Raw genomic sequence first — 57,671 nt, 5'->3', positions numbered from 1 at the left:
CAGAGGATGCAGAAGTAGCCATCAAGCTCGGACTCGAAGGCCTTATCGTCTCCAACCACGGTGGTCGCCAGCTCGACTCCGGCCAGTCTACTATCAAGCCACTCCAAGCGCTTGCTCCAGAATTTAAAGGCCGCATCAAGATCATGATGGACTCAGGTATCCGTTCAGGCCCAGATATCGCAAATGCACTCGCTTCTGGCGCTGACTTCACTTTCCTCGGACGTACTCCAATGTACGGTGTCGGAGCTCTTGGCAAAAAAGGAGGCCACCATACCTTCACGATGCTCAAACGTCAGCTCCAGCAAGTCATGGAACAGGTTGCTTGCGAACGAGTAGAAGACTTCCCAAATCATCTTATTCGAGATTAATCGAAACTCCTAGGTTGACGCCTCACTGAGGATGCGTTAACAACATAAACCTGTACGACAGGTTTGGATGATCTTCTTTTTTTCTAAAAAGAAATCCCCAATTTTCGATGATGAAGTGAGGCTGGAATTGGCCATAAGCCTCGTTTCATCCATCGACCACCAGCCTCCGAGCTGGTGACCCCAGCGGTCATGCTCAACAAGAATGTGTTTTGTGGTGAAGTCACTTTCTAAAGCCGAGCATGACCGCCATTTTTATAGCTATTAAAAAAATAAGAAGGGCGTGCGCCTCCCAAAGCACACACCCTTCTTCCACGTTTACTACACAATGAAATTTTCTTTTAAAAGTAGCTGAGTAATTTCTCAAGCTGCTCTTTGTGACTATTTTAAAACATATCTTTGATTCTCAATTGACGCTCTAGTTCCGCGAGCATCTTTTCCACCGTATTGAACTGTGATGCATTGAATCTTGAAAACTCTTTTCCATCAGCATCCATCAACAACACTGTTGGCACTCCGCTGATGTTATATTTTTCAAGAACCTTCTCATTCTTCTTGGTCAATGCTTTATCGCCCTGAGGAATATCGATCTTCACTAAGATATAGTTCTTCCCAGCCTCACTTAGGAATGCCTCTTTAGAAAAGACGTTTTGATCCATCATTATACATGGGGGACACCAGTCCGAACCCGTGAATTCTACAAAAATAGGCTTCTTAGTTTTTTCGCTCAACTCTCGGGCCTCGGGAATACTTTTTAGCCACGCCTCCCCAGCAAACACACTCGAAACCGAAACGAGTAAGCTTATTGCCACTGTCAAAAAAGTAATTCTTTGCTTCATCATGACTATAAGCGGTTTGAGAACGGGTTTTTATTCCCATTTCCTAAAAATCATGCAAAAAAAGCCCATGCCTCCAGCAAAAAGCATTCTCATCGCCACTGGTAACGCCCATAAAACTGAAGAAATTTCGGCGATCCTTGGGACCGAATACTCAGTTGAAGACTTAGCAGGAAAAAAATTTCCAAAAGTAGCAGAAACTGGCACCACCTTTCTTGAGAATGCCACACTCAAAGCTGTAGAAATCAGCAAACTTACTGAGCAATGGGTGCTTTCTGATGACTCGGGCTTAGAAGTCGATGCCCTCCATGGCGAGCCCGGCGTTTACTCCTCACGCTACGCTGGCGAAGAAGGCAATGACTCAGCGAACAATGCAAAGCTCTTAGACGAACTCTCCAAACTCCCCGCAGACACCTCGCGTACTGCCCGTTTCCGATGCGTCATTGTCATCGCCAAAAATGGTGAACGACTGGCGCACTTCTCGGGCGCCGTTGAAGGAAAAATTATACAGCAGCGTCATGGCGAAGGCGGATTCGGCTACGACCCCCTGTTTATGCCCGATGGTTTTAATCAAACTTTCGCCCAACTCACAGCTGAGCAAAAAAACACATTAAGCCACCGCTCCCGTGCGCTGGAGCTTGCGCAGCCATGGATCGCTGAGAATGTTTGAGCATATTTTATAGATGTAAATTTGCGTTTTGCCCTATTCTCCTTTAAAAGAAGACTTACAGACAGTCCCCAAAATAGAAAATCAAGCAATGGACGAAGAAAGATACGAATTTACCCGTATCATTGGTAAGGGTCGCACTGGCGGGGTCTACGAAGCCACTGATCATCAGCTACAGCGTAAAGTTGCTGTTCGCCGTTTTTTTTGTGCCAAGGGAGACACCTCGACGCGCGGCTGGGAAAGTACTTTTACAGCCCTCACACACAACCTTTGTAGCCTACAACACCCAAGTCTACTCGGAGTCCTTGAAGCAGGCGTAGACGAAGACGGCGCCTACTTGATTTATCAACTTATTGATGGCGTAACACTCGCTAAGCAAATTGATCAAGGTCCACTCGAGGAAGCGCACGTCTATGACATGGCTGAACAATTACTAGACGCTCTGCAAGTAGCCCACTCTAACGGCTTCGTCCACGGTGCTATGTCCACTGGATCCGTCACTCTCATCAAGCGACCACGCGGCGGCTACCGTGCCATTATTAATGACCTTGGTCTATCCAGGCTCGCGCCATTGATTCAAGGCATCGACTCAGCCTACGCCCGTATGGCTGACCCAGTCATCATGCCTCCCGAGATGTTTGATGACAAAGAGCCAACCTCGAAATCAGACCTCTATATGGTTGGCCACCTGATCTATCTGAGCCTCATCGGTGGTCACCCATTTGCCGAAATTGATCTAGCAGAGCTTAGCCGTGCGCACCGCGAGGGAACTCTTCCTCCCATTACTGACTACAGAGACGACCTCTGCCCAAACTTTGTCGAGTGGATTGCCAAGCTTACTGAATCCGATGTAAGAAAACGCTTTTCTGGCGCGTCAGAAGCCTTGCATAGCATGCCAAAGCTCACACCAAAAAATGAACGCAACGCAGTTCACAGCTCGGCACCAAAACTCATCGTCCCGAAACTCCCGAATAAGGTCATCCACACCTCAAAGGTCGAAACACTTCCTGTCTTCATTCCTAAGAAGCAATCCCCCGTCAAACTCGTCGTTACACTTTCCTCCATTGCAGTGGTTCTAATAATCACCGCCGTAGCCCTTCTGAGTGAAGACAAAAGTAACAACACACCAGACTTAGCTAGCACTGCACCCAACCTAGAAGAAAAGCAAACTCAAAACCTGAGAGAGTCTCCAAAACCTCTTATTGAGCTAGCCTCGGTTATCCCCACCATCAACCCTAACAAAATTGTGCGCTACTCCTCCCCTCCTGGCCAACCTGTGAGCAAGCCAAATTTAAATATCACCAACAATCTCTGCGATGATTGGATAGTGTATATGGGAGAATCTCTCACCAAGCAAACAGCCTCACACCCGAATGGCGACATCATCCAAGCCACTACGGACATCGGCTCATTCCAACACTTTCCACACCCGCTTAAAGTACTCAAATTTCATCAAGCGGGAGTCAAGCACACCAAAACACCAGCTCTCAACGCGAATTCAAAATCCTGTGATCTCGATCCTGGAGAAGGCTGGAAAGTAGCTCTCGTAGCCCCCTCTGATCAACCTAATCCCAGACTCCAGGTTCATTCGCATTTCACTACCTGGAACTGTGATGCTGTCGTCACTCTCAAAAACCAAGATGGTGAGACGCTTGGCAAGCCTAGGATCTACAGCTCAAACCATGAGAACACCTCATTTGGCACGATTGATAATATCAGCAAACTTAGCCCCGGAGAGACTATCTACTTAGAGATTACTGCTAGCGAGCCCAAATCAGGCGAAGACATTGGGCTCTCCCTCAATGCGCTCAAGGTCAAGGTTCTCAAAAACTAGCGGACCTCAAGATAGTGACGATACAGTATCTCTACTTTATTTTTAGCCCACGGCGTTCTTCGTAAAAATTTAAGACTCGATTTAACACTTGGATCTTTCGCAAAGCAATTAATGCGAATTCGGCACGCCATGTCGTCCCAGCCATAGTATTCTACTAGATCTGTTAGCATTGTTTCTAACTTTACTCCGTGCAGTGGGTCATTGGGGTGCTCGCGTTTCTCGCTCATCAGAGAAAAGCATCGTTCACTTGCTCCTCCCTGTCACTCTCTAACAATTTGTTTCTTCACAAAGTTGCTGTAGGGTGCCGACCGTGGACTCTATCACCCAAGCAGCACTAGGCGGACTCTGCGGCGAACTCGTACTTCGCCGACAACTAGGATGGAAGGGCGCGCTCTGGGGAGTCTTCTTCGGAACCGTCCCCGATTTAGACATTTTCATGTCACCTTGGCTAGATTCCATGGACGGCCTGCGCAACCACCGCAGCCTTTCCCACTCACTTTTTTTGATGCTCCTTATGAGCCCTCTCTTTGGCTGGCTTCTGAGTAGGCTACATAAATCAGTGAGCTACAGACGCGCTACCGGCTTCGTCCTCCTCACATGGGCCACTCACGTGCTTATCGATTGCTTTAATAGCTACGGAACACAGGTATTAGAACCCTTCAGTGATTACCGAGTAGCCTTCGGGAACATGGCCATAGTAGATCTTTTCTTCACCATTCCTATGTTGATTGGAAACTTTCTTTGCCTCTTTTGTTTACGTGAGGGTAGGGCGCGCAGCTGGATCACCTGGACTACCACCGCGTGGATTTCACTTTATGTACTCGCCAGCGTACTCTTCCTCAACATGGCTCGGGCTCAATTTGAAACGCGGCTAAATACTCACAATATCTCGCACACCGACATGTTAATCTCCCCCACACTGAGCAACATTTTTCTGTGGCGCATGGTGGCGCGCAATGAAGAACAATACTTCATCACTTACTGGTCGTTATTCGACTCAGACGTACGCCCCGTACACATAGAAACCATAGAGCAAAGCCCAGAAATAGCTACGCCCTACCTCGGCTCCAAGGCCTTCAACACCCTCGAGTGGTTCAGCAAGGGTTGGTGGAAAGTCTTCCAAGATACCGAGAGTCCAAATAGCATTTACTTCGTCGATCTGCGTTTTGGAGAGAGTCCTGATAATAGCTACGATCCACCTGTCAAAAGCCCACCTTTCCTCTGGAAACTCACCCTCGAAAAGGATGGTTCAGTCACGGACCAACGAACGCGGCTTATTCAAAAAGAAGAAAATGGTAAGCCATTTGAGAAGCTCGCGACATTTGTCTTCGGCACTCAGAAAGAACGCGTGATGGGCAGAGCCCTTCATTGGCAGCAAGGGGTTTGGCCGTGGGATCCAGCTCAATAGTCATAACGAGCATAGTTCTCGTAGTAGTAGAGCCCGCTCACTCCCAGAACAACTAATGAAATCAACAGTACAAATGCCGCATGGTGACGGGACAAAGGCTTCGCGAAAAAAAGAATGGGGCCAATGATGATTCCTAAACCCACGAACGAGAGAAGGTACACGAACACTAACAAAACAGGATTCGCTACCTGTCGTTGATATTTCTCCACAGGCGGGCGCATCTGCAGAGCGTTTTGCATCTGCATCCTTGCCAACTCATCTGAGCTGCGCTTCCTTTCTGGTATCTTTCCCATTCTCGAACCAGATTTCCTAACAAACCTTCTGATGTAAATCACGAACTACCATGACTGCCACTGAACTCCTCAAATCTGCCCACTCCGGCGAAGCCATGCCAAATGACCTCAGTCTCGCCCACCAAGCTTTGTGGCGCGAACAAGCCGGCGAATGGCATGCAGCTCATGACATGTGCGATCATATCCCAGAACCTTCTGGCTCATGGATCCACGCGTACCTTCACCGGGTCGAAGGTGACCTATCGAATGCCTCTTACTGGTACCACCGCGCTGGTAAAGAAATGCCCAGCTGCTCTCTCGAGCAAGAATGGCTCCAGCTCGTGGACGCCTTGGCGTGACTTAAGAACGCTCCCATCTCACACTGAAATTGAAAGCTCAGGGTTTTGACACCCTGAGCTTTCTTGTCCTCGGCAAAGGACATTCAACACATATCTATGCCTATAAATAAAGAGTTCTTAGGCGGCTTGCTCGTCTGCGAGCTCAGCGTAGCCTGCACGATTCGCGCTGTCTTCCAAGGCGCGGAGTAGAACCTCGCGAGCCCGGACTCCTGGCGCATTAAGCACTCCAGCGTAGGCCTTCTGGTAATCTTTCAGAGCCACTGCGGTGTAATCGCAATTCGGGTTCGTAAGTTGGAGCACCACATCCACAAGTAATCCTGGCTCTTCTGCCAATATCGGCAGTAAGTTACGTACCAGCAATGCTGGCACTATGGCTTCCTTGGCGGTGAGCTCCACGAGAAGCTCTAGCTCTGCAGCCTTAGTAGCTGCCTCATTTTTTGTCCATTCGAGTAAAGTTGTCATAATAATAGTAGTTTGGTTGAGGGGTAGTCACACCCCATTTAATTAAAAAAGTTAGTTAATAATATGATATCAATAGGATTACTCCAATTAGAATCACACAGACCCATCTGAGTCTATCGGTTAGAGTGAAGGATCTTTTTCAGATCTAAATTTCGGACATTCAAAAAGTGCTTTCGTTCGCTAGCATTTCTCTACTTTGTCACGGTCGGCAACTCTCTGTGGTAGTTTCCCACTGGATTGGAGACATAAAAAAACTCGCTTCCAGTTTTGGAAAGCGAGCCACATTGAATTCGTATCTAGTTGTAAATACTTGGTTATGCAGCTCGCGTCCCTCCATTCTGTTTAGAGGACCACATGAAGGAAATCATCTGAATGCCTGTAAACATAGCACCCGAAGATTTCCCGCAGGAAAACTTGCTAAAGTGAGTATGTGTAAAGTTGGCGTTCATTGGTGATTTCGTTAAATCTGATCAACAACTACGATCGATTTTCTGAAAGCGCAACCCTAAAGTTATCATTTCGCGTGAAATTAATGCCATAAACTACAAAATAAACTGCCTAACTACAGTTATAGAAACCAAACAAAAATGACTGTCTGATTCAAAAATAAGCAATTATTCACCACTGTAAAAAAGCTCTATAAGCCCAATCCCGGCGTGCTAAAAACTTGGCACTTCTGACCGATTGATCATCACTTGACTATTAGACGATCTGCAGTGAGTAATTGCTTCAGCCATGTTCAAGCTTCTCAAGACCGACGAAAAAACCAAGGCGCGCCGCGGGGAACTCACCACCGCGCACGGCGTCGTGCAGACTCCCATCTTTATGCCTGTAGGAACCCAAGGCACAGTCAAGACTTTGCACCCAGATGATCTTGTCGATCTCGGTTCCCAAATTATTCTAGGGAATACCTACCACTTAAACTTGCGTCCCGGACTCGATGTCATTCGCGCCGCTCAAGGGCTTCACAAATTTTCCAGCTGGGACATGCCTATCCTCACTGACTCTGGCGGCTTCCAAGTCTGGTCACTGGCGAAGCTACGCAAAATCACCGAAGAGGGCGTAGCCTTTGCCAATCACTTGGACGGCTCGAGAATGATGCTTTCACCTGAATCAAGCATGGAAATTCAAGCCACTCTCGGCTCGGACATCGCCATGCTCTTCGACGAGTGCCCCCCCTATCCCTGCGATGAAAAATATGCAGCAGACTCGCTAGCTCTCACCACCCGTTGGGCAAAGCGCTGCAAAGAATGGCATGTCGCGAATCGCGACAAGGTCGTCCCGTGGCAAGTCGATAACAGTCTCATCGTTAATTCTACCGTGATGGACCACCAGCTCGCCTTTGGCATCGTTCAAGGCTCTATCTACGCCGACCTCCGTGAACAATCGGCGAAGGAACTCATCGAAATAGGTTTCGACGGCTACGCAGTAGGCGGCATTTCTGTAGGTGAACCCGAGGATGAAATGATCCGCGCCATCGACAATGCGGTCCCTCACCTTCCTGAAGATAAACCACGCTACGCCATGGGCTTAGGCACGCCACCTCAGATGCTGGAGATGATCGCTCGTGGTGTAGATATGTTTGACTGCGTCATGCCGACCCGCGTGGCACGTCACGGTCTAGCCTTCACTTTTGACGGACCTATTCACATTAAAAATAAGGAATTTGAGCTGGATCAACGCCCACTCACCGAGACCACACACCCTAGCGTAGCCCGCTTCTCCCGCAGCTACATTCGCCACCTCTGGCGTGCTAAGGAAATGCTCGCTTTAAGATTGCTTTCTTACCACAATCTGCATTTTTACCTACAGCTCATGGAGCAAGCGCGCGAAGCAATTGAAGCCGGTACTTTCACCGAATTCAAAGACGCATTCACCGCACGCTACACAGCAAATTCTAAATAAGTTATGACAAGTACTCTTAATACTCTCGCACAAGCCGCTCCTGGTGGCGGCCCAGGCCAGTTCATCTTCATCGGCATCATGATCGTGATCATGTGGGTGGTAATGATCCGTCCACAGCAAAAGCGCCAAAAGGAACTCAAAGCTAGACAAGAAGCTCTCAAAGTCGGCGACAAAATCATCACTGTCGGCGGCATGCACGCTACGGTAAACGCACTCAGCGAAAAAACCGTTTCCCTCCGCCTCGCTGAAAATGTCTTCGTCAAGTACGACCGATCTTCTGTCGCCACTGTCGTGAGCAAAGACGAGAAGAAGTAACTTCTTTCTCGATCAAGAAATTCAACTCACCACAGATTTTGCAGTTGAGACAGGCCTAAGCGTCTGTTCCCCCCTGCTGGATCTGTGGTTTTTTGTGCCCGCTATAAAGCACTAGACGTCGGCACTTGATACCAAACTGAGCTCCGAAAGAGACAAATGTGATTTTAATGAAGCTTGGGGAATAGCGCGTTGCGGAAGAAGTAAAGGCTGGGCGCTATCCTGTTGAATCTGCGTTATTCCTCAGTTACGGTGCTCGATTATACAACTTTTAAAACACACTACAGAGCGAAGTCTGTATGTATATACGAGCTTATTCGGCAGGGCCGAATCTCATAGCAGCCTACCGTGCTGAGCGAAGCTCAAACGGTAGGGTTCCAACATGAGTGTTCTCGCTGGCTGAATGCCAGTCTCATTCGGGCCACGCTCAGAGCTTACCTTTACTTAAAATGCCCCTTCGGCATTCGTAACAGCCTCTGCCATGCGCATTGCTTCATAGTTCCGCTTCACTGCATGCACTCGGTGAATTTTCGCCCCAGCATTGCGCCCCATTGCCGTCAGCGCAACGGTCCCGGTATCTCGATCTTCCGCATCTTCAACTCCGAGAACTTTACCAATCATCGTTTTCCGCGACACACCTAACATCAGCGGGCGGTTATTCACCACGAGCGAGGACAATCCGTGCAGTAACTGTAGATTATGATCTAGGTTTTTCCCAAATCCGATACCGGGATCAAAACACAAACACTGTGGATTCACCCCCAGCTTCGTGAGCGTCCGGTAGCGTTCTTCGAAAAACTTGCGAACCTCGCGCAGCACATCTTCATACTCGGGCTTATCCTGCATCATTTCAGGACTTCCCTGCATATGCATGACCACGACTCCGACATCTGACTTAGCACAGACTTTCGCCATATTGACGTCCCCCTTAAGCCCTGTCACATCGTTCACAATGTCAGCGCCCGCTTCAATCGCTGCTTCAGCCACAGCAGCTTTGCTCGTATCAATGGAAATCAAACAATCACTTGCTGCACGCAATGCTTTTATGACAGGCAACACACGTTCGAGTTCATCTGCAGCTGAAACAGCAGGCGCTCCTGGACGAGTCGACTCACCACCAATGTCGATAATTTCAGCGCCCTCTTGAAGCATTCCTATCGCATGGTTCACCGCTTGATCCACATCGAAAAATTTCCCCCCATCAGAGAATGAATCTGGTGTGACATTGAGAATCCCCATGATCATACCTCGATCAGTAACATCTATCACTCGGTGTTTTGTCTTCCAGCGCATGATGTTAGTAAGCCAATCTCCCCCCACTGGTAAACTGAAAACTTGAAAGCTGACGAAATTGTCGCTTAGCTGCACGGTATGCACACCTTGCCTCGTATCCTATTCGCACTCTTAGCGATCACTGCTGGCCTTAATAGCCCAGTATTTTCTCAAGCAAAGTCTGTTAGTGACAGTAAACATCTTTCCCGATTGATGAACAATCGTGATGGTTCCGTCACTAAATTCACCCGTGACGCAGACAACACAGAGCTCATCAAAACTACCTATATTGAGAAATCAAACGGCGAGCGCGTTATTCGTGACACTACTACTTTTCGTCGTGATAAATACGGTAACCTCAGAAGCGGGATCGTCCGTGATGGGTCGAAACGCCCACTCTTCAGAATCGTCTACGGTTATCACAAGGATACAGGACGCTTAGTCGCCGAAAACATGTACGACGCTCGCGTAAAGCGCACTTTTCAAAACGAGCCTACTAAGGAAGAACCTGTGCGCGCTACTCGCTACCACTACACCGCGCAAGGTGAACGCTCTGCCCCCATTGTTTTCACCTCTCAAGCTGGAAAAACCTCTGAGGAGCTCATGACCTATCTTAACCGCAACAAACCAGGTTCTGATGTAGAGCGTGACCCATTCCGTAACGATCCTGTAAATCCGAACGCTCGTCGACTCGGGGAATAATGACAATGCTACGTCCATCAGCCTTACTCATGGTATTGAGTGTCGGCGCCACCCTTTTGGGAGCAAAGCTCTATATCGACCGAGCGCTTCATGCGAGTCCGCCCTCTGAGTCAGCACTCGCTCCAGACGAGATGACTCTCACCTACATTGAGGAACTCGAAGCAGAACTCGACCGAGTCCGCACTGACAATGCAGCACTGCGCAAACTCATCGAAAATGACGGCACACAGAGCCTCGCTCCTCAGCTCCTTTCCTTCGTTGAAAAAGACCTCGGTCTACAGTTACGTAGCACGCCTATTGCTCTCATCAGAGACCAAGGAGTCCTTCGCGACGCCTCCGGACAGGCTTGGCTAAGAGCATTCGGTGAGCAACAGTTAGAAATACTCAGCTACAGCTTCGATGTACTAGAAATCCTCCCCCCTAACCAACAATGGATTGGCCAAATCATCACAGCAGAAACTACAGGCTCACGTGGTGTCTACGACCCCAGCACCGGCGAGATCGTTCTCGCAGAAGGATTTGATGAGGAGAATATCCACCACCAAGCAGCACTCATCCGTCTTCTCGCCATCGCATTACTCGACCAGCATTACCCGCTAGCTAACACACCCAGCCTCGACCACTTCATCGCTCGCCGAGCCCTGCACCACGGTCGGGCATCGATCCTACAAGACCGTTTCTACACCCTCCAAGCCAAACACATAGGCTTCATCACAGAACGCGCACCAAACACAGAAGCCGCCGAACTCTTCTCTAAGCTCCCTGTCTTTGTCAAAAACATCACCACCTTTGCCAACATCCACGGCAAAGATTACCTTAACGGTCTCACGAACCAAGAGGAAATCCACCAAGCTCTGGAGTCCAGAAATTCCTCTACGAAAGGCATTCTACTGAAAAACCACCCTTTCGCAGAACCTCCCCCGCTCGACTCAAACCCGCTCGGACAAAACGAAAATTCCTACACCGTTCAGCTTAACACCCGACTCGGGGCTCTCACATTCCAGAGTTACCTCGACCAGCACCCTTCGACTAATACGATCCAAAGTGAATGGATCAAAGACCTTAAGAGCGACCAATTATCCATCACTACTGAAGCTGCTAAAACGGCTCACACGTTATGGAGTTTCGATTTCTCTCACGAAACCAAGGCAAACGAATTTTATCAATGGGCTGAAAATGTGGTGAATGATTCTGCTTCAAATCTGTCGATTTCTATAAACTCACACTCAGTGACTATCACCCACAGTGAAGCCCTAGAAGACGAGTAAACACTTGCTCCATTTCCCCCAAAAGCCTCTGGCTGGAAATGAGCCGATTAAGGATTTGACTGTATCCTGATCTCGCGCAACATCGCCCCGATCAAAGCGTTTGAGCAGTATCCTTACTGCTACATAACTCATAACACTTAAAACTCCTCAAAATATCACTCATTTTGAGGCATACATCATGGTTACACAACACATCGGTATCGGCATGGCTGGCTTCGGCACAGTTGGCACAGGCGTCTGGGAAACACTCGAACGCAATGGCCAGCTCATTTCCAACAGAGCCAAGGACGCATTCTCTCTCAGCGTAAAAAAAGCAGCCGTCCGCGACATTAGCAAAAAGCGTGTCGAAAACGCTCCAGCAGAACTCTTCACTACTGACTGGATGGAGGTGATTCATCACCCAGAAGTCGACATTGTAGTAGAACTCATCGGTGGTACGACTACCGCTTTTGACATCGTCGCTGAAGCTCTCAAGCTCAAGAAGCCTGTCGTCACTGGCAACAAGGCTCTACTCGCTGAGCGCGGAAAAGAACTCTTCGCCCTCTCTCGTGAATACGATACACCGATCCATTTTGAAGCCGCAGTAGCTGGAGGCATTCCAGTCATCAAGGCAGTTCAGGACTCCTATGTTGGTAACCGTATCGAGACAATGTCCGGTATCATCAACGGTACTTCTAACTATATTCTCGAGCGCATGACCAACGCTGGTCTCGACTACCAAACAGCGCTCAAAGAAGCTCAAGAGCTAGGCTATGCAGAAGCGGATCCAGCACTCGACGTCAATGGATGGGACGCAGCTCACAAGGCAATCCTTCTCGCAACTCTCGCTTACGGTTTCACTATTCCTGCTGAGGATGTCTACGTCCGAGGTATCGAACGAGTACGCACTATCGACATCGACTTCGCCACCAAGCTTGGCTACGCAGTGAAGCTCCTCTCATTGGTCAAGGAACACGATGACGGCTCCATCGAGATCCGCACACAGCCTTCATTCATCGCTAAGTCACACATTCTTTCCTCCGTAAATGGCGTATTCAATGCTGTTGCAGTCCGTGGTGATGCTTCCGGTGAAGCCCTCTTCTACGGTCGTGGAGCAGGTAAAGAACCTACCGCATCATCCGTAGTCGGTGACCTCGTAGAAGCCGCTTACACCTTCGTCCACGCTGCTGGCCATCGTGGTTTTTTACCCTACTCAGATAACGGTAAAGTTCTACCAATCGACCAAACGGAAACCTCCTACTACGTTCGTTTCGAAGTCCAAGACCGCCCAGGTGTCATCGCTGAAATCGCAAACATCCTCGCGAACGACGGCATCGGCATTTCTGGCACTCACTCACCTGTAGATCCAGATAACCCGGATAAGGAATTCCGCGACATGGTATTTCTTCTCCATAAATGCCCGTTCGGCAAGCTACGTGAGACATTGATTAAATGCGAAGCACTCGACTGCGTCACTTCTGAACCAGTCATCTTCCGTATCGAGAAACTCGCTACAAGCTAAGTCTTCAACGAGACTATTCTTTCACTACCCCGTTCCTGGCTAAGTTAGGAACGGGGTATTTTATTTGCAGCTGATCACTTTCTCGCTACTTTCTCCAGTAATGAAGGACAGCTTTGGCAACAGTTTCACCAAGACCCTCGCCACTATTGGCGTGGTAGTCGCCACCGCAATCCTCTTCATCACTACAGCTATCGCTGGCGGCAAACTAGGAGGTTTCTCAGCCTACCTACCTCTCGCCATCCTTCTTAGTAGCTCAGTATCGATCACAGCTATCTGGCTCTTCGGAAGGCCTAGAAAGTCCGATTCAGCATCGCTCAAGAAACTCAAAGAACTAGAGAACCGAGTGTGCGAACTCGAAGCCCGCATCCACAATGCAGAAATCGTAGACTCCTTCGAAAACCGTCTTGCCGAAAAAGAAGTCAACCACCGCTTCGCTAAGAGCTCTCCCTCCCAGCAGAGCCAAGCATCTCCTATTCAGCAGTAGACCATTGCCCGCTCAAGTGACTGTAGGCACAGTAATAACGTTGCATCCCCTTAAAACTAAGTCTGAATAGGCGTAATGGAACTTCTTAGCATCACCGCGAATACGATCTATGCATGGGTAATCTTCGGGGCCCTAGGCATGATTTACGTGGCCTACGGTAAGATGAAAGACATGTGGCAGCCTCGTGTACTTGGATTCGCTCTGATGTTCTACCCCTACGTCGTAAGTAGTGATTTTTGGCTCTGGGGAGTCGGTGGAATACTCAGTATCGCCATTTTTTTCTGCAGAGACTAACAATAGGGAAATTTATTACAGTGAGCCTCATTGTAGCCCAGATGCGAGCTCACTCCCCCCTCAGCTCTATGAATGAGTACTAATTGTCACACTGAAGATACTGGCTTACTTAGCTGCGCGTGTTAAAAGTCACATGAAGCTTCAGTACACGGATGATAACGACACAGAATAAGGCGCGCGATATCGCAGCGATCGATTTAGGATCGAATAGTTTTCACATGGTAGTCGCCAGAGTCATTGGCTCAGAACTACAGCTAGTGAGTCGCCATAAACAACGCGTCTCTCTCGCCTCAGGACTCGATGAAGCTCACAAGCTCGATGCCGATGCGATGAAACGCGGCCTAGACTGCTTAGCCATGTTTGCCGAGCGTCTCACTGGCTTTGCGCCAGAAGATGTCTCGATTGCCGCTACCCACACGCTACGAGTTGCGACCAATGCACACCTTTTCATTCAGCGCGCGCAGAAGCTTCTCCCATTTCCAATAGAAATTATCCCCGGCGCAGAAGAGGCTCGTCTAGTCTACCTAGGAGTAGCCCACACTCAGCCAGAGTCCGACTCTAAGCTCGTGGTCGACATCGGTGGTGGTAGTACCGAACTCATCATAGGCCACGGATTTGACCCACATTTAGTCAACAGTAAGCCCATGGGCTGTGCTAATTTTACCCATACCTATTTCGCTAATGGAAAACTCTCGAAAAAGAAATTCTCGAAAGCGGTACTTGCTGCTGAGCAAAAACTAGAACCGATTGCTTCTCAGTACCGAAAAACAAGCTGGGACATTGCCTTCGGCTCATCAGGCACCATTAAATCGATCAGTGAAGTCTTAGTATGCTTAGGCTCACCAGACGCAGTGATCACCGCTAAGGGCTTAAGTAAATTAGCTGACCGGATCTGTGAGTTCGACACCATTGAAGACATCACCATAGAGGGCCTCTCTCCAGAGCGGAAACCCGTCTTTGCCGCTGGTGTTGCGATCTTACAGGCAGTGTTTAATGCATTGAGAATTGAGCATATGCGTTTCTCTGAAGGCGCCTTACGAGAAGGCCTTCTTTACCAAATGGAAGATACTTTCCATCGTACAGACATCCGCTTGCGTACCACTGAAGCCTTAGCTCAGAAGTATAATATCGACTTCGAACACGCCTCTAAAGTCAAAGAACAAGCGGGTGAGTTTTTTTATCAAGTAGCTGAAGACCTTCTGCTAAAACAACACACTGAATTATTCGAACTCTTAGAATGGAGTGCGCTGCTTCATGAAGTGGGTTTGAGTATCAACTTACAAGCAGTCCATCGTCATTCAGCCTATATTCTGCGCCACACAAATTTGGCTGGTTTCAACACCGAGCAGCAGCAAGTGATGGCCACTCTCGTGAGATTTCATCGTAAATCTCTCAAAATCCAGGAAATAGGAGACCTGACTTTATTTAAGAAAAAACACGTGCTCAACCTGGTGCGCATTCTGCGATTAGCTATCGTAGTAAATGGCCAACGCAGTGACGAAGCTCTACCACCAATGCAATTAAGTGTGAGAGAAAACACATGGACTCTGAGCAGCACAGACCCTAATTGGTTAGATGCTAATAAGCTTCTCTATGCCGATCTTTCTAGCGAGCAAGCCCATTGGCTAGCTGCTGACTGGCAACTCGAGTTCCATTAACAGGCCGGACTAGCCTGTGATGACACGTACATAGCGGAAACGGAGAAGTAAATCCCGTCCCAGCCATGTCGAATCGAATACGAGCTTACTTCCCTTTTTGCATCAGTGCAGCGAGTTGAGTCGCTTTCTCTAAGATAGCAGAAGTGTCACATCCGTGGGAATAGTAGTTCTTAAGTAACATCGCGATCATGTTTGGTGTGAGGTTATACGGTCTAGTCGAAAGAACATCGCGAAGACTTTGCTTTTCATTATCACGTAAAATGACAATCGCTTGCTCGTGGAATTCCTTAGGGATCAGCTTCTCGATCTCCTCTTGAAGTCTCTTAGGAGTAGACTTTGGAAACCCGAAAGAAGATGTAGGTGTATTTTGTTGTTCTGACATATTCTCTCGAGAGGTATCTCAACAATCCGCAGAGTCAACATTAACCACTAACTCGCAGTCTGTCCCACCCCATGGATAAACTTGCGCAATACCTGCTCCGGGCATTTGGCAAAGTTTCGCTGACCTTCCTTACGGAAAAAGGATCCAAGCTCAGCTTTAGTAACCACAAAGTCTGCGTTCTTGAAAACCTCCATCATCCCATCCTCACGAAGAGCCAGTGCAATCCTCAGCTTCTTCAAAATCTCATTTGTAGAGATACGCTCCTGAACCGCAGGAATAGCTCCATCAGGGCGTGGACCACGTTTCTCAATGATTAGACCATCCAAGAACTGGCAGAGCTCTGCATCTGAGAGCGGCTGAAAGTCAGCGTCTTCTTCACGTTTCAGCCATTTTCCTACCTGAGCGGCGCCCGACTTCCCGCCAACATGTGCGATGATTTTAGCCACCTGAGAATCGCTGTAGTTAAATGCGTATCGGAGGCGGCGCAGGATGTCGTTGTTATTCATAATTTTGGCGTACGCTGAGATTAATAAGGAGTGGATACAAGAATAAACCAACCGCCAGAACCTAGATACCCACCGTCTCAACCCGTACTCCAAATAGTAAATCAGTGAAATTTCTACTACAACCTGCGGAATGTGTAACGTTTCTTGGCTCGGCCTTGTAGCTCAATTTCATTTTTTGAGAGCGCAATGATCTTCTCAGCATATTGCTTTTTAAATTTATCGACTCCCTTCAGATGCCTCAGTTCAACAGGGAACACTTCTGAAATATCCGTATACACAACACCCTCCTTAATATGATAGGTTCCCTTTCCTGTAAGATCTTGAGAACCATACTTTGAGCCAATATCAGCATCTATAATGAAAGTTCCATCCTTCAAGTAGTTAACCGTTCCTTTCATCGTGAAGCCTTGTCTAACTAACGAGTCAAAGCACCAGCGCCCAACAACACCCTTTCGATAGAGCTCGTCTTTATCACTCCCTCCGGACTTCGCTGAAGAAAAAGAAGAAGTAATAGCGCCTAACTTTGTACCTACTCCTCCTAACTTTTCATTACCAAATTGAACATAGAGCATGCCCCCCATAACGCCTATCGACACCAACACTAGAAAGATTTTCATAACGAAAATGTCTTACTAACATCTTTTATACTCAGGCAATGATTATTTCGCATTACATAGCAACACGAAATCTCAACCTATTAAAGATGATGGCTTTATTTCCAGAGCATGGGAAAACGTTTTTGCTAGATCCCTCTATTCACTGTAAATAACCTACTTATGTACTCACTAAAGCCCAGCTCTTGGTTCTCAACATTCTACTCTCTTCTAGCCTGCTTGGCTTTCGCCAGTTCGAATACGAAAGAAAACTCTCAGTCTCTAGCAGAAGAAGTCGGCTCACTACGCGGAGCCAAAGTCGCTATCGAAGTGGGCGACCAGCAAAAGCAACTCACCTACTTTGCCAACTCACTCACCCCAGAGGACATCAAAAAACTAAAAGAGACTGCACCCAATGTGAAAATCATCTCGGGACTCTCGCAAAAAGAAGCACTCGCAAGAGCAGACGAAGCCCACGGTATTGACGGGCGCTACGCTAAGCCAGAGTTTCTGAAAAAAGCCACAAATCTCCGATGGATTCAGACCCCTACTGCAGGAGTTGACCGTTACATTTCCATACCAACCATCGTCGATAACGACGCCCTCATCCTCACTAATTGCCGAGGAGTACATGGGCCAGCTATCGCGGACCACGCCATGGCTATGCTACTTTACCAGACACGCAATTTAGCCTTCTACACAGCAAACCAGCAGAAGAAAACATGGGTTCGAGAGGGCGCACCTCATCCATCCATTTCCCTAAAAGATAAAACCATGCTCGTCGTGGGCCTCGGCGGGATCGGATCAGAAATTGCTGAGCGAGCCCATGGCTTTGGTATGCGAGTCATCGGCACCCGCCGCAGCGATTCACCTTCCGCAGACTTCATTGAAAAAGTAGGAAAACCACAAGAACTCCTCAGCCTCCTTCCTGAAGCCGACGTGGTAGCCATCGCCGTCCCACTCACAGCTGAGACCAAGCACCTCATAAACGCAGAAGCATTCGCCGCTATGAAAGACGGCTCCTACCTCATCAATATCGCCCGTGGTGCCATCGTTGACACAGACGCTCTCATTAACTCACTCAAAAACGGCAAACTCGCCGGAGCCTGCCTCGACGTCACGGATCCAGAACCACTCCCCGCGAACAATCCCCTCTGGGATGCTCCCAATGTCATTATCACCCCTCACATCGCCTGGAACGCAGCGATCACAAATGAGCGCAGATCCGCCGTCATTCTCGAAAATATCCGCCGATTCGGCGCAGGAGAACCCCTCCTCAACACCGTCGACAAAGCTGCAGGCTACTAAATATCAGTGATTAATCACGCGAAACAAAAAATTCTAACATGTTGACGATTAAAGGAAACACTAAGATATTGTTGTGATCTTTTAAGTTCCTCGCATGAAAATAACACTCATCCCCCCAGCTCTCCTTGTGAGCCTAGCAACCTTCTCCTCCGCTGCCGACATCACTTGGTCTAACGCCCAAAGCATCACTGGCAACACCAATGAGATCATCACTGGTAGGGACCTCACAATCGTGAATCACAATCGTGCAGCGAATGCTCAACTCTATAAAGGGACAACAACGGGAAGTGATATCATCGCAAGCACCTATTACACTGGAGCAGCGAATAAAACGCAATCAAACTACACGTTTACGGCTGCAGACTTTAAAACGACCTTAGCCAGTTTTGATTACGATAATCACAAGGGTAACACTATAGAAATCTATAATGACAACACCTTCACCTTCCGAGGATTGAAGGTTGGCCAAAAGTACCAAGTACAATTTTTCTACAGTGACAGCCGCGGGAAGCCCCGCACAATCACTTTCGATGACGGCGACGGACATACTGCTGCAATTGCTTCTGGCGAGTACATCACCGGCTCATTTACCGCGGACAGTGAAACTCTGACTATCACAGCAAGCGGAGTAGAGAATGAGGAGAAAACCATTGGAACCAACGTCAACCTGTCCGCTATTGCCCTCACCAGCGACGATGGAGTCACCGCAACTTCAAAGCCATCTGGTAACTCCCACTCATCTGCTCGCGCCCTCCTTAATATCGATGGCTTCACACTCATCCTCGAATAAGAGCGCGGCCCTCTAACAAGTCTCCCTTATTGGATAAGAGCACACTTCGAATTTTGCAGATTGTCACCTGTTAGGTTTTTTGCTTACTTCACGCCGTGTGCGCTAAAAAATCACCCATCAAGCTTGTCGTAATCCTTATCCTTGTAGCTTTACTCGGAGTCTTCGGATTTTCTACCTTTCAAACCTATAATAAAATAGTCGAATCTGAAAATGCTGTCGCTACTGATCTCGCCCAAATCGACACTCAACTACAGCGCCGTTTCGACCTCATCCCTAATCTTGTAAAAACAGTCAAAGGCTATGCTAAGCACGAAAAGGAAACATTTGAGAATATCACAAAGCTCCGTAGCCAGTGGGGAGAAAGCCAGCAAGCAGACGAAAAAGCTAAGCTCGCGAACAGCATTAATACGGAGCTTAATAAAATCATACTCGTTGCTGAAAATTACCCGGACCTCAAAGCGAGCGATCAATTCACCTCGCTCATCTACTCTCTCGAAGGAACCGAAAACAGAATTGCTGTTTCACGCACACGCTACAACGAGAGTATCAACAGCTATAACAATCTAGTCACCAAGCTACCTGGAGCTCTATTCGGAAAAGAGAAAAAAGAAGACTATTTCCAAGCAGCTCCTGAAGCATCAGCGGCTCCTCAAATAGACCTGTAGGCGAATCTATAGCTTATACTGACCTATGCTCTTTCTCTTTTTTCGCAGAAGCATCCTCCTCGGATTTGCTCTCTTTCTCGCATGTTGCTCAAAACAGCCTGAACAATCACAGCTCAATGAAGTTTTCCAATTCACAAAAAACTCTCAGTACTATTACAACGAAACTAGCAACAAGGGTGTAGATATCACTCTCGCGCTTGAACTTGATCGCGCAAGAGACCTTACCAATATCGACTTCAGAGTCGCTCTACTTCAGGAAATTCCGTCAAATTTCTCGGTAGAAGAATACGCCTCAAAGATGATGACATTGAACGAGATTGGCGCCCAAAACCAAGGACGCGGAGTTCTCATTTTATTCGTCGAATCACAAGGAGTTCTTAAAATAGAAGTCGCTTATGAGCTCGAAGGTCTCTTTCCTGATGGCTTTGTCGGCTCACTCCAGCAACAAGCTAAAAACTACTTCGCCGGAGACTTCTTTGGAGATTTCCTTACGACCATCGTCTACTCAATGTCGCAACGACAAAAAGGCGACAGCTATGAACAGGAGCTAGCAGTCCAAACTGAACCCGACACAACCCCAGACGCCTGGATGGGTGGCCGCTTCCTCTCAGGGGGCGCAGGAGTTACAGAAGATAATTTTTTCAAGGATAAGCTCAAAAAGAACGACGGAGTAGTCTACTTGTCGGAAACACAGCGCCTCCATTACGATAAAGACCAAGACCTGAAAGTTGTCGTCGACCGTTTCATCGGCTCACTCACTCGTGGCATCAATGACCCATTCCTACCGCTGCTCACAGAAGGGAGCCAATACATGCGGCTAGAATACCCTAAAAGCGCGAGCTTTCTCAAGAGTTTCCATAAAAACTTCAACTCTGACTACAGGGTATACCAAGAAGGAAATCTAGCTGCAGTGAGATTCGCCGATAAAGGTGCACTTCCCATTTTTTTACGTAAAGATCATGAAGGGTTCTGGCTTGTAGACGTAACAAAGTCATGGGCGCTGAACCAACAGGACTACAAGATGGAAACGATTTACCCAGCGAATATGGACCACCCTTGGATGTTTGCCTTTCCTGAACACACTATCCTTCCTCTTGTGCCTACTACTCCAGCTCCAGTTCCCTTCCCTCAAAACATTAAGGAGAGCATAGCTTCGCTAGAAGCTCAAATTATTGCCTCCCCGAATAATGCTTCTCTTTACTTCCAACTCGCGGACCTCTTTTACTACGAATGCTACTGGATTCGTGATGCTATCAAGATGGCAGAAAAGGGGCTTAAGTTAGATCCTGTGGCAGGTGGGTATACCTCACAACTTATAAAAATGAAGTATCGCTACCCTGACCTCAGCCGTCTCGACCAAATTTTTGCAGACACACATATGGCTGACCCAGGAAACTCCGCACTCTCCGGCTATTACAAATCCTATCTAAGAAGTAAAAAGAACGCTTCGCATCTCATCAAAAAAATTGAAGATACAGAAGCAAAACAGTATCTCCCCATAGCTCCATTTGTTCTAAAAGCCTCTGCAGCGCACGTGAGACGGAAGCGCATCAAACTACCTACTAACATGCGACAAATCGATGTCGATGTGGTGCTCCACTCTACTAATTGGCACCCAAGACAGAGGCCTTATACTACATTTAGTCTAAAGGACGAAAATGATGAAAACACCGCGTCAGTCTCAATTTCACAGTTAGGTAAAAATGCCACACCTACATTATTCATTAACCTTGAGGGCGATATCCAGGAATACACACGTCGACCGATCTCCCTTGAGACTATCCAGCACGCATCCTTGTCATGGGATGACTCTAATAAAATTTCCGTATCGATTAATGGAGAAAAAGTTGTCTCAGAATTTCAGTTAAGCTTTAAGCCAGCCCGCGCCAGAGCATTCAGCCGTTCTTGCCAAGCACTCTACAAGCTAGAAGCTCACTAGTCTTAGCCTTCCTCTATATTACAGCGAGGAATCCCTAGCTATGGCGAGTGGATTCTCACTAGGCTTTATTTGCTGACTTAACTCTCCGCTATCATTCGCTCGCCATTTCGCGTAGCCTCTATTCTATGGAAAATGTGAGCGAAGCTGAGATGAAACCTTCAACCGTGAAGAGGCGGAAGCTACTGCTGATCCTAACAGCAGTTTTCGTACTCTTGATTTCAGGTGGAGCCCTCGCATACTGGTACTTTAATCGGCCGATCACGCCAACCGTCCTGACTGGGGCAGAACAGATCATTCTAGACAAAAAAGTCACCGATCTAGAAGACCCATCCTACCAACCCGGCAGTAAAGATATCATCTTCACTGAGCGTGAAGTCAACGCGCTCATCCATCACAACACCACGCTCGGAGATAAGTTGAAAATCGAGTTTGCGCGAGATGCTATCCATGCTCGAGTCCGTACCGATCTCGACCCAGACCTCCCCATACTGGGAGGAAAAGAACTCAAAGCCAGAGCCCGCTTCAAGATCAGTAGCGACCAAGACACTCCCTCCCTTATCCTCGACGATGTCACACTCTGGGGAATCTCACTCCCGAATGCCTGGCTCGCCGAGCTCAAGGGACAAAATCTACTCTCTAACATTGGTCTGGAACAAAACCAGATTAGCCGTGGTATCGAAGAGCTAAAAGTGGAACACGGTGAGATTCACATCCGTCTAGCAGAATAACAGTGGCTGCCACCCCAATCGCAATCGTTGCAAAATCCACTCTCAATCAGCCTGATTCTATAAGAGGGTAACTATCCGAGAGCCGTTTCACCATCCTCCGCAGATAAGTCACTCTGCAAACTGACTGATGGTTTGCGCAGAATTATCCGATCAAACACGTTGACGATCAATGGGTAAATTTCAGAGCGTCAACAACCAACACATACGGCATGAAACTAAAACTCCTCACCTCTCTCCTGCTCGCCAGTCTCTCCTACGCTGCCGAAATCACATGGTCTCCCGCCCAGGACATCACTGGAAACACCAATGAAATTATCACCGGTAACGACCTAACAATCGTAAATCATAATCGCTACAACAAAACCTCTGTATTTTCAGGTACTACATCTGGCGGCACTATTACCAGCGCGACCTATTACACTGGTGATAAAAACACGACTACTACCAAGCCATTCACAGCAGCGACCTATAAAAAGGCCTTAGGTGGTTTCGACTTTGACTCACACGTACTCAACACCACCGCTATCTATAACGACCATACCTTCACCTTCGGGGGATTGAAGGTTGGGCAAAGGTACCAAGTGCAGTTTTTTTTCAGTGACCAACGTGAAAACATTGTAGAAAGGAAGCGCACCACCATTTTTGATGACGGTAACGGGAATACCGTATCCATTGCTTCAGGCCAGTACACCATAGGCGCATTTACTGCAGATAAAGACACGCAAAAAATTACCGGTAGCGGCATAGACAAAGCTACTGGTACTCGCACCGGCACGAATATAAACCTTTCAGCCATCGCTGCTATACCAGCCACTCAAGCCGCATTCGCTCCAGCTGTCGTAGCTCCAGCACCGTCCGGTCAGGCTTCATCAGCTAAAGCCCTCATCTCTATCGGCGGTATCTCTATTGTACTCAAGTAACGACAACGGGCACTTCATCTTCAGCAACAAAGCCTGTCTACAGCTTGTTCTACCTTACATCTCTGGCACAGATAACTCTACAAAGTAATTCGGGCTGTCAGTGGTGACTTTGATACGCACACGCATCAGTCCAGGCTTCTCATCATCTGGTGTGATCGACTCAACCACATAGTCTTCATCCAGTGTGAGTCGCAGATATTCCTCACTCAAACCTCCACGCCCACTGATGATGTAATCTACATCTGGGGTAAGCCCGTCACGAATCACCCATTCGAAGAAAAATCCATCGTCAGGCTTCTCCGTTACAAGTTCAAAGGCAAAGCCCTCAGCTGGATCCAATGGATTGGAATCAGTCCAGTATTCTAAAATTTCACTAGAGCCATCCAGATCCGTATCACCGGATGGATCAATCACAGAAGTACCGAAGTAGAAAATTGCCCACTCATCAGCAATTCCGTCACCCTGACTGTCATCATTTGGAACATCTGTCACAGCCACTGTAATAGTAGCCGATGCTGTACCTGGATTGGCGCTAAAACCATCCGTTACTTGCACAGTTAAGCTGTAGTATGCAGTCTGCTCGAAATCGACACCAGACTTAGCTAGGCTAATTACGCCTGTCTGAGAGTCGATCTCAAAGAGGCCACTTTCGTTTCCTGCAATAATGGAATACGACAGTGTTCCACGATCAGCCTGAGCTACATCTGGATCACTTGCATCGGTTGCCCCAACGAGTGTGGCTGCTGCTGAGTTTTCTGAGACTGTGAGGTATTCATCTGGCGCAGTAATGGTAGGTTTAGCATTCGCGTAATTGAGCACCCACTCAGTAATCAATGCCACACCTGCTGGATCTACAATATTAGAGCCCACAGGCGGCATACGAGCATAGCCATTAGTAGCCGAAGCTCTGCTCAAGATAATAGAATTCTCAGGATCGCCTGGAATAATTAAGCGGTCATCATGGTCCACAACCTGTGCACCAATCGCTTCGCCGTGGAGGAGGTTCATTTGCTCCACACTGAAATCTGCTTGCCCACTCCAAGAGTCAGGCACAGCTCCGTTCCCCTCGAAATGGCAATAAGAACAGTTCACCGCGAGATAGGAACGCACACGCTCCTGAATGTTGATAGAGTCATCAGATGGATGGTGATGCACTGGTAAAGCTGATGGCTCCACACCCACAGAACTAAGGTAACCCGCATTCTCTAACAAGGTGAGAAAGTTTCCGCCCCCCCCCTCGAGGGTCCCTTCATAGTTAAGCTGACGTGAACTGAAACCGAGAACTGCATTATTACCCGTGTGGTGACATTGATAACACTCACTCCGCGACGGAATCCTCCAAGACTGTGTCCGTGTACTCGCATTTTCGACAATCGGTAATACCACATTAGCTCCGTCTTCACCTACTAAAGTTGCCTCAGTTCCTTCATCATTCCACTGGTAGCTCATACCATAGAAGCTAGTCTCAGTTTTCACCAAAAATCGGGTTTCGATACGCTTAATATTAGTACCCGGATTATCCAGATTCAGATCCATATCAAAATGTTTCATCCAGACGGCTCCAGCTGGAAAGTCCCAGAAACCATCCTGAGAATAGGTCATCGGTCCGACAGCATCTACCATGTTAAAATAGCGACTCTTGATCGCGTTATCTGACCAAAAAGTAAGATTCACATCGTAAGGGAGCATTTCCGAAGCCAGCTTGAAATTAGCTGTATTCTCAAATGCACCAGTCTCAGTTAGTGTCGAAGGTAACTGGCTATCGAAGTCCCCATTGGTGAACACCAGCTTTCGAATAATCTTAGTGTTAGAATCTGCTAGGAGCATTTCACCAGTCGTAGGGTTGGGAAGCATCGCGGTAATTCCGGTTTGTGTACCTATCTTCTCAACAGTCGCGTCATACGCGCCAAAAGCGAACACTCCTCCAAGTGTCGTCTCCGAAATATTCACATCGTCCAAAGCATAGTAACCATTTTCTTGCAGCACTGGATCCACCATCTGAAAGTCACTGTGGTCGTCTCTATGCACAGCCCAGATGTCTCCACGGTTGTAGTCACACATAATATATGCCCCTGTAAGGCTCGGGATATCTGTTGATTGATAGAATTCACCACCAATAATCGACTTATTATTAGAACCACTACCACTATCAGTCACATAGTACTCAACCACCGGCTGCACGTACTGCACTCCATTGGGTGCAGGCACCGCAAACGTCGTCTGGAGCCACTCTACATCGTCTGTTCCAGAGTAAAATGCCCAACCGGCATTCCCACCTTTAGGCATGATCATGTAGCGCTCTTTTAACGAGCCCATCACATCAGCCACCCAGAGGTCTGAAGTTCCTGGCACAAAACCGATTTTCCATGGGTTACGGAAACCAATGGCAAACATCTCGGTGCGAACTTTTGTTGGGGCCGTGACCTTATTAAAGGCGGAACTCACTCCTGTACCGTCCGCAGCCACTGTGTCCAAAAAGGGATTATCAGCAGGAATAGAATAATACGCTAAGCCATTGGCATCTGTTGGAATCGTCCAATTCCCATTCGCATCATTACTTACGAGGTTTTGTGGTTCGTAGTTCCCTGCCTTCTTGTCCACATCAATCCGTAGAATCGAGGACCAAAAACCCTCATCGATTGTTTGGGTCAAACGCTCAGCAGGACGGCTCTGATGGCTCACCTGTTTCCCATCCCCGATGGGAACATAAAGATAATCATCAGGCCCGAACATCAAACGGTTCCAGCCATGGGAGCGGTGGAAAGTCTCCTGAATCAAGACCTGCTCGGTCTCATTGTCCACCAGACTAATGTTTGATGGGTCTGCCACCGTAAAGCGCGAGAGCCTGGTCCAGTTATTTTGACTTGGATAAGTCACATAAAAATAGCCGTTATTCTTAAAATCAGGGTGAAATGCCACTCCGCCCATTCCATTAAGATACTGGTCCGTATTCACTGATTCCCTGTTGAGGACTTCTACCTTAGTCGGCTCCTCCGCAGTGACATCCGGAATCATCCAGATCACACCACGCGTCTCGACGACAAAGAGTTTCTCAGGGTGACCCGGAAGTGGCTCCAGTGCAGCAATCTCGGTAAATGTTAGACCAGGGAAAGCATTTGGCAGACTATAAGCCGTAGTCGGAGTCGTAAGAGGGAAATTGAGACCTCCATCAGAATTCGTATGATCCACTGCTTCTAACTCCAAGCCCGCGATCGTTACATGCTTCCCATTAGCGTTACTCGCACGGACCACATTGATCACCAAATTACCACTTCCGTCAGTCGAGAGGTCAGTCAGAGTCACATAGCCATCAGAGCTAGCATTGGTCACAGCACTCTCATCATCGGCCTGCCAGATCGCATTGAAATTAGCGTTGTTATTATAAAAACCACCCGTGAGGTTATAAACTAGAGAGTCATCTAAACCTGAGAAGGTAAACACGAAGTGTCCACGGTCCCCTGAACCATCGATCAGAGCATCCCCATCAATCATGCGTAAAGCCGCATTGTCATTGGCGATCAAACAGTCTGTATACAAACTCGTATCATCTAACTCAGTATTACCGCCGGTACCGTTAGAAAGTGTGAAAGAGGCCTTCCCCGACTTGTTAGTCACACTGAAACTCACATCACTCAGCTCATTTCCAGCGCTGTCAATAAGAGTAGCACCTGAATCGCCGAAGCTTTCAGTCGCTCCGTTCTCGATCGAAGTGTCGGAATAATGGTTGAAATGGCTCCCATCGACAGGGGCAATCGCACCAAAATCAATACCCACACTTCTACCAGCGAGAAGCTTTCCCTCTACCACCGAGTCAAAAGTCAGTCCACCCAGACAAGGTCCGAAATTACCATTAATGCGCTGAGTTCCTGAAATGGTGTAAGTGCCAGCTGAGTCTACATCAAAGAAAACCCACCCAGTATTTGTTCCACCCGGATTCGCTTCCAATGGCGAGGTACTATGGTCACCTACCGTTACAGTTAAACTTCCATCGGACAGACTAAGAGAAGTCGTATCCCAGCGCCCATCGCCATTACTTTCAATACCTGCTAGAACACCCACACGAACCACTTCACCTTCAGCGAGGGTATCGATGTTAAAACTCATGATCTCGTGGACGGTGCCAGCCAGATCAGCACCGAGTCTAGCGACTGCCACACCACCGCGATTGTTAGAATCATCCAGCGTCAGCGGATTGTCGATTTCCCCATAACCACCAAACTCATCCGCCACATGGGAAAAGTCCGCGCCCCAGGTATGACTACTCACATAACTAGGCAAGCTCTCTACACGCTGGGAATAGGCCAATCCAGACTTTTGCACTCCATCAAAATTGCCGTAAAAAATAAAACCATCCGTACCTAACTGAGCATCGTCACCGATATCATTGTCACCCATCGACATCCAGTCCCCACCCGTTTCTGTGTAAGCACTCGAACCCCCATGAATCCTAATCTCTGCCTCACACAGGTTAAAAAAGAGCAGGGTGCTCAGCAAAAATAATTGAGAAGATCGGATGGCTGTCATGGAACTAGGTTTGATGTGCGTCATTCTCAACCGAATGATTCATCTCAATCCACATTCATAGAATGTGGGGGGACAGCATTTGAGGATAAATCAAGTGCGCGTTTAAGCGCTATATAGATTGGATGACTACAGACGGAATTTCTATTCTAACAGAGACTTCAAACAAGGAGCAAAAACCGCCAATATCCACATCCTTGTATCCAAAAAGCACATACCGCCAACCCTAACAAACTCGACACATTTCATATCTCTAGGAATAAATTGGAACTCTAAACCCAAGGCACTAAACATTCTCAGCACTACCAACTTGCAGTCAGCCGCAAATGACATAAAACATAAGGCACATATGAAATTCTATTCACGAAAATGGGTGAAGCCTGAAGACTTAAACGCGAACGGCACCCTGTTCGGAGGCCGACTCTTAGCCTGGATTGACGAAGAAGCTGTGATCTACGCGATGTGCCAATTAGACAGCAAGCACCTAGTTACACGATTTGTATCCGAGATAAGCTTCATCAATGCAGCAAAACACGGTGATGTCATCGAGCTTGGTCTGGATACCGTCGGAGTGGGTCGCACTTCCATCACTCTCAAATGCGTAGCTCGCAACAAAGTCACCAAGCAAGAAATCCTCACCATTGAGCGCTTAGTTTTCGTCCAGCTCGATGAAAACGGTCAGCCTACAGCCCATAAGCTGTCTACCGAGGCAGAGTAATTCCGTTCCTCCATAAGCCCCGTCACTGCTCACCCGCAGCAGATGGGGTTACGGAACTAACCATATATTAAGGAAGAATGTGCACTGTGATAGCCCGCACATGAAAGCTACTTTCTCACTTCTGATATGATCCTAGCAGACCTAGTGTTGATAATGTCCTGAAAAACTCAGTACTCTGGACGGCCACAGGCATAAATAAAATCAACCTCCAGACTACCGCGTTGCACCCCTCCCTCTTCAGGTATGCAGAGGTGGATGAAATGTTTCTCTTACCAAAGGCCTAGATCAAAGAAATACATAGCAACACCTGCAATGCTTAACAACCAGAGGATTCCTCCGAGAAAGAGCCAGAACCAGTTCGCCACGGTAAGTGAGCTATTGGCTGCTACAGCCTCTTCGCCGACACTCTCGTTTGCTACCAACTGAGCTTTAGAAAGTAAAAAGGCTGAAATAGGTACAAAAATCAATCCTGCTATGTCTGTCCAAGGCGATGCCACTTCCTCCATACTCATTCGTGACATCACTTGAGAGACGATCGAGAGTAACACATACCATATCGCGATCCCTCCTAGATCTCTATTGGGCACCTTCGCGGTGAAGCTCCGACAGAGCTTATGCACAAAAAATATGGAAAAGATCATTCGCCAAAATGGCCAAATTTTTTCACCCGAAGTTTCTTTGATCACGCTCCAATGCTTGTAGAACCAATATGCTTCATAAAGCCCCATAGTCCCGAGGGTGAGTACCCAAAACTTCTTCATCGAGACAGCGTAATGATCCACTTCTAACCCAGAAGGTACTGATTCTAATTCAGCTTGAGGGGCGGCATACACGTTAGACACATCATTTGACATGAAGAGAGAATTATTCAGCTAAGTCATACTTGTAAATACCTATACACAGTAACACGCATCATTACCTACCATATATTCTAACGTAAAACCTAGGAGGCTGTTACGAGCCACCTCCATGGGTATTGCCCTTTATATCTCTAACAACCTATTACAAGGAATGACAATTTTCTCGATGTGAAATGATTCATCGCCCTCAGCATTTTCTAGCAAGAAGATAACACTAACCTCAGTCCCCTTTGATTGACCCTCTGGTATTTCCCTACTTATGAGCTGCTTCGATTCACCATAATTTATTCCCTCTAAACTGCTATCTATGGAGACTAAATTCATCAAACGTGGCACTTGTAGAGTGCTTGGTGAGAGTATAATCATTTTACTGCAGGTAATCAGCCTGAGATATTTCCAAGTAAATCGATGAATCAGACACTCCGCACTAGCCGTAAGATTTCAGCAATACAACACGCTGCCTCTTCATCAAGAAGAACGGGATCACCCAAAAGTCTATGGTTTGCTCCGGTCATACTGATGGCCGCATTCTTGACAAGCTGCCAGACTCCACCTTCTCACCAAGCTGCACTCACGCCTGCATTGATGGCTAGCTCATTGCCGCAGGATGAGCGCATCTACGACTCAGTAGAATCACATAGTCATTCTCTGAAAAAGGAATTTCTAGATCTCCAAGCCTCCGGTAAGTGGAGCACGCGCGGTTACTTCTCTGCTCAAGAGAGCGACAGAATAGAGCTCCTCTTATTTAGATTTCACAATGCGCACCGTCAGCTGAACGACATCGCGGACCGGTATCATAAAGCCAAGGCAGGGTCAGCCACTGAAGATCAGGCTTTAGCGCTGCGAACCAAGGCAAATAAACTGTCGCAGGAGCAGGCTAAGTTTCTCGTCACCACCTTTGCTGACGACCCCGTCGCTATCAATAAGCTGAATCAAGCATTCCCACGCGCGGAAATCCCGACAAATACCTACGCTAATTTGGCCGATGCATTAAAGCCGCGGGCTCTCCGTAAGGCCAAGCACGTGAGCCAACACGTTGAGGGAAATGTGAATAATGCAGCTTACGTGACTCAATCGAAATTATTCTACCGCGTCAGCCGACTAAAAGGGCCAGCAGCACACCCACTATCCTTCAACAAGAAGCAGAAAGAAGAAATTATCAGCCTATTGGAGCCTGGTGACATCATCCTCACCTACACGGCAGGCTATGCCAGTGACGTCTTCATCCCCGGCGCCTTTAAACACGGAATCACCTTCGTCGGGACTGTCCCACAGCGGAAAGAATTTGAACTATCCGCTGATAAAATCGTAATGGTCGGGGGAGCGCATGAAGCGAAGAAGCTAAAGAAAGATTTGCTAACAGATGAGACCAAAGCAGGTCGCCCTGCGAATTTGATCGAAGCCGTGGCGGAGGGTGTGAAGTTTAGCAATCTCAACTTCATCTTAGACACCCACGTCAATCGCTTGCTAGTTTTGAGGCCTCAGCTTTCAGCCGCTGATCACGCACGCCAATTGGGCCGCACCTTTTCCTATCTGGGACAAGAATACGACTTCAGATTCGATTTCGCAGATGCTAGCCGTCAGGTCTGTACCGAAGTTATCTATCGCGCCCTCATGGGACTCAATGAAATTGATTTCCCACTCACCAAGCGAGGCGGCCATGTGACCTTGAGTGCAGATGACATCGTGCACTATTGGCTCAATGAGCAACCAGACAGCTTCGAGTTCATCCTGTACGCCGAAGAAAGCAAACTTCCACCTCCCCACAGAGCAAACATCCTAACAGGGCCTCAGGGCAAGAAACGCGTGGAGAAATTGATGAATGAACTTTCCCCTGCCAAGTAAAATAGCACCACAGCCAACCACTTTCGTATGCAAACAGACACACACTCCAAAGCCATTGGTTATATCCTCTGGATTTTCGGTTTCACCGGAGCGCACCGATTCTACTACGGCAAGCCAATCACCGGCGTTATCTGGTTTTTTACAGCTGGCTTGTTCGGCATCGGTTGGTTCATCGATCTCTTCCTTATTCCTTCCATGGATAAGCAATGCGACTTCCGCTACCAATCAGGTAACATCGACTATAATATCGCGTGGATTCTCCAAACCTTCCTTGGCCTTTTTGGAGCTCACCGTTTCTACATGGGAAAGATAGGCACCGGGCTTATTTGGTTACTCACTGGTGGTATCTTCGGCATTGGCTACATCTATGATTTCTTCACGCTCAACGAACAGATTAGCGAGCGCAATAGCCAAGCCTAGAGCCCTTCGCGGTTGCCCTCAATCATTCTAACAACACAGCCGCAAAAGCACCTTCAGCCGCATTAGAGCTGTAGGAGGGGTCTCGAAATGGACGATCTCGTCAAACAAGTGACTTAGATAGGCGTCCTTCTCGGACTTTCTACACACGGCTGAGGTGAATGCCTGCATCAGCTTCACTTTCAGACTGCGCAGTCCATGCACGTCCGGGTAACGCAGGTCTTCTACTTCTATCATTTCCCACGCCACATTGACATACCGTGAGATCTCTTTTTGAAACGACTTCTGCCAATCGCCCCCTGTACTGGCCTCCAGTGTGTTGTCTAAATGCGTAGCCTCCATCGCGCAGACTGTCATTCCTTGGCCAAACACCGGATTGAAACTGCACACTGCATCTCCCACCACGACCAAGCCCGCAGGCATCTCCACCTTCTCATACAACCGGCGTAAACTCTTCGCAAAACGGTAAGTTCGAACTTCGCTCAATGGCTCAGCGCCTTTGAGCGCATGAACCATGGCATCACTCGGCAACGACTTCGCGAACTCGATAAATGCTTCATGCGTGCGAGGCGGTTGCGCTAAGTTTCGACCTGTTAGAGTCACTAGCCAATTACCATTTTCTGTAGGAAAAATCACGCCCGCTCCTCCAGCGGCATCCTGTGGGCTAATGTAGAGCACCCTCCAATCAAACTTCTGCTTGGGCTGGGTGAACTCGCAGCTGGCATAACTCACACTTGCGGGAATGCTCAGTTCCTCCGGTGCTTCGCCGCCTAATTTTTCCAACCACTTTGGCGTCCGCGATCCACGCCCAGAGGCATCCACCACGAGATCAGCCATACATTCCTGACCACCTCTCAGCTTCACACCCTGTACTGTGTCAGCAGTCCCCACATACTCTTCGACAAAAGTAGCGGAAAGGCACTCCACATTCTTAAGCTCTTCCAGCTCTTGAAATATCAAGCTCTCCAGTGTCGGGCGCCCCAAGAACGGCGTCCGCCCTTTACTCTCGAACGTTGCGCGCTCCACCCCGAAGTAGTGCCACTTGATCTCGGTTCCAACATCGAGCCAGACAGCCCCCGCATCGCTCACCTTCTTTTCTAAATTTGGAAAAACCGACAGCATCTGCTGCCAGCCCTTACGCAGCACACCATGTACGTGATTCCCCTGCGGCACACCTTTGCGAGCAGCATTGATGTTAGAGAGCGCGTCGGCATCGATCAAAGTCACCTTTGAGTAATGCTTGGCTAACACGCCAGCAGCGAGCAAACCGGCTATGCTCCCACCAATAACGATAGCATGCTCTCTTTGGTCTGATGCTCCAGGATTCATCGATCCTTCTATGCGGCACATCACAAACAGACTCAACCACAATAAGAGCCAATTTAGGCTCTACGAGCGTTAAAGTGGATGCCCTCCTCTATGGGGAGCTAGATGAACACTATCATTATGTTATCAATAAATAGCTATATTACCCCCTCTACAGTGTACCTCTAACTCGTGCCCACTTCCCTTTTTTACTCCTAAACCACACACATATCACACCCCCAATTAAGGGTATATACTTATTAATATTAATAATATAATAAAAAAATCAATCTACCTGTTAGATTGAATGACAACAAAAACCCCAAAAAAAAATGGAAACAACTAAACTATCGATAAACTCATTAGAATGCGTATCAAATCCCGCTCACTTCCTCACGGTTGAAAGCGAAGTCGAATCATATAAAGTGACTAAGAGAGCCGGGAAAATTGAAGGTATCGGAGTATCGGTTTCAGGAAAAGGCGCATGGGCTAAACTCTACGGCGCGATGACCTTTAGCTCCCAGAGCATGGAATCATCCCGCACCTACCAACAGATGAAGTCCTCATATGATATTAGCGGAGGAGTTAGCGGCTTCTTTAGCTGGCTTGGATTTGGAGCCAACGCCAAAACACATAAGGAAGAAATCCAAGAATCTCTTAAAGAAATGAGCTCCTCGAGCTCGGTCTCAGCTCAGGTAGCAGTCGACCTCTACGTTGAAGGAATTTATCCTAATGTCCGTGTAGATGCTTCAGCATTCCTATTTATCTTAGAAATTGAAGATAGTGACGGAAACACCTATCGCGCTGTAAGCGCTGATGATCCAGAAAACAACACTGGAGGTATCGATTCAAGCGGTAGCTTACTTCCAGAAAAAAATAACAATAGCACCATCACTATTTAAAAAATAATAAATACCTCTATAACTCAGGAATTAAGTAAACCTGAAATACATACATTCACTACTTAGTCTTCAGTTAGGGTATACGAACCTAAGCGCGCTATTATTTGGCGCGCTTTTTTTCGTTGAGACAACCTACCTGAAACCCCATTACACAAACTGACGTCAATAGAAACTTGGCAGTCGTGATACCCAATGAGCTTATTATCCTTGATGTTGCTAGAGCGTACAGCATGAACTACAACTCATTTTTAGAGCTTGTCCTACTCTATAGCCTTCCCTCTAAATGCACGCCCCCAAGGGCTGTAGAAAAACACCTAGTCGGGCGGTTAGGGATAACTGTCCTTGCTAATCACTACGACTCGCCCCATCTGTGTTTAGGGAAGCGTTGGCTTTTTTTAAGTCGATAGACACCTTTTTCGTAGCCGCCTTTACCGTCCTTAATTCTGCTAAAAAATGGCTTCTTTGTCTTCACTTCTTTCGACAAAGCGCCTGAAAGTTCTGAGGGAAGATCCTTAAGCTCACGCTCTGAACAGAGCTCTAACTCATAGGCTAGGGTTGCAATATCATTCACGTGTAAAAAACCGCCTTTGGTCTCTAGAACAGTTTTGGCGATATCGAGTGGTTTCATAGGTTTATGCTAAAGGATTCGGTCACTCGACTCTAGCTAATAGTCGACCTTTCGTAGATCATTATAGCTACCATTTAAATTTGTCGTAACCTTAACAAGGCAGGAATATCTCACTGAGATATTCAGATGCATCCCTAAATGTCTGGTGAGATTGATGACTTATCCTATCTCTCAGGCAATAATTTGCCATAGCGGTGATTCACGGAAACTGTCGAACCATAAGCCTTCTGAAGACATGTGCACAGCCGGACGCTTAGGATAAGCGTCCCTGCCTTGCCAAACACTTCACTTAGATAATGAGTAACTACTCATTCTTTATCACATCAGCCGCCTCCCGTAAGGAAATCGTAGATTTTTTTAACAACAAAGAAAATAATCATCGCACCGATGATTAGGCAACTTGGTCACATGTGGTATCCGAATATTTTCATGAGCGTATGGTGTAGTCTGTTCTTGTAACAGCCTTCATTGTGAAGGCGTGTAAAGATGGGAGTCCTCATGATGAACTTTATTCCTCGTGGTACAAGGCAGGGACACTTATCCCTAAGTGTCCGGCGGGGTTGATACCTTTTCTCACCTCTCAGGCAGTAAATTGCCGTAGCCGTGCTTCACGAAAATGGTCGAACCGTAAACCCTCAGAAGACATGTGCACAGCCGGACATTTAGGGATAAATGTCCCTGCCTTGCTTTTAAACATCACCATCTGTTAGCGTAGTTCGTTATGTGGTCGGACAAGCGCCCTGATCGGAAAACGATGTGTCATGCTCCCCCCTTTTGGGTGGCTGATGACGCAATCTTCTTTTTAACAATCAACTGCCAGAAGCGAGGTGTGAACCAACTCGCCAATGATTCCACGGCTTCTGTCCTCATAAACTCTTGGCTTTATTACCGAGAACAACAACAAAGCGCACCTTTGCTCATTCTGGTCATGCCCGACCACCTGCATTTATTAATAAATTTTTCATGGCAAAAAGGCGGCGGTATGTCCTCGTTAATCAAATCTTGGAAACGCTACACCGCTAAAAAAATAGGCACCGATTGGCAGCGCGACTACTTTGACCACCGCGTCCGAAGCAGGGAAGACTTCGATCATAAATGGGACTACATCATCAACAATCCCGTCAATGCAGGCTTAGTCGCCAACGCCGATGACTGGAAATATCGATGGATCAGCCCTTACGCAGGCCAAAGCGAATACCGATAAAGGACTCCCCCGTCGACACTCCCTCCAAAATACCCACACGCTTCAACAAACCCTCAATGAAGGCAGGGACACTTATCCCTAAGTGTCCGGCGAGGTTGATGCCTTATCTCACCTCTCAGGTAGTAAATTGCCGTAGCCGTGATTCACGAAAATGGTCGACCCAGTAACCCTCAGAAGACATGTGCACAGCCATAAGCGTCCCTGCCGCATTCACGCAGCAACCACAGCTTTCGCTTTGCGGTATTGTTTTAGATAGCCAAAGCCCACTAGACGGCCGTTCTCTTCGTCGTGGAGACGGTACTTGAGGCAGGCTAAACTACTGCGCAACGTCATTGCGGGCACCTGCTGGAAAAGTGGTTCGGAGTTGTGGCATTCCTCTAATCGATAATTCGGGATGCGTGAGCTCAAGTGATGGATATGATGAAAGCCAATATTGCCTGAAAACCACTGGAGGATTTTTGGTAATTTGTAGAATGAGCTACCTTCTAGCGCTGCCGCGGCGAAGTTCCATTCTTCATTGCGCGCCCAGTACACATCTTCGAACTGATGCTGAACATAGAAGATCCAGATACCTGCTGAGTTCGCCACGAAGCTAAGACCTAGCTGAAGAATCAAGTACTTCTGCCAACCAAAAATAAAGCAGCCCACCGCGACCATGAAGGCGATTCCTAGATTGGTCCACAGCACCGAAAGACGGTCCTTCCTGCTCGCTTTTTTTACCGAGAATCGATACCAAATCATAAATAGGAACATCGGAGAAACGGTGAAAAGAATGAACGGGTTTCTCACCAAGCGGTAGAGCATACGCATCGACCAAGTCGATTCCTCGTATTCTTTGACCGTCATAGTCCAGACATCTCCTTCAGCGCGACCATCTAGATCACCAGTAGTGGAGTGGTGGATACGGTGTTCCCAGTGCCAAAATCGATAGGGTGTGAATACGAGAACACCAGTGATGTAGCCCCAGATATCGTTTGCTCTGCGGGATTTAAAGAACGACTGGTGACCGCAATCGTGGAAGATAATGAAGATTCTTACTCCCAGTCCACCACCAATAAGCATGAGCGGGATGGTGAGCCAGGGCGAGATATCATAGACGAAATACATGGCAACCCATAGGGCGAAAAATGGAACCAAGGTATTTACTAGCTGCCAGCTGGCCTTGGCTAAATCGGGCTTTTGGTATTTCACCACGATTTTTCGCCATGCCTTTGGGTTTTTAAAGACTTCGGCTTTGTCTGTAGTGGTGTCGTTGCTCACAAGGTGAGGCTTTTTGCCTATCCGAGCATACTCTGCAAACAAATAACAACGCACACAATAAAACGTGTGTTCCTTTCTCTGAATCTCAACGCGTTAAAAGGTGTGTCGCTTAAATGCTACTCGATCTATAAAATCATACCTCTCATAAAAAAAGCGCGTCCACTAAGGGCGCGCTTTGATTCTATCATTTTCACAGAAGGTTAGATTTTATCTATAGAATATTTTCCATTACCTCCTCTGACAGCCACACTTTCATCAAATGCGACAACAGCTTCAGCTAAATATCCATCAATTAAAGATGGGTGAAATACTTTCATATGATAATGATCTAATCCTTCTCCTTTAGGAGCAGTCCAAGGCACAGTCTTCCCCTTTGGTACAATAAAAACCCCTGCTCCAACTGGTATCCAGTCCAACTTATCTTCCACGTTGTATAAGCATACTTTAATCTGATCTTGATCCGATGTTTCGTTAGTTACTTTCATAGTATTTTTTTTAATTCAAACGCATTACACACACGTAATGCAACACAAATAACAGTTAGTATGTTAGTAAAGAGGTAAGTCAAACATTAATAAACACAGTCAGTTAAATCATTTTAAACGTTTTATAATTAAAATGATACAGCACCGACCTCTCACCCAACGCCATCGTTACAATAGGGATTTCAGCATCTTTCCTACACGTAGACACCTCACCAGTAATCAAAAAGAATAGCGACACGCTGTTCCTTTCCTCACTTTTTAGTAAATAGAAGATCTGCGCTCCCCTCCCAATGCAATCCCCCCAAATCGACGATCAACTACACGTGACACCACATCATACGACGCACCTTGATACTCACCCCAAGGGGAAAGCAATCTAGATTTAGACATGGAGAAAGGCGACCCAAGAAAAAAACATACTCCGATACATTTCCTCCATCTATCGTCTCAAAATTTCATGCCTCGTCCTTAAAATGTGTGTCCCTTAAACGCTGATGCGTGCCACACGCGAGATACGTGCATTCATTCCGCCTCTCAACAAAAAGGCTTAATCCTTGGGCTGAGACACATTCAACTTATCGCACCCCTCACAAGCCTTGCGCGTCTCAAACGCCTTCCGCTCCTTCTTGGTCATTAGATCACAACCACATGAGCCACAGCACGAGTACCGCTTGAGCGCAATATAACCGCGCCATGCAATAAATAAAACCACCACGGCGGTGGAAGAAACGATGAGAATTGTGGTCAGATCCATAACAAAATAAGCTCGCCTCAGGCGTCGTAGCTCTGCTTGTAAAAATACCGCTAATCACATCAAAAGCAAGTTTTAGGAACGACAACTTCGCCCCCCTCGCTAAAAACCTAAAAGCCATTTCATCAAAAAGTTTACCTAAACCGCCCCCAATAAAGACAATTCATAACGCCTCGAAATCTATTCTACGCACCGCTCTATCATTCACATGCACAGGAATATCTCACTGAGATATTCTGGACGTCCTCAGTCGTCAAGCGGGGTTGATCCTCCTTAAAGTGCCTCCTTAAAGGGTGTGTCCCTTTAAATGTGCTGGCGTCAAAAATAAAAGCGAACTCATCAGACGCGCTTTAGGCTTTAAGGCCTAAGATCAGGCTCAGCATCAACCTCCCGCCCCGCCAACATCTTTTCATTTATGAGGCTATCCCTTTAAATAGTAGTTGCCGGGTGCGCCCTAAAAGACAATTGCCCCATGTATTTGTTGCATTCAGCTTCTTCTCTTTTAGGGTCTGCGCACCCACACATTAAGTGTTATCAAACCATGGTCAAAGATCCTCAAGAATCTAGTGTCACACTCACCGAATTGATGTTGCCGTCCCACTCCAACTTTAGTGGGAAAATCCACGGTGGTTACATTCTCAATCTAATGGACCAGATCGCCTTTGCGGCGGCCTCAAAGTTCTCTGGTAAGTATTGTGTGACCGCCTCGATCAACAAAGTAGACTTCAAGAACCCAGTCAGTGTGGGTGAATTATTAAGCCTCAAAGCTAGGGTCAATTATGTTGGGCGCACCTCAATGACAGTTGGCATTAACGTCACTTCTGAGAACATCCAGACGGGTGAAATCAAGCACTGCAATTCTTCCTACTTCGTTATGGTCGCCAAAGATGAAGACGGTAAAAATGCCCTGGTGCCTGAGCTCAGGCTGACTTCTGTCGAAGATGTCCGCCGATTCGTGCGTGCCAAAAGTAAGCTCGAAAACACCCGCGCCCGCGTCAGAGAATTTGACGAATCAAGCTTCGACGCCCAAGCACACCTCGATTCATTAAAAACCCACCGCGTGGTGTTGGATTTATAGTGAGCCACACTGTACTGCCATTTGGAGAAACCCTTATGCTAGGCAGGAATATCTCACTGAGATATTCAGATGCAATACGATGCACTAACGATACGAACCTCCCTCACACATAGCCTCACCATTCACCTAAGGCAGGGACATTTATCCCTAAATATCCGGCGAGGTTGAGGCATTATCTCAAGCTTCAAGGTAACAAATTGCCGTAGCGCTGCTTCACGAAATCTCCAAACCCAAAGCCTTCGAAGACATGTGCACAGCCGGACGCTTAGGGATAAGCGTCCCTGCCGAGTTCAACGTGTTCGCGAGGTCGTTAGATAGTTCTTACAAAGCGACGATCAACCACACGTGACACCACATGATACGACGCCCCCTCATGTGCACTTTAAATGTGTTTACCTCTTAACGAGTTCCTTCAGGGTCAGGGTAAAAGCATGGCTGAACTATATAATACGCGTTTTCCCATTTAGGCCACGTGTAACTATTATTAGAAGTAAAAGTACTACCACTCTCCAAGATCAACTCCACATCAGTATCATACACATACTGATCATCAACATTTGTAATGTCAGTCCAGACTTCTAAATCGGTAGACCTAAATACTTTAAGACACACGCCTGCTACGCTTGTTTCTAGATGAGTCACCGTGCCATATGACTTAAAAAGAGCATGTGGTTGCCACTCAGTAAAACTAATACCTGATGCTTTAAGGCAGTGGACGTACTCTCTGGTAACCAATGTACTGAGCGTTCCCCCAACTAAAACTTGGGAACCATCTACATAATAGGAAATGTCGACCTCAGCATTCTCATAGTCAACGAGACTTACATTACTTGGAATATCAGACGATAATGGAAACACCCCATCTAGATCCTCTAAATTTATTTTAAGCTCTATACTCCCTCCCCCTAGAAGAACTTCATACCCTCCGATTGCAACTTCACTTTCCCCTAACAGCCTCATACCCATCTCCTGTTTGAAGTAACTACCTTGATAGGTCCTAACATAAGTAGGCTCTAGATAGTTTGCTGGAGTTAAAGCATATTTATCTTCTCCTATTGTCAGAAAGGAAGATTTGATGACACCAGTGTAATACCCCTCGCTTTCATCAAATTCCTGATTTGGAATAGAGGTGTCATAAATAGTAGTGACCGTGAATGAGCTCCCTAGGTACTTGTTTGTGGAATCATTCGTAACCGAATCTATCTGACCAGAAGCTTCAAAGACGACTAGTTCAGCTTTAAGCCCAAGGCTCAATACCATCATGATTGTTAACAACCGGAAACACATGAACATGCTTTATCAAGATGATCTGACTGCGTCAACGGACAACTAACAAGTTGAGATTATTACTCACTCTAAGAAGTGATGCGACACTAGCGCCTCGAACATCCCTAAGGGTGCACTTAAAAGGGTGTGTCCCTTTAAATGTTAAAATGTATAATTAGAATTTAGCTAGAATGCTCTTATTGCCTCATCCAACTGGCTTCACTTGGAGATCACGCAACGAGTAAATGCTCGACTCTTCCACACCTCGCATTTTTCGCGCACCAGATTGGCGCTTCTTTGGGAAATAATCACTCTTTTGTGAAAAATAAGAATCTACGAAGGCCTTACTTCCTAAGACTGCTCCATCAGTAAAATAACGCACACGACAACGCAACATTTGAGATCGCGTTAGCTTCCCACCGTGCTCAACTACACGTTGAATCTGCTTCGAAGTCATTCCTCTTTGTTTTAGCCGTTTAGCAGAAACGGAGCTACGTGCTAACTGCGAATCTCCAGCAGCCTCTGCACCGTCTTCAAATAACAAAACCCTATACTCAGCCAGTCGTGCTTCCGCGGAAAGACGTTTTGCTGTTTGTCCAGCATCAGCTTCACAGCTCTCCATCACTTTCTTAATGCCTAACCGCGCAACCCTCCTCCCTGCCACAGATTCAGCGTAACCACACCAACGATACTCTTTCGGATCGCTCACCATTCCAGCGCGTACAGGGTTGAGGTCAATGTATGCAGCCATGACTCGTGCAGCATACCCATCTTGTACCAAAACACTCTTAAAGCGACTCTCCCACAGTGTTCCCTGACGGCTATGCGTTTTATTAAACCACTGAGTGAAACGCTGTTTAAGAACCTTCATGAACTCGGAGAGGTCCCACATCCTATAGAGAAACCTATTCCTTATCCTCTCATGCTCCTCACTTCCCTGGGGAGAAGCAGAGAGAGCGTGTTCGATTTGCTCCACATAGGCTGCACTATAAACAATCCGTAATTTCTCAATCAGTTCAACATCACTCAGCTTCTTCTTTGGCTGAGGTGGCACACGTACTAACAAATGAAAATGGTTGCTCATCACACAATAGGTCAGCACCTCTACACCACAGAACTTTTCGTAAAGCCGCATCAACTTCACAAAGTATTCCTTCTCTGCCCGCTTCAGGACAAACCGACGATCAACCACACGTGACACCACATGATACGATGCACCTTGATGCTCACCCCAAGGCGAAAGCATATATGATCGTGGACACCTCATAACCAGCAGCTTAACTCATCCATTCGACCAGAACAAGCGGCTTCTTCTTTAAAGGGTGTGTTCCCATAAATGCACTTAAAAGGTCTGTCCCCTTAAATGCGACTTCACGAAATCTCCAAACTCAAAGCCTCAGAAGACAGCTACACAGCCGGACGCTAGGGATAAGCGTCCCTGCCGAGCTCAACGTATTCGCGAGGTAGTTAGATTAGAAGCACTCTATCACAAAACATTCCTTCTCAGCCTCTTTAAAGGGTGTGCCCCCTTAAATATGAAAAAGGTCTCTCCGGAACACCAGAGAGACCTTAGACATTCATTACGCTGCTCTACGAGAGCTTAACAGCTTCTCAATATTACTGAGCCAATTGGAATCGTGAACTATTCGATCTAAGTGAAGGCCTGATCGAATAATCTCACCTTTACTTAATTGGGAGACACCCTCCCAATCCATGGCAAAAATATACGTCGCATTATTAGGTTCAACACTTTCTAGAACTACGAAGCCTTGTTTCTCGTAGACAAAGGCCACGTAACTACTGAAGCCGCCTAAACCAACAGCCAAGGCCTTTGGCGAATAGGAATATAGCTTCGAAAGTTGTCGCTGGGCTACTACACGGTGAGAACTCTTCTGAATTGAGCTGATAAGAGGCTCTAAAGTACTGTTTGCAGTCACCGCCCCTTGAGGTAGCAGCTCCCAGTTTACTCTACGTATCGGGATTTGATCGAATTCTTCATCAGCCTCGACAAGACACGTCCCGTAGAGATCTAGGAATACGTTTATCATATCAATGATCTCAACATCGTTCTCACCTATTTTAAAAATAGCAGAAGTGTAATAAGAATTATTCTTCTCCGTTTCTATGTAAGTCAGCTCGAGCCCTAAAGGACTAACGATAGTCTTTGGATAGCACGGCCGTCTAAATGAGTGGTAATCCTCCACTATCTCACGTCGACCTCTTCCACAAAATAGGCTCCTGCGAGTTGCTAAATTAAATACTCGATTCTCCTTCGGCTGATCTTTGTGGATGATGTCATAGCCCTCGGCATTTCTCTTTGTCGCACACCCAACTATTTGAGGTAGAACTGAGTCTCCCGTGGTGAGTGGGAGAGAAAAACCAACTTTTTCAGCTGATCTTATCCCGTCAGCTTCAGCTGCTTGAATGAAAATACGAACCTCTTTCCCCACGGGAAGAGCCGACAATTGTTTAGGCATCACACGGATGCGGCTTTTGCTAATATTAAGCATAATTTCGAATAGCCCCTTTCTAACGGGCATACTTTGGGTTTGAAGTTCCCTCAGCGCGGTGCTATTCAAAAGTTCTCTAGGCGATTGAATCAGCTCTTTGCTGAGGATTTTGTTAATAGCCAGCTCACCTCGTGTGGGCTGGCTAAATTTTTATCGTCTACTGACAAGCCTCGCACTCTTCACCATTCATCATGGCTTCGAGGCTGCACGCTTGCACTTCAGCAGCGGAATACTGCTTTTTCGGCGCTGCGGCTCCTGCTGCAGCTGCACCGGCGGCGGCGACACCGCGGGTTTGCTTCTTCACGTCGATAGTGGACTTCTCGATACCTGATGCGCCTTGTGAGCGGAGGTAGTAGGTGGTCTTGAGACCGGTAGTCCATGCACGGCGGTACATGTGCGAGAGTGTCTTGATGTCTGGAGTCGCGAGGAAGAGGTTGACCGACTGTGACTGGTCGATCCATTTCTGGCGGCGCGCAGCGGCATCGATGACGGCCTCGAAAGGTACGCCGAAGACGGTGCGGTGCTTCTGCTTGATGCTGTCTGGGATCTCGTTGATTTCATCGAGCTCACCATCGAAGTACTTGAGCTGGTCGAGCATTTCGCGATTCCAGAGGCCTTCCTTCTTGAGGTCGGTCACGAGCTGGCGGTTGAGTACGAGAAAGTCACCTGAGAGGTTCGACTTAACGAAGAGGTTCTTATAGTTCGGCTCGATACATGGAGTGGTTCCCATGATGTTCGAGATGGTAGCGGTCGGCGCGATGGCGAGAACATTAGAGTTACGCATGCCGTGCTTAGCGATTTTTTCACGAACAGGAGTCCAGTCCATTTTATTGCCACGCGGGACATCTATCTTCATGCCGCGTTCGTCTTCGAGAATCTGGACAGTGTCCTGAGGCATGAGGCCGCGGTCCCATTTAGATCCTTTATAGGAAGAATAGGTGCCACGCTCAGCTGCCACGTCTGATGACGCGCCGTAAGCGTAGTAAGCGATGGCTTCCATGAACTCGTCGTTGAACTCGACTGCGGCATCCGATGCGAATGCGAGGTTCTTCTTATAGAGTGCATTCTGAAGTCCCATGACTCCCATTCCGATAGGACGGTGGCGGGAGTTTGCGGTCTTAGCGGACTCTGTAGGGTAGAAGTTAATGTCGATCACATTGTCGAGCGCACGGATACCCACGGTGATGGTCTCCTTGAGCATGTCGTGGTCGAGCGAGCCGTCTTCGCGGATGTGATTGTCGAGAACAACGGAGCCGAGGTTACAGACTGCTGTTTCGTCTTCTGAAGTGTTGAGAGTGATCTCAGTACAGAGGTTTGACGAGTGGATGACACCGCAGTGGTCCTGTGGTGAGCGCAGGTTACATGGGTCCTTAAAGGTGATCCACGGGTGACCTGTCTCGAAGATCATTTTCAGCATCTTCTTCCACATCTCGATAGCTGGCTGCTTCTGTGACCAGATTTTCCCAGCTTCTGCCATTACTTCGTATTCAGCGTAGCGACGCTCAAATGCCTTACCGTAGAGGTCGTGGAGGTCTGGAGTCTCGTTCGAGCGGAACAGTGTCCAGTCTTGGCGGGCTTCCATGCGCTTCATGAAGAGATCTGGAATCCAGTTCGCTGTGTTCATGTCGTGACAACGGCGACGCTCGTCACCGGTGTTCTTACGCAGCTCGAGGAAGTCTTCCATGTCATTGTGCCATGTCTCGAGGTAGGCACAGCCTGAGCCGCGACGCTTACCACCTTGATTCACTGCGACGAGCTGGTCATTGTGCAGCTTGAGGAATGGGATCACGCCCTGGGACTCACCATTGGTGCCCTGGATGTAGCCGCCAGTACCACGGACTGCTGTCCAAGAACCGCCGAGACCGCCCGCCCACTTGGAGAGGTAAGCATTGTCTGCGATACCACGCTGCATGATGGACTCGATGGAGTCGTCGACCTTGTAGAGGTAGCAGGAGGAAAGCTGGCTGTGGAGTGTGCCGGAGTTAAAGAGTGTCGGAGTGGAGGAGCAGAAGCGACGACCTTTGTAGAGATTGTAGAGACGCACACACCAGTCTTGCTTGTCTGGTCCGTCTTCCTTGAAGAGGCCCATGGAAACACGCATCCAGAAGAACTGAGGGACTTCGAGGCGGCGCTGCTTGCCCCCTGTCTTGTCGATCACGAGGTAGCGATCATAGAGTGTCTGAATACCGAGGAAGTCGAAGTCGAGATCCGCTGTAGGGTCGAGCGCTTCAGCGATCTGGTCGAGATCATAACGACCGTCGATAATCTCTGGGCTGTAACGCTTAATCTCGACACCGTGCTTGAGGTTTCTCTTGAAAGCATCGACGTGTGCGGCCTTGAGGCCTTCGATTCCGTCACGTAGGATGTTCCAGTCGAGCACTTCCTCGTAGATGTAGGAAAGGAGAATGCGGCCAGCGAAGAGCGAGAAGTCTGCGTCTTGCTCGATCAGTGTCTTGGCATTCAGCGTGATGGTCTTCTGCAAACCTTCTGCGGTGATTTCTGTGCCAATAGAGCGGCGGAGTTCGCGCTCAATGTCATTTTCCGAAAGGCAAAGATCGAGGCCGATGGAGGCAAACTGAATACGTCTCTTGAGTTCGGTGCCATCCCAGAAAATGGAGTTCCCGTCTGCAGTAGTGACCACCACCATGGAGTCCTGCTGTGGGTCTTCCACTGGGAGTGCGTCTTCGTCAGAGCGAGTGGCTGCACGCTCAGCGCGGTAGAGAACGTAGTGAGCGGCGATCTTGAAGTGACCTGCACGCATGAGTTCTTCCTGGACGATGTCTTGGACGTCTTCGATGTGGATGAATGCTTTTTCCTCAGTACGCACACGCTCAGTAACCGCATGAGCGACTGCTGCTGCTGGTGAGGCGTCTAGGCGCATGGTGAGGAATGCCTGACGGACTGCGTTTTCGATCTTAGTCTCGGACCATGGAACGACGTTGCCATTACGGCGGATGAGACGGACAGTGAATGGCTCGTTAGAGATCGCGGAGACTTCGATAGAACCGTTGTCAGCAAGCGAGCGGTTGAAAACGAGCGACTTCGCTACATCGTGTGCGTCATTTTCAATCAGCGCTTTTTCGATGAGTAGGAAGAGGTCGGTCTTGGTGAGCTTGAGCTGGCCACCGTCGATGACTTGCTCGATGAGAGACTCAGCGACGTTGTGCGCCACATTGGAAACGAAGTGGCGGTTTTCATCGTTATAAATATTATCTTCAGCAGCTTGACGCGCCAGTAGAAGGTCAGTGAGTGCACCACCAATAGTGTCCGCAACGTCTGCGAGTGAGAGTTCGGATTCATCTGCTCCGTTGACCACGATCACCTGCGACACGCTTTGGGTGGAGGATGATGCGGAAAGCTGATCGCGCCAAGCGAAGTCAGGCTTTTCGGAACGAGGGCGGGTCACGACGTTTTTCAGTGCGACGTCTTCTTCGAGTGTTAGGTTGCGGTACATTGGTTGGTGGCGTGGGATTTTTTGGTAGTTAGAAGGATTTCGGGAAAAGATCATTTCCCCTTAGGAAAAAGGGTAGAGGATAAAGGAAAAAGTGTTCTATTGGCGGGCTTGGAGGGAGCTGATGAGGGCTTGAAGCATGGCTGAGATTTCTCTGGTTTCCTGGATGATGGAGGAGCCAGCACTGAGTGAATCTTGGCCGGTGCTCGTTCTTATTCTTTGGGCTATGTAGAGTTGGGTTCTGAGTTCGGCGCAGGAGGCTTTGGCTATGCGTAGAAATCGGATATATTCTGGAGTGCTGACCCTTTCTGAACCTTCGGCGATATTGGAAGCTATAGAAACCGCAGCGCGCTGCATTTGGTCTTTTAAGCCATAGTCCTTTGAAGAATGAAGCGTGGTATAAACATCGACTGCGAGCTGGCAGCTGCGTTTCCACACATCTAGTTCTTCAAAGTTCTTAACACTCACATCTTTATCCTTTTGCCTTTCATTCTTTTTCCTTCTTAAATGCTTCGCATTTTAGAGGTCATCGTCGTCGATTTCTCCTAGTGCTGAGGCTTTTTGGTATTCTGTGACTCGGCCTTCGAAGAAGTTTTGTTCCTTCTTGATGTCCATCATTTCGGCGAGCCATGGGAATGGATTTGATGTGCCACCTTCGACCAGTGGTTCTAGACCACATGCGATGAGACGACGGTCGGCGATAAAGTCGATGTAGAGCTCGAACTCATCCATGTTGAGACCGACGGCTGCTACTGGGAGACAGTCGCGGATGAATGCTTTTTCGAGGCGGATGCCTTCGGCCATGGTAGCGCGGAGGTCCTCGCGGAACTCGGCAGTCCAGATCTCTGGGTCCTCGTCGATGAGGTCCATGAGGAGATTACGCAGGAGCTCGATGTGATTGGACTCATCGCGCAGCGTGTAGCGGAACATCTGGCCGATGCCTGGGAATTTGTTCTGGCGGTAGAGGCTGAGAATCATGCCGAAGAGGCCGTAGAACTGTGTGCCTTCCATGACCTGACCGAACATGAAAATGTTACGTGCGAGGGCCTGCTTGTTCTCCAGCTTAGACATGTCCATGTCACGGCGAAGGCCGCGGCTGTTTGAAACTACGAAATTGGTCTTATCCCTGATAGTCGGGATGTCTTCGAGCATGGCCTCACACTCGTGTGGATTGATCCCGAGGGATGAAACCATATAAACGAGCGAGTCTGCGTGGATATTTTCTTCGTGGCCGTGACGGCGGAAAACGAGGTTGAGCTCAGGTGCGGAAACGAGCTCGCGGATCACGTGAATCACATTATCTCCTACGATACCTTCTGCTGCGGAGAAGTAGCCGATCCCCATCTTGATGATCCAGCGCTCCACATCTGTGACCTCATCGCTACGCCACTGCTCGACATCTTTCTGCATGCCGATGTCTTCAGGCTCCCAGTGGTTCGCGCGCATGTTTTTATAAATCTCATACGCCCACTCGTACTTGAGTGGTGCTAGGCCGAAACCTTTTGGAGTGGTGCCATTGATCACGCGCTTGCTGGAGAGAATCTGCTCAGCAGCATCGGAATCGAGAGTGATGGTGGCGTCGCCTAATTGTGTGGTGGTCATTGGAGAAGTGGGAAGTTAAAAGGAGAAAGGAAAAAGTGTTTTAGATGAGAAGAGGACTTGGGGCATTTGGACTTTATCCTTTTCCCTTTTTCCTCCTTTAAAATGCTACGCATTTTAAAGGTCGTCGTCTTCGAAGTCTGAGGTGGTTTGGTTCGTGGCTGCTGAGTGGATGTTGTGCGCTTCGCTCGGGAAGAAGATTTCATCGAGCCATGGCATTGGTGAGCCAGCGGATGCTGGGCCTAAGCCGCATGAAGCAAGGCGGTGCGCTGCGACGTGGTCGATGTAGCTGCTAAGCGTATCAGTATCGAGACCGACACTGGACGCGCCAGGAAGCTTGGCGATGAATTCTTTTTCAAAAGCCACTGCTTCAGCCATGACAGAGACTAGTTCGTCATCAAACTCAGCAGTACGGATGTCTGGATTTTCCTGACAAAGCTCAGCGAAGAGCTTGCGGAAGAGCTCGCAGCGGAAACCGGCATCGCGCAGCAGCTTGCGGAAAATTTCGGCAACGCCGACTAGCTTGCCAGTGCGTCCCATTTCTAGAACCACGCTGTAGAGACTATAGAGCTGCAGGCCTTCCATGCACTGACTGAAGAAAAAGGTGTTCTTAGCAAATGCCTGCTTATTTTCGAGCTGGGTCATGTCGACACTGCGGTCGAGCTCGACGAGATGCTTATCAGTCAGCTCCTGCATGTGAGCAGCTACTTCTGTGAACTTATTGGTGCAAGTGATTGGATTGAGCCCCAATGAACTGAAAATGTGGACTAGCACGTCCTGCTGCGTGTTCTGCTCGTGGACATAGCGGCCGAATACTAACTTCAGCTCAGGCGCTGTGACGATGTCACGGATAGTGTAAATTTCTTCTGCACCAGTGATTTCACCGGATGTGGCCTGATAGCCCATCAGCATTTCCACGGCTTGCTGCAGGTCTTCTGAGAGTGACGCCCACTGTGCTGCGTCTCCTCGCAGTGCCACATCTTCTGGCTCCCAGTGGTTATTTTTCATCTCGCGGTACAGCTCATATGCCCATTGGTACTTTAGCGGGAGAATGTTAAAAAACATGGTGTCGCGACCATTGATGACTTTCTTTGCGGCATAAGCTTCTTGAGCTTTTGCTTCGTCGATTTCGAAGGTGCGATCGCCTAGAGTGACTGTGGTGGTGGACATTGAGTAATGAGCAGGAAATAAGTGAATATTGAAGAGTGAGAAGGTCGTATCACACCCATCATGGGCGCCGCGCTGAGCATTACAGACACGTTGGCGAATATGCATGATCTCGCCCCTATTGGTCAACGTCATTTTATCTCATGTGGTATACACAAATTATTCACAATACCACATGTTGTGTATTGAGTGAAATTCATCCTTTTGCTGAATCGGCCAAAAATAACGCCAACCCTTGAAGTTTCTAGGATTAAGGAGGATTTTAAAGGGGTGGTCAAAATGACACAGTCACCACCGCTTGGGTCTAAAAAAAAATCGGATTGTTAGAGTCTCAAAATCGCCACAAATAATTTTAAAAACTCCTGTCTTTAGCAGTAGGAATGTGCAGCCAAGCACCAGCAATCGCGCATTTATCGTTATAAATTTCAAAAAAAATCATACGATGGGTGCGATTTCACGCACCGCCAGCCAACTAACTCTATCGGCGCACTCCGCGGAAGCGGCTCTCCATAGGGTCGCGCTCCTCGTAGGTGGAGTCATCCTTATAACCGAGAACTCCATGACGCTTAAGGTTTTTGATAAACACTTTAGTGTCTTCACTGACTTCCTCATCTGCAACTAAAGTCCCCAACAGCCCGTCGCCATCACTAAGCCCATTGAGCGTCTTGTCCGCGGAATCCGCAAAATCACTGACCTTCTTCGCAGCATTCTTGAACTCAGCAAGTGTCGCAGGTAACTCCTCGATAGCTGGACCAATATGCTTCACCTCATCTCGCACCACATCAAAAGTTTCCTCGGCCGAATTCGCGGCAGCTCTCACTGAAGCAATCGCTTTTTCAATTTCGCCCACCGAAGGCTCTAGCCCATCCCCTACATTTTTAAAACTAGCAGTCGCATCCTCAATATTCGCGAGCGACTTCCTGATAGCATCTAGGTTTTCTTCCCCCAGCACGCCCTGATTTACTTTTTCCAAAGTCTCACCGAGCCGACCAGAAACCGTGCGGATGTCATCGAGCGCCGAATCAAACTTTAGCAAGGAAGTCCGAGCATCGCGCATCAGCTTACGAGCATCGCGAGCTACAGATTCTGCATCAGATTGAAGCCCATCTAGACCTCCAGCGGCGCCACCAGTCACAGCATCGCCATCTGATAGTAACATATCCTCATTGCGTACTTCAGGTGGACGCACCACGATCATTTTATCTCCTAACAAGGAAATAGATTCGATCTGAAATTTTGATCCATCATAAATTTTCACCCGGTCATCGAGACTGAGCATCACCATCACCGTGAGATCATCTGTCAGCTCTGGCGCTGTGAGAACATGACCAATCTTAGCTCCACCCATACGTACTTCACTACCCTTGATCAGACCAGAAGCGTCTTGGAACTCCACGCTCACATAATAGCTATCTCCCTTGGTTTCACCCAAACGCCCAAACTGCACAACTAAGGCACCGAGCGTAAGAAGACCGACTAACACAAAAAGGCCGACGAGAGTTTCGGGGCGTTTTTCTTTGAGCGACATGGTTGTATTTTTGCTGAGTTTCTATGAGAAGCAAGGAAAGACTCGACTCTTAGTCCCAGGCCTCGCCCGAGCGCCCATGGACAAAGTTACTTAGCTCTGGATCTGAACTCTCTTTTAATTCCTGCGGAGTCCCCTCCCAGTAGAGTTTCCCTTCTTTTAGGAAAATGATTCTATCCGCGATGCGGAAAACTGAGCGCATCTCGTGCGTCACAATCACATTGGTCATCTGATGATCGCGCTGCAAGTCTTTCACCAAATGATCGATACTATCCGCGGTGACGGGGTCGAGCCCAGCATGTGGTTCATCGAACAAAACACAAGCTGGCCGGTCAACAATGGCTCGCGCCAGAGCCACGCGCTTGCGCATGCCACCAGAGAGATCCGACGGCATTTTAGATTCTTGCCCTGGCAACCTCACAATATCTAACGATTCGCAAACGAGCCGTTCGATTCTAGCCTCATCTTTTTCGCCTCCCATACGAAGCGGGAACGCAATATTTTGCCCCACAGTCATGGAGTCAAATAAAGCACTACTCTGAAACATCATGCCCATCTTACGGCGGATCTTTCCAAGTTGGCGCTCGGACATATTCGAAATATTTTCACCCTCTACTATCACCTCACCTGAATCAGGAGAGAGCAGCCCAATGAAATGCTTCATCAAGACAGACTTACCTCCACCTGAACCACCTAATAAAACAAGAGTCTCACCCTTATAGACTTTAGCAGTAACTCCCTTAAGGACTTGTTGCTCTCCAAAGCTTTTGTGAAGATCCTTAACTTCTACGAAGATTTCTTTTTCTGTGGGCACAGCTGCACGCTATCGGCTTCTCATCGATTTGTAAAAAAAGAAAAAGCCCAGTAACGCTTCCGCTACTGGGCTTTTAGAAAATGAATGATCGCCTTACTGCACGTAAGCAAGTGTCGAGGCGGTTGCATCGATCTCCGCATCGTGCGATGCGAGCTCACCGATAGTGTCCCACTTACCATTGATCAATGCTTCACGTGCGCCATCTGGCATTTCCATTTGGAAAACAGTATCGCCGAAAGTAACCGTCTTGGTTTCGAGGTCAACTGCGACCTCTTGCGTCGGATCGCCTGCAACTAAAGCCATAAGCTTTTCGTTATCGCCTAACGAAAGAGAAACACACGGCATGCCGAGGTTGGTCGAATTCCCAAAGAAAATTTCTGCGAATGAAACACCAACAATGGCGCGGAAGCCAAAGCGGCGGATCGACTGCGGAGCGTGCTCACGAGAAGAACCACAACCGAAGTTCGGCCCTACGACCATCACGGAAGCGCCTTTATACTTAGCAGCATCGATTGGATGATTCTTACTAACGCCGTCTTCCTCGAAGCGTTCGTCGTAAAACATGCCTTCTGCGAGATCATCGAAGGTCACACATTTAAGGAAACGCGCTGGTATAATGCGGTCAGTATCTACATCTGCACCCGGCACAGGAACTGCCGTGCCTACCACTGATTTGATTGCTTCGATTGCCATAACGCTGGCGACCATTCCCCAGACTCAGCCGAAAATCAAGCCTGCATAAAACCTAAGACGTAAAACTTAAAACCAGGGCTGTGCCCTTAAAAAAGGCGAGGCCTCCAGGGGAGAACCTGAAGACCTCTATACAATTCACTCTGCCGAAGCAGAGCTTCCATGCGGTTTGGCAAGGACAGCCATGCCTCAGAAAATAGACTTTGTCTACTAGATTCCTAAAATCTGCATTCCGAGCGTGATTACAATAGGCATCGAGACAAAACAAACAACGGTCGTCGCTACCACAGCCTGCACCGCCACTTCAGGCTTTCCGCCGTAGTGCTTGGCTAGCACGATCGGGAACATCGCGGCTGGCATCGCGGCTTGGATCACGATGACCTGCTTTAGCTGAAGTGAGATCGGCAAGAAGTATGCTGCGCAAATCATCAGCGCTGGCAGAATCATCAAGCGCACCAGCACCGAACCGATCGCCACATTCCAAGCAAAGCGTTCTTTTTGCAGCAACTCCATCAATCCTGCGCCAATCACAATCAATGCAATCGGGATAGCTGCTGCTCCGAGCGTCTCAAGCGACTTCATAGGAGCGCCTACAAACCAATGGTCGATTCCAATAAAATTAATCAACAGCCCAGCGATCACCGCGATCACTGGTGGCTTGAGAATCAAATTCCATGAAAAGCTCTTATCCCCTTTCATCAAAGCGACACCCACCGTCCACATGGCAAGCTCAACCCCCACGTTATGGGTGAACAAAACACCCAACAATCCATCATCTGGAAACATCGTCAATAACAGCGGAATTCCCATGTAGCCGTAATTTTGAATCCCATTGCACACACCAAATGTCCGCTTTCCATTGCCGCGAGACATCCCAAACACCCCTGCCAAAAAATACGCAATCGGCAGGCTCACTAACAGGCTCGCACAGCCAAAGCCCGCCACTGTTGCTACTTCACCAATGTTATCGAGAGCATCATTGCCAATGATATTAGCGAGTGTAAGCGCTGGGAAAAGCACCTGCACCACCATTTGCATCATCCCGTGCTCCACTTCAGCGCGCAGAATATTAAACTTCCTTAATATCGCGCCCACTCCAATCGCGACAAGGACAGGAACAAGCGCTTGGAGTACTAACATCGATTGGCTCACCCGCTGAAGTTATCTCAGACCCACCAGATGACAAGCGCTCTCAGCGTCAGCACCTCTAAACGATGAAAAATACTGGGCTCATAATTTGTCGTAGCGCACTCGGCTAACCCGCCCACCTAATTTCTAAGCTCAAAAACCCTACAAAACACTCAAGCTACCCTAACAAATCACCAGCCCTTTTACTTAAGGTAACTTAACCAAAAGCAACTATTCACCAAGGACTTAACTTGAATGCGAAAAAGCACCTAAAAGTGACAAACAATTTCTTGCCAAAATAACGGTAGACTGTTACCACCCGCGCGCTTCATCTCACGCCGCCGCAAAACAACGAGAAACTCAGACGAAGCAATCCCCATCGCGGCGGGGTTTCTCAAAAAACACAGAGCTCCCCTGATTCAAGGGCAGACATCCAAATATATGATAAACGAACTTATCCAAGACATGGTAGACGCTGGCGTTCATTACGGACACCAGACCCGCAAGTGGAATCCGAAAATGAAGCCTTTCCTCATGAAGGACAAAGGCGGCATCTACATCATCGACCTCGAGAAGACTGTTCAGAATCTCGACAAGGCTTCCGATTACCTCACTGACCTCGCTGGCAAAGGCAAGAAGATCCTCTTCGTAGGTTGTAAGCGCCAGGCGCAAGAAGCAGTGAAAGAAGCAGCTGAAGCAGCTGGTCAATTCTACGTTAATCACCGTTGGTTGGGTGGCACACTCACTAACCTTACTACTATCCGTCGTTCTGTTGAGCGTCTCAAGTACCTCGAAGACATTGAGAAGCAGCCAGAATACAAGGCAATGTCCAAGAAGGAGCTCGCAGCTCTTTCCCGTGAGCGTGGTAAGCTTTTCCGCAACCTCTGCGGTATCCGCGACATGGAGAAACTTCCTGACGCAATCGTTATCGTTGACTCAGCACGTGAAACAATCGCAGTAGCTGAAGCACGTCGCCTTAACATCCCAGTTATCGCTATCGTTGACTCCAACGCAGATCCATCCGTTGTTGACTACCCGATCCCAGGTAACGACGACGCTATCCGCTCTATCCGTATTCTTCTCCAGAACCTCGTCGATTCAATCGTCGTAGGAACAAAGGACTAATACGTCACAGAGAATCACTTTCACTGCGGGGCAATAGTCCCGCAGTATTTCTATCCAATCTTATTTTATAGAATCTAAAGATCATGGCTATTACAGCATCCGCAGTCCAAGAACTCCGCAAGCTCACTTCCGCAGGGATGATGGCTTGTAAAAAAGCACTCACTGAAACAGAAGGCAACTTCGAGGCAGCAGCTAAGCTCCTCCGCGAAAAAGGCGAAGCTAAACGCTCCGACCGTTCTGACCGTGAAACTTCCGAAGGCATCGTAGCAGCATTCGTTTCCCCATGCGCTAAGACAGGTGTTCTCGCAGAAATTAACTGTGAGACTGACTTTGTTGCTAAAAATGAAGCGTTCCAAGCATTCGTTGGCGAGATCGTTGAAGCGATCGCTAATACAGAAGCGGCTGACGTAGAGTCAGCAATGCAAGTACCATTCGGTGAAGGCACTATCGAAAACGCACTTGGCGCTAAGTTCACTGAGCTCGGCGAAGTAATCAAGATTTCTCGCCTCACACGCTTCACAGCAGAAGCTGGTGCAGCAGCATCCTACATCCACATGGGTGGCAAGGTTGGCGTACTCATCGAAGTTGCTACTGAAAAAGCAGAAACTACTTCTAACGCTGGCTTCCAGGAGCTTGTTAAGGACATCACACTTCACGTTGCAGCGGCTAACCCTGCTGGCCTTACTCGCGCAGACATCGACGCATCTTCTGTAGAAGAAGAAAACGAGATCAACCGCAAGCAGCTTATCGCTGAAGGCAAGCCAGAGCAGATCATTGACCGTATCCTCGAAGGCAAGATCAACAAGTTCTTCGGCGAGCAAGTTCTCCTCGAGCAGTCCTTCGTTAAGGACCCAGACATTTCCATCACTCAGCTTCTCGAAGCTAAGAGTAAGGATCTCGGCGACACACTTAAGCTTGTACGCTACGAACGCTTCAGCGTTGGTTCGTAATCAGCAACCCACCTTTTAAAGCCCCGTTCAACCCTGAGCGGGGCTTTTTACTTCTCAAGGGCACAATCAACAGACACACTCTCTAGCACTATGATGGCGAAAAAAACTATCTCGATTTGCATCCTCCTTTTCCTTTTCTCACTCATCGCAATGGCGGGCATCTATGTATGCAAAGTGCTCAATATGATGAGCGTTGTTTAGGTGACCCCACTTCGACCAAACTTTTAAAATTCCGGCGCGGATCCCCGTAGCCGGACTTTTTGTTTTCATACCACCTGAGAAAATTTGATAGGCACTTAAAATTTTCCGCGTACCACTCAACGAGCACGTCTTAGCTCACTCTCTATATGAAACATTTCCTCAGCGCAGCTATCCTCATGGTGTCTCCCATGCTAGCGGATAGCCTCCCCATCATCCCTATGCCCGTGCAGGCCGAGAGGAATGAGGGATCTTTCCGACTCCACGATGGCCTCTCCATCCGCTATCAAGCTGAGCTGCAGAAAGAAGCGCAAATGCTTGCTCAAGGCATCGAAAACGCCACAGGCATCAAGCCAAGGCTAGTCGACTCAAAACTCCGGATTGCCCTCCAGCACCCTATCGAGCTCAGCATCATCGAAGACGGAGGCACCAATGAGGCGTACAACCTAGAAGTAACACCAATGGGTGTTCAGATCACCGGCTCTGATGCAGCGGGCACCTTCTACGGCATCCAGTCCCTACTCCAGCTTATCCCACTCGACGGAGAGAAAACCATCCCCGCCTGCTCTATTCAGGATAGCCCACGTTTCAGCTGGCGCGGCATGCATCTAGATGTCGCTAGCCACATGTTTCCAGTAGAGGACATCAAGAAATTTATCGACTGGCTCGCCTTCCATAAGCTCAACTCCTTCCACTGGCACCTCACTGATGACCAAGGCTGGCGGATTGAAATCAAGCAATACCCAAAGCTCACTGAAATTGGAGCCTACCGCAAGTCCTCGCCACCGTACCTTGATCGCTGGGGAGCTGACGGTAAACGCTATGGTGGATTCTACACCCAAGAAGAGGTCAAAGAAGTGGTCGCCTATGCCGCGGAACGCCACATCAATGTCATTCCTGAAATAAGCATGCCCGGCCACATCGAAGCCGCTTTAGCTGCTTATCCAGAGCTAGGTAATAACGACATCAAGGGCTACGCGCCTGAAGTCAAAACCGTCTGGGCAGACCACCCCGGAGGACTCTCTCCAAAGGAAGAAACCTTTCAGTGGATTGATAATGTCCTCAGCGAAGTCTGCGCCCTTTTCCCATCCCCTTATATTCATATCGGGGGCAACGACTCCCCTAAAGCACAGTGGAAACAGTCTAAAATAGCGAAGTCTGTCATCCAACGCGAAGGCCTCAATAATGAAGAAGAACTCCAGTCCTACTTCTTTAATCGAATCAGCGAAATCCTCAGAAAAAAAGGGCGTAAGCTCCTTGGCTGGGATGCCATCAATGAAGGCAACCTCCCGCCTCAAGCAACCCTCATGATTTCACGCAACTCTGGCTTAGTAAACACCGCCATTGAAAATGATCACGACGTGATCATGACTCCAGGCGCGCACACCAGCTTCGACCACTACCAAAACAACCCGGCGATAGAACTAAGTAAAGGCCCCTCCTACGAATGCGTCGGCGGCTACCGCCCCATTCAAAGCGTCTATAACTTCAATCCTATACCCGAAGCATTCCGTGGCACCGAAAAGGCCAAGCACGTCCTCGGTTGCCAAGGACAACTCTGGACGGAATACATGAAAACGTGGGACAAAGTAGAATACCAAGCATTCCCACGTATCGCAGCTCTTGCGGAAGTCGCCTGGTCCCCACAAGAGACTCGCCGCTACCCAGACTTCCTCAAGCGCCTTAAAGAGACCATGAAGCGCTACGCCAAGGCGGGAGTCAACTACTTCGACCCCCTCAACCCCGGCGAACTTAAGACCCGTAAAGGAGCCTCAGTCGAAACCAGCCTCACATTCGGCAAAGACATTCCTGAATACGCAGTCATCGGCAACAAAAGATTCGGA

53 protein-coding genes (2 of these 53 only partly in view) are annotated in these 57,671 nt (G+C 48.1%); 28 read left to right on the top strand and 25 right to left on the bottom strand.

Annotated features, from left to right (window positions below; genetic code table 11):
- Positions 1-368: the final stretch of an alpha-hydroxy acid oxidase gene (locus ACSHX2_RS09075; RefSeq protein WP_435692616.1), read on the top strand. 784 nt of this gene lie to the left of the window's left edge; only the last 368 of its 1,152 coding nucleotides appear in the window; its start codon lies beyond the left edge, outside the window; its stop codon occupies positions 366-368.
- A gap of 383 nt (positions 369-751) precedes the next feature.
- Here ACSHX2_RS09075 and ACSHX2_RS09070 read toward each other — a convergent pair whose 3' ends face one another.
- Positions 752-1,207 (bottom strand): thioredoxin family protein, encoded by a 456-nt coding sequence (locus ACSHX2_RS09070; protein WP_435692615.1) that lies wholly within the window; start codon positions 1,205-1,207, stop codon positions 752-754.
- 49 nt (positions 1,208-1,256) lie between these two features.
- On the opposite strand from ACSHX2_RS09070, the gene rdgB reads away from it, so the two are divergent.
- Positions 1,257-1,871: an RdgB/HAM1 family non-canonical purine NTP pyrophosphatase gene (rdgB, locus tag ACSHX2_RS09065; protein WP_435692614.1), complete on the top strand. Its 615-nt coding sequence runs from the start codon at positions 1,257-1,259 to the stop codon at positions 1,869-1,871.
- A gap of 88 nt (positions 1,872-1,959) precedes the next feature.
- A complete protein-coding gene (locus ACSHX2_RS09060) occupies positions 1,960-3,702 on the top strand; it encodes a serine/threonine protein kinase (RefSeq protein ID WP_435692613.1) in 1,743 nt (580 codons plus the stop codon).
- Here ACSHX2_RS09060 and ACSHX2_RS09055 read toward each other — a convergent pair.
- Positions 3,699-3,929, bottom strand: coding sequence for a VF530 family DNA-binding protein (locus ACSHX2_RS09055; protein ID WP_435692612.1), 231 nt, complete (start codon positions 3,927-3,929; stop codon positions 3,699-3,701). The genes ACSHX2_RS09060 and ACSHX2_RS09055 overlap by 4 nt on opposite strands.
- 83 nt (positions 3,930-4,012) lie before the next feature.
- Here ACSHX2_RS09055 and ACSHX2_RS09050 point away from each other — a divergent pair, with 83 nt between their 5' ends.
- The gene (locus ACSHX2_RS09050) at positions 4,013-5,110 is read left to right on the top strand and encodes a metal-dependent hydrolase (protein ID WP_435692611.1); all 1,098 of its coding nucleotides are present in this window, start codon (positions 4,013-4,015) and stop codon (positions 5,108-5,110) included.
- On the opposite strand, the gene ACSHX2_RS09045 is transcribed toward ACSHX2_RS09050, so the two are convergent.
- Complete coding sequence (locus ACSHX2_RS09045) at positions 5,104-5,403, bottom strand: hypothetical protein (RefSeq protein WP_435692610.1); 300 nt, start codon at positions 5,401-5,403, stop codon at positions 5,104-5,106. The genes ACSHX2_RS09050 and ACSHX2_RS09045 overlap by 7 nt on opposite strands.
- A 50-nt stretch (positions 5,404-5,453) precedes the next feature.
- Between ACSHX2_RS09045 and ACSHX2_RS09040 the strand changes: the two genes are divergently transcribed.
- Positions 5,454-5,741 carry a hypothetical protein gene (locus ACSHX2_RS09040; protein WP_435692609.1) on the top strand — a complete coding sequence of 96 codons (288 nt, stop codon included), beginning with the start codon at positions 5,454-5,456 and terminating at the stop codon, positions 5,739-5,741.
- Between the two features lie 117 nt (positions 5,742-5,858).
- On the opposite strand, the gene ACSHX2_RS09035 is transcribed toward ACSHX2_RS09040, so the two are convergent.
- The gene (locus ACSHX2_RS09035) at positions 5,859-6,203 is read right to left on the bottom strand and encodes a hypothetical protein (RefSeq protein ID WP_435692608.1); all 345 of its coding nucleotides are present in this window, start codon (positions 6,201-6,203) and stop codon (positions 5,859-5,861) included.
- A 735-nt stretch (positions 6,204-6,938) separates the two neighbouring features.
- On the opposite strand from ACSHX2_RS09035, the gene tgt reads away from it, so the two are divergent.
- On the top strand, positions 6,939-8,108 hold the full coding sequence (tgt, locus tag ACSHX2_RS09030) for a tRNA guanosine(34) transglycosylase Tgt (RefSeq protein WP_435692607.1): 1,170 nt from the start codon (positions 6,939-6,941) through the stop codon (positions 8,106-8,108).
- Between the two features lie 3 nt (positions 8,109-8,111).
- Entirely contained in the window at positions 8,112-8,423 is a 312-nt protein-coding gene (yajC, locus tag ACSHX2_RS09025; protein ID WP_435692606.1) for a preprotein translocase subunit YajC, read from the top strand.
- 441 nt (positions 8,424-8,864) lie between these two features.
- On the opposite strand, the gene folP is transcribed toward yajC, so the two are convergent.
- Positions 8,865-9,713 (bottom strand): dihydropteroate synthase, encoded by an 849-nt coding sequence (gene folP / locus ACSHX2_RS09020; protein ID WP_435692605.1) that lies wholly within the window; start codon positions 9,711-9,713, stop codon positions 8,865-8,867.
- Between the two features lie 78 nt (positions 9,714-9,791).
- On the opposite strand from folP, the gene ACSHX2_RS09015 reads away from it, so the two are divergent.
- The 6 genes from ACSHX2_RS09015 (at position 9,792) to ppx (ending at position 15,599) form a co-directional block, all read left to right on the top strand.
- Entirely contained in the window at positions 9,792-10,394 is a 603-nt protein-coding gene (locus tag ACSHX2_RS09015) for a hypothetical protein (protein ID WP_435692604.1), read from the top strand.
- 5 nt (positions 10,395-10,399) lie between these two features.
- Positions 10,400-11,662, top strand: a complete 1,263-nt coding sequence (locus tag ACSHX2_RS09010) for a hypothetical protein (protein WP_435692603.1) — start codon at positions 10,400-10,402, stop codon at positions 11,660-11,662.
- A gap of 178 nt (positions 11,663-11,840) precedes the next feature.
- Positions 11,841-13,163 (top strand): homoserine dehydrogenase, encoded by a 1,323-nt coding sequence (locus ACSHX2_RS09005; RefSeq protein WP_435692602.1) that lies wholly within the window; start codon positions 11,841-11,843, stop codon positions 13,161-13,163.
- 100 nt (positions 13,164-13,263) lie between these two features.
- Positions 13,264-13,647: a hypothetical protein gene (locus ACSHX2_RS09000; protein WP_435692601.1), complete on the top strand. Its 384-nt coding sequence runs from the start codon at positions 13,264-13,266 to the stop codon at positions 13,645-13,647.
- Between the two features lie 75 nt (positions 13,648-13,722).
- The gene (locus ACSHX2_RS08995) at positions 13,723-13,941 is read left to right on the top strand and encodes a hypothetical protein (protein ID WP_435692600.1); all 219 of its coding nucleotides are present in this window, start codon (positions 13,723-13,725) and stop codon (positions 13,939-13,941) included.
- 152 nt (positions 13,942-14,093) lie between these two features.
- The gene (gene ppx / locus ACSHX2_RS08990; protein WP_435692599.1) at positions 14,094-15,599 is read left to right on the top strand and encodes an exopolyphosphatase; all 1,506 of its coding nucleotides are present in this window, start codon (positions 14,094-14,096) and stop codon (positions 15,597-15,599) included.
- A gap of 85 nt (positions 15,600-15,684) precedes the next feature.
- On the opposite strand, the gene ACSHX2_RS08985 is transcribed toward ppx, so the two are convergent.
- The 3 genes from ACSHX2_RS08985 to ACSHX2_RS08975 all read right to left on the bottom strand — a co-directional run bounded on the left by ACSHX2_RS08985 (position 15,685) and on the right by ACSHX2_RS08975 (position 17,104).
- Positions 15,685-15,981, bottom strand: coding sequence for a hypothetical protein (locus tag ACSHX2_RS08985; protein WP_435692598.1), 297 nt, complete (start codon positions 15,979-15,981; stop codon positions 15,685-15,687).
- A 47-nt stretch (positions 15,982-16,028) separates the two neighbouring features.
- On the bottom strand, positions 16,029-16,487 hold the full coding sequence (locus ACSHX2_RS08980) for a DUF1456 family protein (protein WP_435692597.1): 459 nt from the start codon (positions 16,485-16,487) through the stop codon (positions 16,029-16,031).
- A gap of 116 nt (positions 16,488-16,603) precedes the next feature.
- On the bottom strand, positions 16,604-17,104 hold the full coding sequence (locus ACSHX2_RS08975) for a hypothetical protein (protein WP_435692596.1): 501 nt from the start codon (positions 17,102-17,104) through the stop codon (positions 16,604-16,606).
- Between the two features lie 159 nt (positions 17,105-17,263).
- Here ACSHX2_RS08975 and ACSHX2_RS08970 point away from each other — a divergent pair, with 159 nt between their 5' ends.
- The 6 genes from ACSHX2_RS08970 to ACSHX2_RS08945 all read left to right on the top strand — a co-directional run bounded on the left by ACSHX2_RS08970 (position 17,264) and on the right by ACSHX2_RS08945 (position 23,430).
- Complete coding sequence (locus ACSHX2_RS08970) at positions 17,264-18,388, top strand: D-2-hydroxyacid dehydrogenase (RefSeq protein WP_435692595.1); 1,125 nt, start codon at positions 17,264-17,266, stop codon at positions 18,386-18,388.
- Between the two features lie 94 nt (positions 18,389-18,482).
- Positions 18,483-19,178, top strand: a complete 696-nt coding sequence (locus tag ACSHX2_RS08965) for a hypothetical protein (protein ID WP_435692594.1) — start codon at positions 18,483-18,485, stop codon at positions 19,176-19,178.
- 95 nt (positions 19,179-19,273) lie between these two features.
- Positions 19,274-19,843: a LemA family protein gene (locus tag ACSHX2_RS08960; protein WP_435692593.1), complete on the top strand. Its 570-nt coding sequence runs from the start codon at positions 19,274-19,276 to the stop codon at positions 19,841-19,843.
- Between the two features lie 25 nt (positions 19,844-19,868).
- Positions 19,869-21,782, top strand: coding sequence for a TPM domain-containing protein (locus tag ACSHX2_RS08955; RefSeq protein ID WP_435692592.1), 1,914 nt, complete (start codon positions 19,869-19,871; stop codon positions 21,780-21,782).
- Between the two features lie 149 nt (positions 21,783-21,931).
- Positions 21,932-22,510 carry a hypothetical protein gene (locus ACSHX2_RS08950; RefSeq protein ID WP_435692591.1) on the top strand — a complete coding sequence of 193 codons (579 nt, stop codon included), beginning with the start codon at positions 21,932-21,934 and terminating at the stop codon, positions 22,508-22,510.
- 209 nt (positions 22,511-22,719) lie between these two features.
- The gene (locus tag ACSHX2_RS08945) at positions 22,720-23,430 is read left to right on the top strand and encodes a hypothetical protein (protein WP_435692590.1); all 711 of its coding nucleotides are present in this window, start codon (positions 22,720-22,722) and stop codon (positions 23,428-23,430) included.
- Between the two features lie 54 nt (positions 23,431-23,484).
- Here the strand turns inward: ACSHX2_RS08945 and ACSHX2_RS08940 are convergent, their stop codons facing one another.
- Positions 23,485-27,954 carry a cadherin domain-containing protein gene (locus tag ACSHX2_RS08940; protein WP_435692589.1) on the bottom strand — a complete coding sequence of 1,490 codons (4,470 nt, stop codon included), beginning with the start codon at positions 27,952-27,954 and terminating at the stop codon, positions 23,485-23,487.
- Between the two features lie 346 nt (positions 27,955-28,300).
- On the opposite strand from ACSHX2_RS08940, the gene ACSHX2_RS08935 reads away from it, so the two are divergent.
- On the top strand, positions 28,301-28,669 hold the full coding sequence (locus ACSHX2_RS08935) for an acyl-CoA thioesterase (RefSeq protein ID WP_435692588.1): 369 nt from the start codon (positions 28,301-28,303) through the stop codon (positions 28,667-28,669).
- A 269-nt stretch (positions 28,670-28,938) separates the two neighbouring features.
- Here the strand turns inward: ACSHX2_RS08935 and ACSHX2_RS08930 are convergent, their stop codons facing one another.
- Positions 28,939-29,523 (bottom strand): hypothetical protein, encoded by a 585-nt coding sequence (locus ACSHX2_RS08930; protein WP_435692587.1) that lies wholly within the window; start codon positions 29,521-29,523, stop codon positions 28,939-28,941.
- 414 nt (positions 29,524-29,937) lie between these two features.
- Between ACSHX2_RS08930 and ACSHX2_RS08925 the strand changes: the two genes are divergently transcribed.
- On the top strand, positions 29,938-31,374 hold the full coding sequence (locus tag ACSHX2_RS08925; RefSeq protein ID WP_435692586.1) for a YiiX/YebB-like N1pC/P60 family cysteine hydrolase: 1,437 nt from the start codon (positions 29,938-29,940) through the stop codon (positions 31,372-31,374).
- A 27-nt stretch (positions 31,375-31,401) separates the two neighbouring features.
- A complete protein-coding gene (locus ACSHX2_RS08920) occupies positions 31,402-31,794 on the top strand; it encodes an NINE protein (RefSeq protein ID WP_435692585.1) in 393 nt (130 codons plus the stop codon).
- A 27-nt stretch (positions 31,795-31,821) separates the two neighbouring features.
- Here ACSHX2_RS08920 and ACSHX2_RS08915 read toward each other — a convergent pair whose 3' ends face one another.
- Positions 31,822-33,141 (bottom strand): FAD-dependent oxidoreductase, encoded by a 1,320-nt coding sequence (locus ACSHX2_RS08915; RefSeq protein ID WP_435692584.1) that lies wholly within the window; start codon positions 33,139-33,141, stop codon positions 31,822-31,824.
- A gap of 287 nt (positions 33,142-33,428) precedes the next feature.
- Between ACSHX2_RS08915 and ACSHX2_RS08910 the strand changes: the two genes are divergently transcribed.
- Positions 33,429-33,998, top strand: coding sequence for a hypothetical protein (locus tag ACSHX2_RS08910; protein WP_435692583.1), 570 nt, complete (start codon positions 33,429-33,431; stop codon positions 33,996-33,998).
- Positions 33,999-34,350: 352 nt separating this feature from the next.
- Here ACSHX2_RS08910 and ACSHX2_RS08905 read toward each other — a convergent pair whose 3' ends face one another.
- Positions 34,351-34,626: a hypothetical protein gene (locus ACSHX2_RS08905; RefSeq protein ID WP_435692582.1), complete on the bottom strand. Its 276-nt coding sequence runs from the start codon at positions 34,624-34,626 to the stop codon at positions 34,351-34,353.
- Between the two features lie 721 nt (positions 34,627-35,347).
- Between ACSHX2_RS08905 and ACSHX2_RS08900 the strand changes: the two genes are divergently transcribed.
- Positions 35,348-35,830, top strand: coding sequence for an REP-associated tyrosine transposase (locus ACSHX2_RS08900; RefSeq protein ID WP_435692581.1), 483 nt, complete (start codon positions 35,348-35,350; stop codon positions 35,828-35,830).
- Between the two features lie 210 nt (positions 35,831-36,040).
- On the opposite strand, the gene ACSHX2_RS08895 is transcribed toward ACSHX2_RS08900, so the two are convergent.
- Positions 36,041-37,090 carry a fatty acid desaturase gene (locus ACSHX2_RS08895; protein WP_435692580.1) on the bottom strand — a complete coding sequence of 350 codons (1,050 nt, stop codon included), beginning with the start codon at positions 37,088-37,090 and terminating at the stop codon, positions 36,041-36,043.
- Positions 37,091-37,290: 200 nt separating this feature from the next.
- Positions 37,291-37,575 (bottom strand): hypothetical protein, encoded by a 285-nt coding sequence (locus ACSHX2_RS08890; RefSeq protein WP_435692579.1) that lies wholly within the window; start codon positions 37,573-37,575, stop codon positions 37,291-37,293.
- A 1,292-nt stretch (positions 37,576-38,867) separates the two neighbouring features.
- Here ACSHX2_RS08890 and ACSHX2_RS08885 point away from each other — a divergent pair.
- Entirely contained in the window at positions 38,868-39,404 is a 537-nt protein-coding gene (locus tag ACSHX2_RS08885) for an acyl-CoA thioesterase (RefSeq protein ID WP_435692578.1), read from the top strand.
- 399 nt (positions 39,405-39,803) lie between these two features.
- Here ACSHX2_RS08885 and ACSHX2_RS08880 read toward each other — a convergent pair whose 3' ends face one another.
- From ACSHX2_RS08880 to ACSHX2_RS08830, 11 genes are all read right to left on the bottom strand, one after another.
- Positions 39,804-40,667, bottom strand: coding sequence for a hypothetical protein (locus ACSHX2_RS08880; RefSeq protein ID WP_435692577.1), 864 nt, complete (start codon positions 40,665-40,667; stop codon positions 39,804-39,806).
- A gap of 208 nt (positions 40,668-40,875) precedes the next feature.
- Positions 40,876-41,916, bottom strand: coding sequence for a transposase (locus ACSHX2_RS08875; protein ID WP_435692576.1), 1,041 nt, complete (start codon positions 41,914-41,916; stop codon positions 40,876-40,878).
- A gap of 334 nt (positions 41,917-42,250) precedes the next feature.
- Positions 42,251-43,180 (bottom strand): hypothetical protein, encoded by a 930-nt coding sequence (locus ACSHX2_RS08870; RefSeq protein ID WP_435692575.1) that lies wholly within the window; start codon positions 43,178-43,180, stop codon positions 42,251-42,253.
- 157 nt (positions 43,181-43,337) lie between these two features.
- Positions 43,338-46,634 carry a ribonucleoside-diphosphate reductase subunit alpha gene (locus ACSHX2_RS08865; RefSeq protein WP_435692669.1) on the bottom strand — a complete coding sequence of 1,099 codons (3,297 nt, stop codon included), beginning with the start codon at positions 46,632-46,634 and terminating at the stop codon, positions 43,338-43,340.
- Between the two features lie 96 nt (positions 46,635-46,730).
- Positions 46,731-47,099, bottom strand: coding sequence for a four helix bundle protein (locus ACSHX2_RS08860; protein ID WP_435692574.1), 369 nt, complete (start codon positions 47,097-47,099; stop codon positions 46,731-46,733).
- A 51-nt stretch (positions 47,100-47,150) separates the two neighbouring features.
- On the bottom strand, positions 47,151-48,233 hold the full coding sequence (locus ACSHX2_RS08855; protein ID WP_435692573.1) for a ribonucleotide-diphosphate reductase subunit beta: 1,083 nt from the start codon (positions 48,231-48,233) through the stop codon (positions 47,151-47,153).
- Between the two features lie 114 nt (positions 48,234-48,347).
- A complete protein-coding gene (locus ACSHX2_RS08850; RefSeq protein ID WP_435692572.1) occupies positions 48,348-49,505 on the bottom strand; it encodes a ribonucleotide-diphosphate reductase subunit beta in 1,158 nt (385 codons plus the stop codon).
- A 370-nt stretch (positions 49,506-49,875) separates the two neighbouring features.
- Positions 49,876-50,925, bottom strand: coding sequence for an MlaD family protein (locus ACSHX2_RS08845; protein ID WP_435692571.1), 1,050 nt, complete (start codon positions 50,923-50,925; stop codon positions 49,876-49,878).
- 49 nt (positions 50,926-50,974) lie between these two features.
- Positions 50,975-51,736, bottom strand: coding sequence for an ABC transporter ATP-binding protein (locus tag ACSHX2_RS08840; RefSeq protein WP_435692570.1), 762 nt, complete (start codon positions 51,734-51,736; stop codon positions 50,975-50,977).
- Positions 51,737-51,829: 93 nt separating this feature from the next.
- Positions 51,830-52,429, bottom strand: a complete 600-nt coding sequence (gene leuD / locus ACSHX2_RS08835) for a 3-isopropylmalate dehydratase small subunit (protein ID WP_435692569.1) — start codon at positions 52,427-52,429, stop codon at positions 51,830-51,832.
- A 207-nt stretch (positions 52,430-52,636) separates the two neighbouring features.
- Positions 52,637-53,566 carry an AEC family transporter gene (locus ACSHX2_RS08830; RefSeq protein WP_435692568.1) on the bottom strand — a complete coding sequence of 310 codons (930 nt, stop codon included), beginning with the start codon at positions 53,564-53,566 and terminating at the stop codon, positions 52,637-52,639.
- A gap of 429 nt (positions 53,567-53,995) precedes the next feature.
- Here ACSHX2_RS08830 and rpsB point away from each other — a divergent pair, with 429 nt between their 5' ends.
- The 3 genes from rpsB to ACSHX2_RS08815 all read left to right on the top strand — a co-directional run.
- A complete protein-coding gene (rpsB, locus tag ACSHX2_RS08825) occupies positions 53,996-54,679 on the top strand; it encodes a 30S ribosomal protein S2 (protein ID WP_435692567.1) in 684 nt (227 codons plus the stop codon).
- A gap of 83 nt (positions 54,680-54,762) precedes the next feature.
- Positions 54,763-55,629: a translation elongation factor Ts gene (gene tsf / locus ACSHX2_RS08820; protein WP_435692566.1), complete on the top strand. Its 867-nt coding sequence runs from the start codon at positions 54,763-54,765 to the stop codon at positions 55,627-55,629.
- Between the two features lie 347 nt (positions 55,630-55,976).
- Positions 55,977-57,671 carry the 5' portion of a beta-N-acetylhexosaminidase gene (locus tag ACSHX2_RS08815; RefSeq protein ID WP_435692565.1) on the top strand. It continues 291 nt past the right edge of the window, so only the first 1,695 of its 1,986 coding nucleotides appear in the window; it begins with the start codon at positions 55,977-55,979; its stop codon lies beyond the right edge, outside the window.

It is taken from the genome of Rubritalea sp. (assembly GCF_051252225.1).
In the GTDB taxonomy this organism is placed as follows: Bacteria; Verrucomicrobiota; Verrucomicrobiia; order Verrucomicrobiales; family Akkermansiaceae; genus Rubritalea.
The sequence above is the reverse complement of the archived record's forward strand: the minus strand, read 5'-3'. Positions and strand labels throughout refer to the sequence as shown.

Bases quoted from the DNA above. Each gene is read 5' to 3' on its own strand.
- ACSHX2_RS08935 (WP_435692588.1), top strand. From the start codon at position 28,301: ATGAAATTCTATTCACGAAAATGGGTGAAGCCTGAAGACTTAAACGCG.
- ACSHX2_RS09045 (WP_435692610.1), bottom strand. From the start codon at position 5,403: ATGGGAAAGATACCAGAAAGGAAGCGCAGCTCAGATGAGTTGGCAAGG.
- ACSHX2_RS08900 (WP_435692581.1), top strand. From the start codon at position 35,348: ATGTGGTCGGACAAGCGCCCTGATCGGAAAACGATGTGTCATGCTCCC.
- ACSHX2_RS08970 (WP_435692595.1), top strand. From the start codon at position 17,264: ATGTACTCACTAAAGCCCAGCTCTTGGTTCTCAACATTCTACTCTCTT.
- yajC (WP_435692606.1), top strand. From the start codon at position 8,112: ATGACAAGTACTCTTAATACTCTCGCACAAGCCGCTCCTGGTGGCGGC.
- ACSHX2_RS08850 (WP_435692572.1), bottom strand. From the start codon at position 49,505: ATGCATATTCGCCAACGTGTCTGTAATGCTCAGCGCGGCGCCCATGAT.
- ppx (WP_435692599.1), top strand. From the start codon at position 14,094: ATGATAACGACACAGAATAAGGCGCGCGATATCGCAGCGATCGATTTA.
- ACSHX2_RS09040 (WP_435692609.1), top strand. From the start codon at position 5,454: ATGACTGCCACTGAACTCCTCAAATCTGCCCACTCCGGCGAAGCCATG.
- ACSHX2_RS08890 (WP_435692579.1), bottom strand. From the start codon at position 37,575: ATGAAAGTAACTAACGAAACATCGGATCAAGATCAGATTAAAGTATGC.
- ACSHX2_RS09000 (WP_435692601.1), top strand. From the start codon at position 13,264: ATGAAGGACAGCTTTGGCAACAGTTTCACCAAGACCCTCGCCACTATT.
- leuD (WP_435692569.1), bottom strand. From the start codon at position 52,429: ATGGCAATCGAAGCAATCAAATCAGTGGTAGGCACGGCAGTTCCTGTG.
- ACSHX2_RS09070 (WP_435692615.1), bottom strand. From the start codon at position 1,207: ATGATGAAGCAAAGAATTACTTTTTTGACAGTGGCAATAAGCTTACTC.
- rpsB (WP_435692567.1), top strand. From the start codon at position 53,996: ATGATAAACGAACTTATCCAAGACATGGTAGACGCTGGCGTTCATTAC.
- ACSHX2_RS08910 (WP_435692583.1), top strand. From the start codon at position 33,429: ATGGAAACAACTAAACTATCGATAAACTCATTAGAATGCGTATCAAAT.
- ACSHX2_RS09060 (WP_435692613.1), top strand. From the start codon at position 1,960: ATGGACGAAGAAAGATACGAATTTACCCGTATCATTGGTAAGGGTCGC.
- ACSHX2_RS08985 (WP_435692598.1), bottom strand. From the start codon at position 15,981: ATGTCAGAACAACAAAATACACCTACATCTTCTTTCGGGTTTCCAAAG.
- ACSHX2_RS08955 (WP_435692592.1), top strand. From the start codon at position 19,869: ATGCTCTTTCTCTTTTTTCGCAGAAGCATCCTCCTCGGATTTGCTCTC.
- ACSHX2_RS08880 (WP_435692577.1), bottom strand. From the start codon at position 40,667: ATGATGGTATTGAGCCTTGGGCTTAAAGCTGAACTAGTCGTCTTTGAA.
- ACSHX2_RS08855 (WP_435692573.1), bottom strand. From the start codon at position 48,233: ATGACCACCACACAATTAGGCGACGCCACCATCACTCTCGATTCCGAT.
- tsf (WP_435692566.1), top strand. From the start codon at position 54,763: ATGGCTATTACAGCATCCGCAGTCCAAGAACTCCGCAAGCTCACTTCC.
- ACSHX2_RS08830 (WP_435692568.1), bottom strand. From the start codon at position 53,566: ATGTTAGTACTCCAAGCGCTTGTTCCTGTCCTTGTCGCGATTGGAGTG.
- ACSHX2_RS09055 (WP_435692612.1), bottom strand. From the start codon at position 3,929: ATGAGCGAGAAACGCGAGCACCCCAATGACCCACTGCACGGAGTAAAG.
- ACSHX2_RS08975 (WP_435692596.1), bottom strand. From the start codon at position 17,104: ATGAAAATCTTTCTAGTGTTGGTGTCGATAGGCGTTATGGGGGGCATG.
- ACSHX2_RS08925 (WP_435692586.1), top strand. From the start codon at position 29,938: ATGAATCAGACACTCCGCACTAGCCGTAAGATTTCAGCAATACAACAC.
- ACSHX2_RS08995 (WP_435692600.1), top strand. From the start codon at position 13,723: ATGGAACTTCTTAGCATCACCGCGAATACGATCTATGCATGGGTAATC.
- ACSHX2_RS08945 (WP_435692590.1), top strand. From the start codon at position 22,720: ATGAAACTAAAACTCCTCACCTCTCTCCTGCTCGCCAGTCTCTCCTAC.
- ACSHX2_RS09035 (WP_435692608.1), bottom strand. From the start codon at position 6,203: ATGACAACTTTACTCGAATGGACAAAAAATGAGGCAGCTACTAAGGCT.
- tgt (WP_435692607.1), top strand. From the start codon at position 6,939: ATGTTCAAGCTTCTCAAGACCGACGAAAAAACCAAGGCGCGCCGCGGG.
- ACSHX2_RS08870 (WP_435692575.1), bottom strand. From the start codon at position 43,180: ATGCTTAATATTAGCAAAAGCCGCATCCGTGTGATGCCTAAACAATTG.
- rdgB (WP_435692614.1), top strand. From the start codon at position 1,257: ATGCAAAAAAAGCCCATGCCTCCAGCAAAAAGCATTCTCATCGCCACT.
- ACSHX2_RS08980 (WP_435692597.1), bottom strand. From the start codon at position 16,487: ATGAATAACAACGACATCCTGCGCCGCCTCCGATACGCATTTAACTAC.
- ACSHX2_RS08940 (WP_435692589.1), bottom strand. From the start codon at position 27,954: ATGACAGCCATCCGATCTTCTCAATTATTTTTGCTGAGCACCCTGCTC.
- ACSHX2_RS08965 (WP_435692594.1), top strand. From the start codon at position 18,483: ATGAAAATAACACTCATCCCCCCAGCTCTCCTTGTGAGCCTAGCAACC.
- ACSHX2_RS08930 (WP_435692587.1), bottom strand. From the start codon at position 29,523: ATGTCAAATGATGTGTCTAACGTGTATGCCGCCCCTCAAGCTGAATTA.
- ACSHX2_RS08915 (WP_435692584.1), bottom strand. From the start codon at position 33,141: ATGTGCCGCATAGAAGGATCGATGAATCCTGGAGCATCAGACCAAAGA.
- ACSHX2_RS09010 (WP_435692603.1), top strand. From the start codon at position 10,400: ATGCTACGTCCATCAGCCTTACTCATGGTATTGAGTGTCGGCGCCACC.
- ACSHX2_RS08885 (WP_435692578.1), top strand. From the start codon at position 38,868: ATGGTCAAAGATCCTCAAGAATCTAGTGTCACACTCACCGAATTGATG.
- ACSHX2_RS08875 (WP_435692576.1), bottom strand. From the start codon at position 41,916: ATGCTTTCGCCTTGGGGTGAGCATCAAGGTGCATCGTATCATGTGGTG.
- ACSHX2_RS08920 (WP_435692585.1), top strand. From the start codon at position 31,402: ATGCAAACAGACACACACTCCAAAGCCATTGGTTATATCCTCTGGATT.
- folP (WP_435692605.1), bottom strand. From the start codon at position 9,713: ATGCGCTGGAAGACAAAACACCGAGTGATAGATGTTACTGATCGAGGT.
- ACSHX2_RS08845 (WP_435692571.1), bottom strand. From the start codon at position 50,925: ATGTCGCTCAAAGAAAAACGCCCCGAAACTCTCGTCGGCCTTTTTGTG.
- ACSHX2_RS09015 (WP_435692604.1), top strand. From the start codon at position 9,792: ATGCACACCTTGCCTCGTATCCTATTCGCACTCTTAGCGATCACTGCT.
- ACSHX2_RS08865 (WP_435692669.1), bottom strand. From the start codon at position 46,634: ATGTACCGCAACCTAACACTCGAAGAAGACGTCGCACTGAAAAACGTC.
- ACSHX2_RS08905 (WP_435692582.1), bottom strand. From the start codon at position 34,626: ATGAAACCACTCGATATCGCCAAAACTGTTCTAGAGACCAAAGGCGGT.
- ACSHX2_RS09005 (WP_435692602.1), top strand. From the start codon at position 11,841: ATGGTTACACAACACATCGGTATCGGCATGGCTGGCTTCGGCACAGTT.
- ACSHX2_RS08950 (WP_435692591.1), top strand. From the start codon at position 21,932: ATGAAACCTTCAACCGTGAAGAGGCGGAAGCTACTGCTGATCCTAACA.